We start from the raw sequence: 56,479 nt of genomic DNA on the forward strand, positions 1-56,479 counted from the left end.
CGGCAGGGTGCGGCTGGGTTTGGGTTTTCGGTCCAGAAACATCTGCGTCGCAGAAAACGCGACGAACACCGCGAACAGCACGCTGAGCACCTTGCCGGGCAGGGCCACGGCGATCTGAGCGCCGAGCAGCGAACCCAGCAGGATGCCGGGCGCGAGCAGGCGGACGATGGGCCACAAGACGGCGCCACGCCGATGGTGCGCAAGCACCGAGGTCATCGAGGTAAAGCAGATTGTTGCCAGCGATGTGGCCACTGCCATTTTCACGGTGTAATCGGCCGGGTAGCCCTTGGCCGTCAGGATGAAGGTCATGAAAGGCACCATCAGCATGCCGCCGCCTATGCCCAGCAGGCCGGCCAGAAAACCGGTGGCGCTGCCCAGCAGCAGGAGTTCGGCAATCAGATGCGGTTCAAGAAACATTCAGGCCCGGGCCGGGCCCGACAAAAGATCAAAAAAGGTGTCTGCAAGTGCCACCGGACCGTCATCCTGAACCGGGGTTCAGGTGGGCGAGGGCAGTCAGGCTTCGGGTTCGTCTGACGCGAGACGATCACGCCTGCCTGACAATTTACCAAGCCCGTGCTCGTAGAGCATTGGTTCAAGGAAATATAAAGCCCGGTGCGCACCGCAGACGCCTTCATTGTAGGCGCATGCGGCTGGCAGTGCCGCCAGTCAGTGACGGCTTGGGGCCATCCCTTGCGCCGGAAAAATTACGGCTCTAGAGCAGGCGGCCGTCCACGCCCAGCGCGCTGTCCAGTCGCTGCAGCAATGCCGCCAGTTGCGGCTGCGCGGCATCGCTCTGGGAGCTGGAAGGGTCGGTTCTGGCGGTGGGAGGTATGGCTGCCGACGCGGCACTGCGTGAGACTTTCAGGGCGTTGCCTTCCAGCTCCGACAATTCGAAGGCCAGGTTCAGCGCGGCCAGCACGGCGATGCGGTCGCGCGCCTTGATTTTTCCCGCGTCACGGATCTTGCACATCGCGGCGTCGACCTTTTCCACTGCGTCGAGCAGACGGGCATCGCCACCTTCAGGGCAGCCGAGCAGGTAGCTCTGGCCCATGATCTGTACATCAAGCTGCTTCATGAGTCTGATCCGGCAGAGGTTCTGGCGCCAGTCGCGCCCAGGGACAGTGACGACGAGGAGTCGGGCAGCCGTTCGAGCAAGGCATCCACGCGCGCGCGGGCGGCACTGAGGCGGGAGCGCAGCGAGTCGCGCTCCTGCGTGAGCACATGCACCTGCTCGCTGAGCAGGGTATTGGTGCGCTGCAATTCCTCGTAGCGCAACAGGAGCCGCTCGACACGTTCGGCAATCTGGTCGATGTGGGTTTGGTTCGACATGGCCTTGTGATTGTAGGGTTTGCAAGGTTTTGGGGCGTAGAATCTCGTCTGTTGGTGCCCGCGGTGTGGTTCACACGCCGCAGTTCAACGGGAAGCAGGAGGGAGTTATTGCCATGCGCCCAGGGTTCGCCCCGGTCGCCAGCGCCATGACTTCTAACCTGCGCTGCCCCCGCAACGGTAAAACGGACGAATGTTTTTCCCTGAGTCAGCTTCAGGGTGCATTCAGCCCTCATCACAGCCACTGAGCGTTTGAACATGCGCTTGGGAAGGCGATGAGGACAGTTCCGTCAGCCCGGATACCGGCCAACAAGGTGGTTGTATGTCCGCAAGGGCTGCAGCCGTAACGCTCATGCACTGGCGGGGAGGCCGGTGAGAGCCTTTTGTTGATTGTTCCGACTCATGAAAACCCGTGTTTCTCGTGCACGCCTTGCCGTGCTTCCGCTGGCTTTGGCCGCTGCTTTTCCCGCACTTTCCCAAACCGGCGCTTCGTCGCAGCTTAAAGAGACGGTGGTCACCGCCTCGCGCGTGGCGACACCGGTCACCGATGTGATCGCAGACGTATCCATCATTGACCGGGAAACTCTGGAGCGAGCCGGCCAGTCGTCGCTGCGCGACGTTCTGGCGCAGCAGCCTGGCGTGCAGATGGGCAGCAATGGCAGCTACCGCTCGAATTCAAGTATTTTCCTGCGCGGTGCGAGCAACTCGCAGACGATTGTGCTGATCGACGGCGTTCGGGTGGGCTCGGCGACATCGGGCGGTGCGTCGTTTGAGAACATTCCGCTGGCGCGTATCGAGCGTATTGAAATCTTGCGTGGTGCGGCCTCTGCGCTGTATGGTCCGGATGCCGTCGGCGGCGTGATCCAGATTTTCACCCGCGAACCCGCCGACGGTGTGGCGCTCAGTGCCAGCGCGGGGTTTGGCTCGGACGGTCAGCGGCAGACCGACGCATCGGTGCGTGGCAGCTCCGGTGCCATCGGCTACAGCCTGGGGGTGTCGCGTGAAAAAGCGCGCGGCATCAGTTCGGTGTCCAACCCCGCATCGACCAGTTTCAACCCCGACGCAGACGGCTTCACTTCTGCCAGTGTGGATGCCAAACTGACCGCCAAAATCAACCGCGAACATGCGTTGACACTGAGTTTTCTGCGCAGTGAGACCGACTATCAGTTTGATGGTTTGCCGTCGCCCAATCCGCTGGCCCTGACCCGGCTGACATCCAATGCGCGGGCCAAACCCACGCTCGGCAATGCCACCTTCAAGTGGGACGCGCAGTGGCTGCCTCAGTGGAAATCCACACTCACAGCGGGAACCAGTGAGGAAGAATCGGTCAATGAGTATTACCGGTTGTCCGATGGACGGTTCGGCGGCAGCAGCCAGTTCAACACCCAGCGCAAACAACTGACCTGGCAAAACGACGTCACGCTGGGCAAGGATGTGCTGTCGGTGTTGTTTGAAGACCGCTCCGAGGCGGTGGAAAGTTCCACCAACTACGCCGTCAAGCAGCGCGATGTGCGCAGCGCGCTGGCGTCGTATGCGCTGAATCGCGAGCGCTGGAACGCGCTGGCCGTGATTCGCAACGACAAAAACTCCCAGTTCGGCAGCTTCAACAACTGGGCGCTTTCGGCCGGTTATCGCCTGATCGACGGGCTGCGCGCTGTGGGCAGTGTGGGCACGAGTTTTCAGGCCCCCACCTTCAATCAGCTGTACTTCCCCGGGTTTGGCAATCCTGCGCTGGTGCCGCAGCGCAACCGGGCCACAGAAGTGGGCCTGAAATACCAGCAGGGCAACCTGGCGCTCGGCGCGGTGGCTTATCACAACGACATCCAGGGCTTTATCATTCCGTCGACCAATGTCCAGAGCTCACTGGCGGTGTTGCGCGGCGTCACCCTGAGCGCTGATGTGCAGTCTGGCGCGACCCATTATTCCCTGTCGTACGACTATGCCGACCCACGCTCTTACTCGTCCGTGCCGGCCTCCAATGACCTGCGACTGGTGCGTATTGCGCAGAACGTGTTCAATGCCCGTGTCACCCATCGCATCGGCGATGTCAGTGTGTTTGGAGAACTCAAGCTGTCGAGCAACCGCGAGGACGCCAAGGTGGTGGGTGTGGGCCGTGACACGCTGCCCGGCTACAGTGTGCTGAATACGGGCATCACCTGGAAAGTTCAGAAAAACGTCTCTCTGCTGGCCCGCATCAACAACCTGACCGACACCCAATACATGCTCGCCAACGGTTTCTCGGTTCCTGGTCGCAACCTGTTTGCGTCCGTCACATGGGCGATGTGACGCCGTCGCCATGCCTTCAGCTTCTTGTCCCGCCATCCTGATCGCCGCCCCGGCGTCCGGCCAGGGCAAAACAACGGTCGCCTGCGCGCTGGCGCGTTTGCATACGCGGCAGGGAAAACGGGTGCGGGTGTTCAAGTGCGGACCGGATTTCCTTGACCCCTGCTGGCTGTCGCTGGCCAGTGGTGCGCCGGTGCACCAGCTCGATTTGTGGATGACCGGCGAAGTCGATTGCGCGCTACGTCTGTACGCTGCCGCACAAGAGGCTGACCTGATCATCGTCGAAGGTGTGATGGGGCTGTTTGACGGCCAGCCCAGCGCTGCCGATCTGGCCCAGCGCTTTGGTCTGCCCCTGCTGACGGTGATCGACGCCAGCGCGATGGCCGGCACCTTTGGTGCGCTGACCTGGGGGCTGCAGACTTACCGGGAAGGCCTGCGTTTTGCGGGTGTGCTGGCGAACCGGGTCGCCTCAAGCGGCCACGCGGTCATGCTGGAAGAGAGTCTGCGTGATGCCTCGCAGTGGCAGGGCGCGCTGATGCGCAGCGAAGCCTTCAGTCTGCCGGAGCGGCACCTGGGTCTGGTGATGTCCGGCGAGATGGACGATGCGATGGCCCGGCTCGATGCCGCTGCCGATGCCCTCGCTGAAACGAAGTTGGGACAGATGGGCGCAGATGCGCTTCAAGCCTGGTGGGTGGACTTTGCTGCGCCGGCTGATGCGGTGCCGGAAGCGCCGGAATTGCTACAGGGCCTGACGATTGCCGTGGCCCGCGACGCCGCCTTCTGTTTCCTGTACGCGGCAAATCTTGATTGTTTGCAGGCCATGGGCGCCCGGCTGGTTTTTTTCTCGCCGCTGGCCGACGCGGTCCTGCCCGATTGCGATGCGTTGTGGCTACCTGGCGGCTACCCGGAACTGCATGCCGCGACGCTGGCAGCCAACGGCGCCATGAAAACCGCCATCGCCAGCCATGTGCGCGCCGGCAAGCCGGTCTGGGCCGAGTGTGGCGGCATGATGGTCTTGTTTGATCAGTTGACGACCGTGAACGGCAGCACGCATCTGATGTGGGGCGTATTGCCCGGCAGTGTCACCCTGCAACAGCGACTCGCGGCACTGGGCCCTCAACAGATATCGGTGGCGGGCGGCACCCTGCGCGGCCATACATTTCACTATTCGACCTGTAGCACGCCGCTGGTACCCGCAACACGTACCGAAGCAGCGCCCGGACGCAAGCTGCGCGGGGAGGGCGAGGCGCTGTATGTGGCGGGTCCTGCCGGCAACGTCAAGGCAAGCTACTTCCACGCCTGGTTGGCGTCGAATCCGGCCGCCGCTGCGTCACTGTTCCTGAAGGACACGCCATGAGCGGCTCAACAGATTGGCGGGCACTGGCTTTGACCGCTGGCACAGCGGCGTATGGGCCGCAGCGCATCGTCTGCCTGACCGAGGAGCCAACCGAGTGGCTGTACCTGCTGGGGGAGGAGCGCCGCATTGTCGGCATCTCGGGCTACACCGTGCGGCCGCCGCGGGCGCGTGAGGAAAAGCCCAAGGTCAGCGCTTTTCTGAGCGCGAAGATCGACAAGATTGTTGAGCTTCGGCCCGATTGCGTGATCGGCTTTTCCGACCTGCAGGCAGACATCGCCTCGCAGCTCGTCAAAAAAGGCATCCAGGTCACCATCTTCAACCAGCGCAGCGTGGCGGAGATTTTCTCGATGATGTACCAGCTGGCCGCCATGGTGGGCCAGGAGGCGAAGGGGCTGGCGCTGATCCAGGGCATGCAGCAACGCCTGCTGGCCATCGAGCGGGCGGCCAGTACGCTGAAACGCCGGCCACGTGTGTTTTTCGAGGAGTGGTATGACCCGCACATCAGCGCGATTGCCTGGGTGTCCGAACTCATAGGCATCGCCGGCGGCGACGATTGTTTTCCTGAACTGGCCTCGCAGGCCATGGGCAAGGACCGCATCATTGCCGACGGCGGCGAGATTGTGGCGCGCAACCCCTACATTATTTTCGGCTCCTGGTGTGGCCGCAAGTTCCGGCCCGCGCATGTGCTGGCGCGGCCCGGCTGGGATAACGTCCACGCCGTCAAAAACAGGCAACTGTTTGAAATCAAGTCGGCAGAAATTTTGCAGCCGGGGCCAGCGGCCTTGACCGAGGGCGTGGAGCAAATCCACCGCATCATCATGGACTGGAGCCTGCAATATGGCTGAACTGCCGCGCAGCGAATTCATCCTTGGTGGCCAGCGCAGCGGCAAGTCACGCCGTGCCGAGCTGCTGGCGCGCGACTGGTTGGCGCAGTCTGCGCAGCACCGTGCTTTGCTGATTGCCACGGCCCAGCCCTGGGATGATGAAATGCGCGAACGCATCAAGCGGCATCAGCAGGACAGGGCGCAGCGGGTGCCGGGCATGACCACCGTCGAGGAACCGCTGCACCTGGCGCAGGCCATCACGCAGCACAGCACCGCGCAGACATTGTTGGTGGTTGACTGCCTGACCTTGTGGTTGACCAATTTGCTGATGCCGGCTGAAAATTCAGAGCCAAATCAGGCTCCAGCCCTTTCCGCACCTGCGCAAGCAGCTATGCTTTTGGTAGCAATTGAGGCTGCACCGGGGCCGCTGGTGCTGGTCGGCAACGAGATCGGACTGGGTGTGATCCCGCTGGGCCGCGAAACCCGCGCTTTTGTGGATGCGCTGGGGCGATTGAATCAGGATGTGGCGCAAGCCTGCCAGCGCGTCACCTTGATGGCGGCGGGCCTGCCGCTCACCTTGAAAGGCGCAGCATGACCCGCCTGGCCGTCCTGTTTGCCGCGCTCTGCGCGGTGATGGGGCCTGCCCACGCGCTGCAACTGACAGACGACCGCAACGTGACCGTCACCTTCGCGCAAAGCCCCCAGCGCATCATCAGCCTGCTGCCTTCGCTGACCGAAAGTGTTTGCGCCATGGAGCAATGCCACCGGTTGGTGGGCCGGGACCGATATTCCAACCACCCGGCCTTGGTACGGCAGCTGCCGGTTCTGGGTGGCGGGCTGGACCCCAACATTGAAGCGATTGTGGCGCTCAAGCCCGACGTGGTCTTGATGGCCACCTCGTCGCGCGCGGCCACCCGGCTTGAATCCTTGGGCATCAAGGTCGTGGCGCTGGAGCCCAAAAGCCATGCCGATGTGCGGCGCGTCTTGCACAAGCTTGGCGTCTTGCTGGAGGTGCCCGAAGCGCACGGCGCGGCGCGGCTGTGGCGCGTCATCGATACCAGTGTCTCGGCAGCGGCGCAGTCGCTCTCACCGCAGGCCCGCAAGGCGCGGGTGTACTTTGAAGTCAGCCGCGGACCGTATGCGGCGGGCGAGTCGTCCTTTATTGGCGAAACCCTGACGCGCCTCGGTGTACAAAACGTAGTGCCCGCCTCGCTCGGCCCTTTTCCCAAGCTCAACCCCGAGTTTGTGGTGCGTGCCAACCCGGACGTGATCATGGTCGGCAACCGCAGCATGGTGGCCATGGCCAGTTATCCGGGCTGGGGCAGCATCACAGCGGTCAGGGAGCAGCGCATCTGCGTGTTCGGCGTTGAGGAGTCCGATGTGGTGGTGCGCCCCGGACCGCGCATGGCCGAGGCCGCCCGGCTGATGGCCAATTGCCTTGAAAAACATGCGGACAGGGGCGGGCGATGAATCATCCCGCCGCCCGTTATCAACACCGGGCTTTCTGGTTGATGGGTCTACTGCTGCTGGTTAGCCTGGCCCTGTTGCTGTTGGGTGTGAGTGTGGGCAGCACCGGTTTTGAAAGCGTGCTGAACATGCAGCGCGATCCGCAGGCCATGCAAATCATCTGGGAGATTCGGCTGCCACGTACGGCGGGCGCCTGGCTGGCCGGGGCCTTGCTGGGTTTGGCCGGCGCTGTAGCGCAGGGCCTGTTTCGCAATCCGCTCGCCGACCCCTATTTGCTGGGCAGTGCCTCGGGCGCCGCTTTAGGTGTGGCGCTGGCCATGGCGCTGTTCGGTGTGTCGCCGCTGGCCACCCACTGGGTGGCGCGTATCGGTCTGACCGGTGCGGCGTTTGTTGGCGCGGTGGCTGCGGTGCTGTTGACCCTGCTGCTGGCCAAGGGTGTGCAGCACACCTTGCGCCTGCTGCTGGCTGGTGTGATTGTGGGTGTGGTGCTGGGTGCTTTCGGCTCGCTGATCCTTCTTCTCACGCCCGACATCATGCAGGCCATGCAGGCCTTCATGCTGGGCAGCACCGCGTTTGTGGGCTGGACCGCCTGCGCCATCATGTTGGGTGTGTTTGTTTTTTGCCTGCTGGCGGCCTGGATGATGAGCCATGTGCTGGACGGTCTGGCGCTGGGTGAAGCCACTGCGCAAAGCCTGGGTTTGCAGCTGCCGCAAATGCGCGCGGCACTGGTGGCGGTGCTGGCGCTGGCCACCGGCACGGCGGTGGCGCAAACCGGCCTGATTGCGTTTGTTGGCCTGGCCGCGCCGCACCTGGTGCGCTCGGTCATCAAGACCACCCACGGCCGGCTGATTGTGCTGGCCAGTCTGACCGGCGCTGTGTTGCTGACGGCGGCCGACATTCTGGCCAGAGGCGTGATCGCGCCGCAGGAGTTGCCGGTGGGTGTGCTCACCGCCGTGCTGGGCGGCGGCTACCTGCTGTGGCTGATGCACCGGCACACCGGGCGCGGAGCCGGGTTATGAATGTTATTGATTCGGTAGCTGTTGGCGCCCGCGGGGTTAGGGCAGAACTCGGAAACATCGAGGTATTGCACAACATCTCCGTGGCTTTTTCGGCGGGACGCTGGACCAGCATCGTCGGCCCGAACGGTGCGGGTAAATCAACGCTCCTCAAGGTGCTGGCAAATTTACTGCCGCATGCTGGCGAGGTGCTGCTGCTGGGCCAGCCGCTGGCCATGCTACGTGCCCGGGAACGTGCGCAGCAACTGTCCTGGCTGGGCCAGAACGAAAGTTCCGCCGACGACCTGACCGCCTACGACGTGGCCATGCTGGGCCGGCTGCCACACCAGCCCTGGCTGGCGCCGCCCAGCGTTGCCGATCATGCGGCGGTAGCGCGCGCTTTGCGCGCCACCCACGCCTGGGACTGGCGTGACCGGGCCCTGGGTCAGCTTTCTGGCGGTGAGCGCCAGCGTGTCTTGCTGGCGCGGGCGCTGGCCACCGAGGCGCAGGTGCTGCTGATGGACGAGCCGCTGGCCAATCTCGATCCGCCGCACCAGACCGACTGGCTGCAGATGGTGCGTGTGCTTGTGGCCGACGGGAAAACCGTGGTCAGCGTGCTGCATGAAATTTCCTTTGCCCTCCACGCGGACGAGATGGTTGTCATGGCCAACGGCAGGGTCACGCACCAGGGCCCCTGCAACGACGCTGCCACCCACCGCGCGCTGGAGCAGGTGTTTGATCAGCGGATTGCGGTGCACCAATTGGCGGGCCAGTGGGTGGCCGTGCCGAAGATATGAATATGAACCCTGTTTGTCATCCCGGACTCGATCCGGGATCCATGCCGCATGAACCTGCATCCTGGGCCGCGAGACATGGATTGCGGGTCAGGCCCGCAATGACAGTCAAAAAATACAAAGGTTGATCCTATGCAAATCGAAAGCCCGCCCAGCACGAAACCCTATGAAAAACCCGAGGGTGAACGCCGCGGCCTGCTGATCGTCAATACCGGCGACGGCAAGGGCAAAAGCACGGCTGCTTTCGGTCTGGCCTTGCGCGCCCACGGCCGCCACCACGTGCACGGCAAGGCCGTGAAAATTTTCCAGTTCATGAAAGTGCCGACGGCGCGTTTCGGTGAGCACCGCATGTTCGAGCAACTGGGCATCCCGATTGAAGGCCTGGGCGACGGCTTCAGCTGGAAAAGCCAGGACCTGGAACACTCGGCCCAGGTCGCACGCAATGGCTGGGAGAAAGCCAAAGCCGCGATTCTGGGCGGTGACAACTTCATGGTGGTGCTGGACGAGCTGACCTATCCGCTGATTTACGGCTGGATGCCGTTGGACGATGTGTTGCAGACGCTGAAGGACCGGCCCAAAGACGTGCATGTGGTCATCACTGGCAGGCGTTGCCCGCCCGAGATCATGGAGCTGGCCGACACCGTGACCGAGATGACCAAGGTCAAACACGCCTTCAATGCCGGCATTCCGGCGCAGCGCGGGATTGAGGACTGAGCGCCTGCTGTTGAGTACAACCCCCTGCCTGAAAGAGACACCATGCCTTTTGAAAACACCCTGTTTCAGCTGACCCAGATGTTCCTCTGGCCGGTCACCATTCTGGTATTGGCAGCGTTCGCCTATGCCATCATGAGCCTGGGCGCGTTTGGCTTTGAGTGGTTTCGCAGGCGCAGGCAGCCCGGCCGGGTGCTGGTACTGGCAGGCGCCAGCGGGGCTTCAGCCGAAACGCTGGAGCTGGCTGTGCTCAGGGAACTGGAAGGCCTGCGCCTGTGCAGCCGCGTGGCGCCCATGCTGGGCCTGGTGGCCACCATGATTCCCATGGGCCCCGCGCTGGTGGCGGTGGCTTCGGGCCAGTCGCAAGGCGTGGCTGAAAGCCTGGCACCAGCGTTTGCCGCCGTCATTGTGGCGCTGGTGGCCGCGTCCATCACCTTTGTGGTGTACAGCGTGCGCAGGCGCTGGCTGCTGGCGGAAATGCTGGCGGTGCTGGAAGGCCAGCCCGCATGAACCGACCCGCCGCCAAGCCATCCCGTGCGGCCACGCCGCGCCTGCGCATTCTGGATGAAGACGATGACGACCCGGTCTTGTCCACCATCAATCTGATCGACGTGTTTCTGGTGGTCATCGGCATGTTGCTGATCGCGGTCATCAACAACCCGATGAACCCGTTTGCCGATGACAAGCTGACCATCATCCGCAACGAAGGCCAGCCCAACATGGAGATCATCACCAAGGACGGGCAAAAGATCACCCGCTTCAAGGCCGGCGGCGCCGCGGGCGAAGGGGATGGCGAAAAAGCCGGCACCGCCTACCGCATGAAAGACGGCACCATGGTCTACGTGCCCACGGTCAAACCATGAGCATCGGCAGGCGGCTGTGCGCTGTGCTGTGGGGGGCGGCCCTGGCCGGTGGGCTGGCCACTGCGCAGGCGCAGCCGGCAGCGGACGCAGCGCGCGTGGTTGTCCTGAGCACCTATGTGGTCTCACCCGCGCGCGCGGCCAAGCTGCGTCTGGCGGCGCAGCAGGCCGGTGTGCCCCTGGAAACCTTGTCGGCAGAAGAGGGCACGCCTGCGGCCTTGCAGCAAGCCCTGCAGGGCGCGCGGCTGCTGGTGATCGACGCGCCGCACAGCAGCGTCGCGCAAGCCGTCGCAGCGCGTTATGGCGAGATGTTGCGCCTGAACAGCACACCTTATGTGCTGGTCGGGGAGTTCAGCGCCGTGGCGAAAAACCTGTCGCTGGCGGCGGCGCCGCTGCAAACTGAACGCGGGGTGGGCGCGCCGTGGGCCCAGCGCTTGCGCGAATACTGGCGCTTCGGCGGGCCGCAGAACACGCGGCTGGCGATGGAGGCACTGAAGGCCTTGGCCGACGGGCAGGGCACTGACAGTGTTGCCGCCCTGGCACCTGCGATCGAATTGCCGCTGCAAGGGTTTTACCATCCCCGCTGGCCGCGCATCGAAAGTGATGCCAGGCTGCTTGCCTCGCTGCCGGTTCCTGGTGCTCACAAAGAAAATCGAGCTCCAGCCCATGCTCCCCATGCGCAAGCAGCTATCAAAACAGTAGCAATTGCGGTGAACAACGCGGTCTTCAGCTCCGACGACACGCCCTGGCTGGACGCCCTGATCACCGCGCTGGAGCAGCGCGGCCTGCGCGCCTATGCCTTTTATGGGCCGCGCCAGCAGAAAGACCTGTTTTTCCAGATGACACACATGCCAGCCGTTAACGGCCCGCAGCGCGTGGCCGATGTCATCATCAACTCGGCGCTGGTGTTCAACCCGACCGAGCGCAAGGCCGAACTGGAACGCATCGGTGTGCCGGTGCTGCAAACCATGCCTGCGCTGGCCATGGATGCCGCGCAGTGGGCACAGAGCAAGGACGGCCTGGCCCTCAGCGATGTGTCTTATTACTACACGCCCAGCGAGTTGTCGGGCATGGTAGACGCCATGCTGATCACTGCGCGGGACGCCAAAACCGGTGCCCTCAACCCGATTGCGGCGCAGATCAACGCTGTGGCGGACAAGGCCGCTGCACTGGCCCGGTTGCAGCAAACCCCCGCCGCCCAGCGCCGGGTCGCGATGATGGTCTACAACTACCCGCAGGGCGAGGGCAACTTTGGCGCGTCGTTTCTGAATGTGCCCAAAAGCCTGCAGAACATGCTGGCCGCCATGAAGGCCGCCGGTTACCAGACACAAACGCCTGGTGCCGACCAGATCACGCCGCAGGTGCAGGCCACGCTGGCCGCGTTTTACAAGCCTGAAACCTTGGGCCTGTTGCCAGCCCAGGGGCTGGCCGACGTGCTGCCGCTGAGCCATTACCTGGCCTGGTTTCGTGCACTGCCACCCGCCACCCAAAGCCGCATCGAAGCCTATTGGGGACCGCCTGAAAAAGCCCTGATGCTGCGGCCGCAGGCCGTAGGCGCGGCGGGGCTGGCAGAGGCCGGCTTTATCATTCCGCGCGTGTTGCTGGGCAATGTGGTGGTGATGCCGCAGCCGCTGCGCCATGAGGTCACGACGGGTACTGCCGCGGAGGTGCGCAAAAAACGCATAGGCCACCGCTCCCAGGTGCCGCTCAGCCACAACTACCTCGCCACTTATCTGTGGATACGCGAACAGTTCTCAGCCAGCGCGGTGGTGCATGTGGGCACCCACGGCACGCTGGAGTGGGCGCCCGGCAAGGAGCGCGGCCTGTCGAGTCAGGACGATCCGCTGCTGGCCCTCGGCGACCTGCCCAACATCTATCCCTACATCATGGACAACCTCGGTGAGGCGCTGACCGCCAAGCGACGCGGTCGCGCGGTGCTGGTCAGCCATTCGACGCCGATGTTTTCTCCCGCAGGTTTTCGGCCCGGCGTGCATGAGATGCACGACGTCATGCACGACTGGGAAACGGTGGCACCCGGCCCGGTCAAAAAAGAGCTGGAGAAGCGCCTGGTGGCGCTGTTTGTCGAGCACCAGTTGCACCGAGACGTGGGCTGGAGCGTGCAGAAAATCGCTGCCGACTTTGCCGGCTTCATGGAGCTGTTACATCCCTACCTGGACGACATTGCGCAGGCGGCCCAGCCTCAGGGCCTGGCTGCCTTTGGTGAAGTACCCGATGCGCAGCGCCGTTTTGGCACGGTGATGCAGACGCTGCGCAAGCCGCTGATTGATGCGCTGGGCGAAGACATTGACGAGGTGTTTTTGCTCGACGCCAAGAAAATCATCCAATCGCGCCCGGCACGCTGGTTGCAGGTGGCGCTGAAAGACCCACAGGCCGCCAGCATGCTGGATCTTCGGGCTCAGGACACCGTGGAGGCCGCCAAAACGGGAATCCATAGTTCGGTGCCGAATCGTGCCGAAGCGAAAAAGCTGGACCCCAGGGTGCTGCTGGCGCTGGCCCAACGCGCCCAGCAACTCGACAAGGCGCTGGCCAGCAACGAAGAGATCAGCGGCTTTCTGGCTGCGCTCGATGGCCAGCACATCAAGGCCAGTTACGGCGGTGATCCGGTGCGCAACCCCGACAGCCTGCCCACCGGCCGCAACCTATATGGCTTTGACCCGAGTCGCGTGCCGACACGCCAGGCCTGGGACACCGGTGTCGCCGCTTTTGATGTGTGGATGAAGCAGCACCGCGAAGCCAACAAGGGCCAGTGGCCCGACAAAATCGCTTTCACGCTGTGGGCCGGCGAAACCATGCGGCACCAGGGTGTGATGGAGGCGCAGGCGCTGCATGCACTGGGTGTCAAGCCGCGCTGGGATGAGGCCGGGCGTGTGACCGCGCTGGAGACCGTGCCGCCCGGCGAGTTGAAGCGGCCGCGCCTGGATGTGTTGATCAATGTGACCGGTTCCTACCGCGACCAGTTTCCGGTGGTGATGCGCTGGATCGACGAAGCGGTGCGGCAAGTCGCGTCGCTGAACGAGGGCGAGAATCGGGTGGCTCGCAACACGCAAAAGCTGGCCAAAGAATTTGTGGCCCAGGGCGCCAGCGCTCAGGATGCCAAACGCTGGTCCACCGCGCGGGTGTTCTCCAATGAGCAGGGCAGCTACGGCACCGGCCTGAGCGAAGCGGCGCAAGCCACCGATGTCTGGAAAACCGCGACCAGGGGCGGCGCTGATGCAGAGATGTCGCAGCTTTACATGGACCGCATGGGTCACGCCTATGGCGAGGGGCTGACCGGCGCGGCGCGGCCCAAAGGTTTTGAGCAAGCCTATGCGCGCAACCTGGGCCAGGTCGATGCGGCTTTGCTGTCGCGCACCTCCCATACCTATGGCGTGTTGTCCAGCGACGACCCGTTTCAATACCTGGGCGGCATCGCGCAGGCGGTGCGCCAGCTCACCGGCAAAGACCCGGCGCTGTACGTGCAGAACTTGCGCGACACCACGGAGGTGATCACCGAAAGCGCCAGCAGCGCCATCGCCAAAGAGATGCAGACGCGTTATCTGCACCCGCAATGGATCAGTGCGCAAAAAGCCGAGGGTTACAGCGGCACCCTGCAGGTGCTGAAAACAGCGCAGTTTTTGTGGGGCTGGCAGGTCACCGCGCCGCAGACGGTGCGACAGGACCACTGGCAGTCTTTGCACAATGTCTATGTGCGCGACCAGTACAAGCTGGGCACACGTGAGTGGCTGGAGGGTGACAACCGCGCCGCTTTTGCGCAGACGCTGGAGCGCATGCTGGACGCGGTACGCCTGAACTACTGGCAGCCCGATGCGGCGACCACAAAGGAGCTGCTACAGGCCTATCAGGAAGCGCTGAAGGCCACCGGCCTGCGTGAGAGCAATCTGGCGGTCCAGCGTTTTGCGGCCGGGGCTCAAGCTTCATCTGCCAACAGCAGCGCTGCGCAGGTCCCGGCAGCGCGCGCGCAGACCGCTGAGGCCAAACCGAATCCGCCCGATGAAACCACGCCGGCACCGGTGCGCGGCATCAAGCTGGAACCGCAAGCGCCAGAAGTCAAGACGCCGGCATCGGTGGTGCACAACCTGGCCGCCTTGTGGGGTGTCGCCCTGTTGCTGGCACTGGGCGCTTGGCAGCAATCACGCCGTTGGCGGCGGACCGGGCTGGCGGCGAGACGTGTTTGAGATGATGACCCCGAGCGCTGTGATGGCTGCGTTGGTCATGGCCCTGGTGTTGCTGCTGGCCTTGTGGATTGACAGACTTTTCGGCGAGCCGCGCCCCCGCTTGCACCCGGTGGTCTGGATGGGCGGCTACCTGAAGGCTTGCGGCAGTGTCGCGGTGCGCAGTCCCCCGGCGGCGGCCTTTGTGCTGGGGTCGCTCGCCTGGTGTCTGGGTGCTGTGGTCACGGGGGCACTGGCCTGGGGCCTGCAGTGCGGGCTGCTGGTCGTGCTGGCGCGTGTGTTTGCCTCGCCGGGGTTTGGACCTCTCGCAGCTGCGGTACTGCTGGCCGCGCTGGCAGCCTGGCTGCTCAAGTGCATGTTGTCGTGGCGCATGTTGCGCAGCGAAGTCGAGGCGGTCGAGGCCGCCTTGCAGCAGTCCTTGCCAGCCGGGCGCGAGCGCCTGTCCTGGCTGGTCAGCCGCGACACGTCCCACCTGAGTGAGAGCGAGGTGCGCGAAAGCGCCATCGAGTCGCTGGCCGAAAATCTCAATGATTCGGTGGTCGCGCCCATCTTCTGGTGTGTGCTGCTGGGCCTGCCCGGTGCAGCGGTCTACCGCTTTGCCAACACCGCGGATGCGATGTGGGGTTACCCCGGCGTCTACAAGGGCCAGAACTGGGCGTGGGCTGGCAAGTGGGCAGCCCGTGCCGACGATGTGTTGTCCTGGTTGCCGGCGCGTTTGACGGCGGCGCTGCTGGCGCTGACAGCGGGTGGGCTGGCGTTCAAGACCCTGCGAAGGGAGTCTGGCAAAACACCCTCGCCCAACAGTGGTTGGCCGATGGCTGCAATGGCCCTGGCCCTCGGCGTATGTCTGCGCAAACCCGGCGCTTACGCGCTGAACGCTGCGGGCAGGGCGCCGGACGCTGCCGACACCGTTCTGGCGCTGAATTTGGCATCAAAAGTGGTCCTGGCCCTTGTCGTGTCTGCGCCAATAGCTATGATAATGATAGCAATCGGGGTGGCGGGATGACGCCCCGCAGCCATGGTGGGCCAGATGAGGGCGGGGTGCCCCTGCACGATTTTTCGAGCAACAGCAATGCCTGCGGGCCGTGCCCTCAGGCACTGGCAGCGGTTCAAGAGGCTGATGCGACCTGTTATCCGGACGCAGCTTACACGCTGCTGCGCGCGCAGCTTGCCGACTTCCACGGTGTCAGTGTGTCGCGCATTGTGCTGGCCGGCAGTGCCAGCGAATTCATCTTTCGCATCACGGCGCTGGCTGTGCAGCGCGGCGCCCGCGCCGTCTGGCTGCCGCCGCACGCTTACGGCGACTATGCGCAGGCTGCGCAGGCCTGGAAGCTGCCGCTGCTTGCGAGGGCGGAGCAGACGCAACTGCGTTGGGCCTGTGACCCGTCCAGTCCGATAGGGGCCGCGCATGCCGGGCTGGATCAACTGGCGGGCGGCGGCGCGGTGTGTGTACTTGACCGTGCCTATGAGCCTTTGCGGCTCAGCGGTGTATTGGCGCTGCCCGATTCGGCGTTGCAGGAATTCTGGCAGCTCTGGACCCCCAACAAAGCCCTTGGCCTGACCGGTGTGCGTGCGGCTTATGTGATTGCGCCGGCTGGCACGGAAGAACGGGTGGCGCAGCTTGAGGGACTGGCACCCTCATGGCCTGTGGGTACACACGGGGTCGCCATGCTGCAGGCCTGGACCCGGCCCGAGGTGCAAACCTGGCTGGCAAACAGTCTTGCCACCTTGCGCGACTGGAAGGCGCGGCAGGTCGCCCTGTGTGAGTCCCTGGGCTGGACCTGCCTGCCCAGCGCGGCCAACTTTTTCTGCGCCCGGCCAGCGCTGCCGGCGTCTCTGAGCTTGGAGCAGGCCTTGAGCGCCCTGCGTGCGGGGGGCATCAAGCTGCGCGACGCCACCTCTTTTGGCCTGCCGGGCCAGGTGCGTCTCAGTGTCATGCCGCCCGCCGCGCAGGATGCGCTGCACAATGCCTGGCAACACCTCGACAAGGCACCATGAGCGCAAAAAGTGTGATGGTTCTGGGCACCACCAGTGGCGCTGGCAAAAGCTGGCTGACCACCGCGCTGTGCCGCTACTACGCCAACCAGGGCCTCAAGGTTGCGCCCTTCAAGGCGCAGAACATGAGCAACAACGCCAGGGTGGTGGCGGGAAGGCAATTTTCCGACGGGCCGCCCCTAGGAAAATTAGCCCCCTCTGGGGGCAGCGCAGTACAGGAAGTGGCAAGCGTGGGGGGCGAGATAGGCAGCGCCCAATACTTCCAGGCGCTGGCTGCGCGCGCCGAGCCCGAGGTGCGCATGAACCCGCTGTTGCTCAAGCCCGAAAAAGACACGCACAGCCAGGTCATCCTGATGGGCCAGGTCAATGCTGAACTTTCGCGCATGGCCTGGCGCGGCCGCAGTGCCTCGGTCTGGCCGGTGATCGCGCAAGCCCTTGACGAACTGATGGCAGAAAACGATGTGGTGGTGATTGAAGGCGCGGGATCGCCCGCCGAGATCAACCTCAAGGACAGCGACATCGTCAACATGCGGGTGGCGCTGCATGCCAACGCGGCCTGTCTGCTGGTCACCGACATCGACCGGGGCGGCGCTTTTGCCCATCTCTATGGCACCTGGGCCATGCTCGAGCAAGCGGAACGCCAACTGATCAGGGGGTTTGTGCTGAACAAGTTTCGTGGCGATGCCACGCTTCTGGCACCCGGCCCGCAGATGTTGCAGGACCTGACCGGCGTGCCTACCGTCGCTACCTTGCCGATGTGGTGGCAGCATGGATTGCCCGAGGAAGACGGCGTATTCGATGACCGCAGCAGCGCCGCAGGCGCGGTCATAAAAACAGTCGCGGTGATTGCCTACCCCCGCATCAGCAACCTCGACGAATTCCAGCCGCTCAAAAACGTGCCCGGTATTCACCTCCAATGGGTGCGCAGCCCTGCGGAACTGGCCGGTTTGAGCGCTACCGACTGGATCATCCTGCCCGGCTCCAAACACACGAGTGGCGACCTGAGCTGGCTGCGCGCGCAGGGCCTGGACAGCGCCGTTGCGGCGCACGCAGGGCGGGGTGGGGCGGTGCTCGGTATCTGCGGCGGTTTGCAAATGCTGGGCGAAGCGCTGATCGACCCGCATGGCATCGACGGCAACGGGCCGGGCCTGGGTTTGTTGCCCGTGGTCACCCTGTTTGAAGAAGATAAAACCGTGCGTCACCGGCAGGCTGGTTTTTCGTCCGTCAGCGGGCCTTGGGCGGCGCTGTCGGGCGTCAAGGTGCAAGGTTATGAAATTCACCACGGCCAGACCGCGCCGCACAGTGCCATGGCTGCCGCTGGTGACATCGCGCACGCAGTGATGTCCGACGGACTGGCCTGGCAAAACGGCAGCGGTAATGTTCTGGGCATTTACCTGCATGGGCTGTTTGAAGACCCGGCGGTGCTGCATGCCTTGTTCGGCGCCGCCACGCCAACCCTGGAGTCGGTGTTTGAGGGCCTGGCTGATTACGTGGGCCAACATTTTCAGCCGGGTGTGCTCGACGCCCTGATCGGCAATCGTTCTGCCTTTTCGTGATTTTGTGCGCGTGCATCGCAAAATCGCGCTGCCTGGGGCGCCAGCGCCTACAGCGAGTCCGGCCGATTGCCCTGTGCGGCCGCCGGTGGCGGGCGCAGACTGAGGCCTTGTACTTTTGAAAGCCATCTCATGCACGAACAACCTGACCACCAGCAGCCTGTAAGCGACCGCATCCAGTTATGCAGCCCAGTGGAAGTTCGTCGTTGCTGTGCTGACTTCCGATGCACCGAGCATGAATTACGCGCTGCGGTCTACGCCGTGGGTGGCGATCCGCAGCGGGTGCGTGAATACCTTCATCCCACGCTGCGCCAAAAGTTGACGGGTGTTTGGCGCCAGCTTCGCGCTGCAGTCCAGCCGCCGGTCACGGAATAAGCCACAGAGCAGTTTCTTCGAAGCGACCGCGCCAGGGGGAGCTTGTCGGCGGCGGCGTTCCGTGCGGCACCCGTTATGCTACTGGCTATCCATACAGTTTTTTGTAGCGATACTCCGGCACTTCCCTGATGAACCATGCGCTCCCGCCTGACCAGCCCTATGTGCTTGCCGTGCGCGCCCTGTGCGACTTCACTGCCAAGCGAGGTGACCTGGATTTGCGCTTCACGCCATCGCCTTCCGCGCTTGAAGGGATGGCGGGTCACCGTATGGTGGCGCTACGGCGTCCGCCGCATTACCAGACCGAAGTCAGCCTGAGCGGCGATCACAAGAACCTGCAGGTGCGGGGCCGCGCCGATGGCTACGACGCCGAGCTGGGCCAGCTTGAAGAGGTCAAGACCTTTCGAGGCAATCTCGACGCCATGCGGGAGAACCACCGCTTTTTGCACTGGGCGCAACTCAAGGTATACGGCCATCTGCTGTGCCGCAAGGAGGGCCTGCCGCACATCAAGCTTGCGTTGGTGTACTTCAATGTGGCCACGCAGGACGAAACGCTGCTGGTCGAGTCCCACACCGCACCGGCGCTGCAGGCTTTTTTTGAAGAGCAATGCGAACGCTTCATCGCGTGGGCGCAGCAGGAGCTGGCGCACCGGGTTGCACGCAACCAGATGCTGACCTCCTTGCCGTTTCCGCACGCGGCTTTCCGGCCTGGCCAGAGGGAACTGGCCGAGGCGGTCTACAAATCCGCCAGCAGCGGGCGCTGCCTGATGGCGCAGGCACCCACCGGCATCGGCAAAACCGTCGGCACCTTGTTTCCGCTGCTCAAGGCCTGCCCGACGCAGCAACTCGACAAGGTGTTTTTTCTGGCGGCCAAGACACCTGGCCGGCAACTGGCACTCGATGCGCTGGCGCTGATCAAGACCGCAGCGCCGGTCCTTCCCCTGCGGGTGCTGGAACTGGTGGCTAAAGGCAAAGCCTGTGAACACCCAGATAAGGCCTGCCACGGCGAGTCATGCCCGCTGGCACAGGGTTTTTATGACCGGCTGCCGGCGGCGCGGCAGGCTGCTGTCGATGCGCTTGCCGCCGTCCCCGGCCCGCTCGACAAAAACGCGCTGCGTGAACTCGGGCTGGCGCACCAGGTCTGCCCTTATTACCTGGGGCAAGACCTGCTGCACTGGAGCGACGTGGTGGTCGGCGACTACAACTATTACTTCGACGTGAACGCCATGCTGCATGCGCAGACGCAGGCCAACCAGTGGCGCGTCAGCGTGCTGGTGGACGAGGCGCACAACCTGGTCGAACGCGCGCGCAAGATGTATTCGGCCGAACTGGACCCGGCGCATCTGGCGTTGGCGCGGCAGGCGGCGCCGGCCGACATCAAGCGTGTGCTGGACCGGCTCAAGCGCAGCTGGCATGCGCTGTACAAGGCACAGCAAGAGGACTACCAGGTGTATGACGATGTGCCGCAGGATTTTCGCGGCGCGCTGCAGCAGACCAGCAGTGCCATCCTGGATCACCTGGCCGAGCATCCGGCCGGCATCGATGCGCGGCTGCAGGACTTTTTCTTCGAGGTGCTGCATTTCTCGCGCATGGCCGAGCTGTTGGGCGCGCATTCCCTGTTTGACATCACGCTAGGAGCCTGCCGGGCTTGGGGCGTCGAAAGCGAAAATAGGCCCCAGCGAGGACAGTTTTTGCCGGGTTTGCAGGCCCATAGCCAAGCTATGGGACAAAAAGACGGTGAAAAATGGACCGCTGCGGTCGATTTACAGCCGACGATTCCCACGTCCGACAGGCTCCTACGTGAGAGCGGGGCGCTGCTGTGCCTGCGCAACATCGTGCCCGCGCCTTTTCTGGCCTCACGTTTTGCGGCTGCTCGCTCGGCGGCGCTGTTCTCGGCAACCTTGAGTCCATCGGGCTATTACAGCGACATGTTGGGCCTGCCGAACGACACGGTCTGGGTCGACGTGGCGTCGCCTTTCAAAGCCGAGCAGCTTTCGGTGCGGGTGGTGGACGATCTATCGACCCGGTTCCAGCACCGCGGGCACTCCTTGTCCCCGATGGTCGATCTGATGGCCAGGCAGTACGCGCAGGCGCCCGGCAACTACCTGGGTTTTGTCAGCAGCTTTGACTACCTGCAGCAACTGGCGGCGCTGTTCAAGACGCGTTACCCGGACATCCCGGTCTGGGCGCAGTCGCGTGGCATGGAAGAAAGCGCGAAGAAGGGTTTTCTGGAGCGCTTCACACCAGCTTCGAGTGGCATCGGTTTTGCAGTGCTCGGTGGCGCGTTTGCCGAAGGCATTGACCTGCCTGGCAAACGCCTGATTGGCGCCTTCATTGCCACGCTGGGCTTGCCGCAGGTCAACCCGGTCAACGAGCAGATCAAGGCGCGCATGGAAGCCAGCTTTGGCCAGGGCCACGACTACACCTACCTCTACCCCGGCCTGCAGAAGGTGGTGCAGGCGGCCGGCCGGGTGATACGCGCCGAGTCCGACCGCGGCGTGGTCTACCTGATCGACGACCGGTATGCGGGCGCGCAAGTGCAGGCGCTGTTTCCGGGGTGGTGGCGGGTGGAGCGCCTGCAGGCAGGTTTTTCGGCCAGGATCGCGCCTGGGGCTTCCAGCGAAGCAGGCCTTGCTGCCAGCGGCATGGTCTGAATCCGGGTGGTTCGTAGCAGGCCTGGCCGATAGTGCAGCGGGCCGGGCTGCTTGCGGCCTTGTCCGACAGGCCGCTGACGCCGGCGCTGCTAAGTTCAGGGCTGCTGACCCCCAGGAGCGACCCCATGCCCAACACCCCCGCTTCCCCCTCCCGCGACACCACGGTTGTGGCCGCCACCGAACCGCCCATCGCCCGTACCGACACCGACAACACCGACAACAGCGCCAGCACCCTGATTGAAGCGCCGGTCGAACCCGGCCAAAAGAATCCGCTGGACCAGCATGAGTTTGCCGACGGCGGTGGGGGCGGCGGCGCCGAGGCCTTCCGGCGCAAGCCGAAATGAAACTGGCGACGTTCAACCTCAACGGCATCAAGACACGGTTGTCGCAGTTGCTGGACTGGCTGGTCAGGCAAGTGCCCGCTGTCGTCTAACTGCAAGAGCTGGGCAAAGCCAAGGCGGCGGCGAAACGGCCGGCGCGCAAGGCTGCCGCCAAAAAGGTGAAGCCCTGAATGCTATTGATTCAGTAGCTGCTTACGCATGTCCGCTATGGGCTAGCGGCTCTTTTTGATCGCAAATGCGGCCTGGGTCACCAGCTCCGGCCCCTGGTAAATCAACCCGGTGTAGATCTGTACGACGTCGGCGCCAGCCTGGATTTTGGACACTGCGTCGGCGCCGCTCATGATGCCGCCGACCCCGATGATCGGAAAACTTTTGCCGAGCGCCGCGCGAAGTTGGGCTATGACACGGTTGCTGGCCGCCAGCACCGGCGCGCCGCTCAAGCCGCCGGCTTCTTCGGCATGCGGCATGCCCTTGACCGCGTCGCGGCTCAGCGTGGTGTTGGTGGCGACCACGCCGTCCATAGCGTGGCGGGTCAGCGTGGCGGCGATCACCTCGATCTGCGCTTCGTCCAGGTCCGGCGCGATCTTCACAAACAGCGGCACCCGTTTGCCGTGCTGCTTCGTGAGCACTTCGCGGCGTTCCGCGATGCGGCTCAGCAACGCGTCCAGCGCCTCGTCGCTTTGCAGCGCGCGCAGGTTTTTGGTGTTGGGGCTGGAGATATTCACGGTCACATAGTCGGCATGGGGGTAGACGCCATCCAGGCAGATCAGGTAGTCGTCCACCGCATTTTCAATCGGCGTGGCGGCGTTTTTGCCGATGTTCAGGCCCAGCAGCAGCGGGCTGGCGCCCTTGCGCTGGCGGAAGGTCGATTGCTGCACATTGGCGATGAAGGCGTCGAGCCCGTCGTTGTTGAAGCCCAGGCGGTTGATCAGCGCGTTGGCCTGTGGCAGGCGAAACATGCGCGGCTTGGGATTGCCTGGCTGGGCTTTCGGCGTGACCGTGCCGACCTCGACAAAACCAAAACCCAGTCCGGCCAGGCCGTCGATGCAGCGTGCGTTTTTGTCGAGTCCGGCGGCCAGGCCGACACGGTTCGGAAACGTCAGCCCGGCCAGCTCGACAGGGTCGCTGACGCGGTCGGCGCAGTAAGCCAGCGCCAGCGGCGTGTGCTGGGTGCGCGCCAGCGAGGCCATGGTCAGCTCATGGGCGGTTTCCGGGTCCAGGCCAAATAAAAACGGACGGGCGAGGGCATAGGGGAGCTTCTGGAGCAGGGACATTGGATAATTTGGGTTGTGCGACAGCCCTATTGTCGCAAACCCATCCACACCCAACGCTGCGAACCAACATGACCCAGGACGAACTCAAAACACAGGTGGGCCAGGCGGCCCTGCATTACGTCGAGCCCGGCACCATCGTCGGTGTCGGCACCGGCTCCACCGTCAACAAGTTCATCGATGCCCTGGGCGGCATCAAACAGACGATCAAGGGCGCGGTTTCGAGCTCATTGGCATCGACCGAACGCCTGAAGGCGCTGGGCATTCCGGTGTTCGAGGCTTCGGAGGTCGACGAACTGGCGGTCTACATCGACGGCGCCGACGAGATCGACCATGCCGGCCACATGATCAAGGGCGGCGGCGCGGCGCTGACGCGCGAAAAAATCGTCGCTGCCCAGTCGCGCAAGTTTGTGTGTATTGCCGACGAATCCAAGCTGGTACAGGTGCTGGGCCAGTTTCCGCTGCCGGTCGAAGTCATCCCGATGGCGGCGCAGCGCATCATGCGCGAGTTTTCGGCTATGGGGGGCAAGGCCCAAGTACGCATGAAAGACGGCCGGCCGCTGGTCACCGACAACGGGCAGCACATTCTGGATGTCACCGGGCTGAAGATCAGCGACCCGCTGGCGTTTGAAAGCCGCGTCAACCAGTGGCCCGGTGTCGTCACGGTGGGCGTGTTCGCGCTGCAAAAAGCCGGCGTCTGCCTGCTGGGCACCGAAGCCGGCGTCAAGACGCTGGTGTTTTGAGGCCGGTCGGTTCTGGATGTTGTAGAGTCATATGACAACTTCCAGCAGTCCATGAGTCAACGCTTCCAGTCCATCACGCCCGGCGTGCACCTGTCCGAACAGGTTGCCGAAGCCCTGTCCGCCGAGATCCGTGCGGGCCGGCCCGCGCCTGGCGAAAAGCTGCCGACCGAGGCGGCGCTGGTCGAACAGTTTGCGGTGAGCCGGACCGTGGTGCGGGAGGCGGTGTCGCGGCTCAAGTCGCTCGGCGTGGTCGAATCCCGCCAGGGCAGCGGGGTGTTTGTGCGCCAGGCGGCGTTTGCCCCGCTGAACTTCGATACCCGCTCTTCGGCGTCCGTGCAGGCAGTGGTTCAGATGGTCGAGGTACGGCGCGCGCTGGAGGCGGAGGTTGCCGCGCTCGCCGCGCAGCGCCGCAGCACGGATCAGCTCAAGGACATTCGCCTGGCCATGGCCGCACTCGATGAAGCCGTCCGTGCCGGCGGCGATGGCGCCGAGGAAGACGTGAACTACCACCGTGCGATTGCGGGCGCGGCGCAAAACCCGTTTCTGATCAGCACGCTGGACTACCTGCGACAGTTCCTGCGCGGCGTCACCCGTGTCACGCGTGCCAACGAGGCGCGCCGCGCCGACTTTGTGCGCCAGGTGCGCGATGAACATGAAGCCATCACGCGGGCCATCGAGACCGGTGATGCATTTCAGGCGCGCCAGGCCGCCACCCGCCACATGGATAACGCGATCGCCCGTATCCGGCAGGCCGACCCGGCCTTCTGGGCCCAGGAGGGGGTTCAATTGGCCAGCGCCTTGTTGCCGGCGGCTGCGCCGCGATAAGCCCACTTTCTGCGGTCCCTGATCTTGGGGAAAACATGGGGAACGGCGAGGTCTAAAATTTGTATGATAACCATATAAATAACACCGACACCCGCTTCATCTGACCCAGGAGACCTTCATGCATCACTTGCGACCCACCCCCGAATCTGTCAGCCGCCGCCGCTTACTTGCCACAGGCGCGGCGGCCCTCGTGTTGCCGTCGCTGGCGCTGGCCCAGGCCTGGCCCGCGCGGCCGATTCGCCTGATCGTGCCTTTTCCGCCGGGTGGCCTGATTGACAACATGGCACGCCTGATCGGCCCGCGTCTGGCCCAAGAGCTGGGCCAGCCGGTGGTCATCGACAACAAGCCAGGGGCGGGCGGTAACCTGGGTGCGGCCGAGGCGGCGCGCGCGCAGGCTGACGGCTACACCTTGCTGATGGCCTCCCCGCCGCTGACCATCAGCCCCGCCCTGTATGCAAGCCTGCCCTACAAGCCCGAGCAGATTGCACCGGTCGGCCTGTTGGGCCGGGTGCCCAATGTGCTGCTGGTCAATCCGAAAAGCGGCATCAATTCGGTGGCCGAGCTGCTGGCGCGCGCCAGACGCGAGCCTGGAAAGATGAACTACGCGTCCAACGGCAACGGCACCTCGCTGCACCTGAGCGCCGAGTTGTTCAAAAGCACGGCGGGCGTGTTCATCACCCACATTCCCTACCGCGGTGCTGCTGCCGCCGTCACGGGTCTGATCTCCGGCGAGGTGGACATGATGTTCGAGAACCTGCCTTCCGTGCTGGGCCAGATCCAGGGTGGGGCGGTCAGGGCACTGGCCGTCACGACTGGCGGGCGCAGCAAAACCCTGCCGGCCGTGCCGACGCTGGTGGAGCAGGGCATGCCGGCTTTCGACGTGAGCGCCTGGTATGGCGTCGCGGCGCCTGCGGGAACTCCGGCTGCGGTGCTCGCTGCGGTGGAGCAGGCGCTGCAAAAAGTCCTGCGTGAGCCGGAGGTGACGCGGGCCATGGAGTCGCGCGGTGCCGATGTCGGGTTTCTCGCTGCTGCACCCATGGGCGCCTTCATGGCCGCCGACGCGGCCAAGTGGAAGCGTGTGGCAGACTTCGCCAAAATCACCCTCGGTTGAAGGACGCAGTGATGACTCTGGTTGCAGGTGTGATCGGCCTCGGGGCCATGGGCGGCGGCATGGCGGCCTCGCTGCGGCGTGCTGGCTACCCGGTGCAGGTGTTTGATGTGCGCAGCGAGGTGGCCACTGCCTTTGCGCGCGATGGCGGCACGGCCTGCGCTTCGCCGGCCGAGCTGGGCGCCGCCTGCGACGTGGTGGTCTCGGTGGTGGTCAACGCGGCCCAGACCGAGTCCGTGTTGTTTGGTCCCGGCGGCTGCGCGGCGGCCATGAAACGCGGCAGCGTCTTCGTGATGTGTTCCACGGTCGATCCCAACTGGTCGATGGCGCTCGAAAAACGTCTGAACGATCTGGGCATTTTGTATATCGACGCGCCAATTTCCGGCGGTGCGGCGAAAGCCGCGAGCGGCGAGATGACCATGATGACTGCGGGCGCGCCCGCGGCCTATGCGAAGGCCGAGGCGGTGCTGAACGCCATGGCCGCCAGGGTTTACAGACTCGGTGACGCGGCCGGCGCGGGCAGCAAGGTCAAGGTCATCAACCAGTTGCTGGCCGGTGTGCATATCGCCGCCGCCGCCGAGGCGATGGCGCTGGGCCTGCGCGAAGGCGTGGACCCGGTGGCACTGTACGAGGTCATCACCCACAGCGCCGGCAACAGCTGGATGTTCGAAAACCGCATGGCCCATGTGCTGGCCGCCGACTACACGCCGCTGTCGGCGGTTGACATCTTTGTGAAAGACCTCGGCATCGTGCTTGACCTGGCCCGCGCCAGCAAGTTTCCACTGCCGCTGTCCTCAACAGCGCACCAGATGTTCATGCAGGCGTCGACGGCAGGTTTTGCCAAAGAGGACGACAGCGCGGTGATCAAGATTTTCCCTGGCATTGAATTGCCGAAAAAGCCATGAAGATCAGCCTGGGATGCATCGCTGATGACTTTACCGGGGCCACCGACCTGGCCAACAATCTGGTGCGCGCCGGCATGCGGGTGGTGCAGACCATCGGCGTACCTTCCGGGCCGCTGGGCGCCGAAGTGGATGCCGTGGTGGTGGCGCTGAAGTCGCGGACCGTGCCGCCAGCGCAGGCGGTGGCGGAATCGCTGGCCGCATTGGCCTGGCTGCAGGCGCAGGGCGCGCAGCAGATTTATTTCAAATACTGCTCGACCTTCGACAGTACCGCGCAGGGCAACATCGGGCCGGTGACCGAGGCGCTGATGGATGCGTTGCAGACCGGCTTCACGATTGCCACACCGGCCTTCCCCGATAACCAGCGCACGGTGTTCAAGGGTCACCTGTTTGTCGGCGATGTGTTACTCAACGAAAGCGGCATGCAGAACCACCCGTTGACCCCGATGCAGGACCCGAATCTGGTGCGGGTGTTGCAGTCGCAGACGAAGCGTCGCGTCGGCCTGATTGACCACCGCGTCGTGGCGCGCGGCGAAGTGGCGGTGAGCGAACGTATCGCACAACTGCAGGCCGATGGTGTGGCTGTGGCGATTGTCGACGCGGTGTCCAACGAGGATTTACTGCGCCTGGGCCCGGCGCTCAAGGGCATGCCACTGGTGACGGCCGGCTCGGGTGTGGCGATTGGCTTGCCGGCCAACTTCGGCATCAAGCCCTCTGACCAGGCCAGCCGGCTGCCGGCCGCCAGTGGCTTGCGCGCTGTGGTGTCGGGCAGTTGTTCACTGGCGACCAACCGGCAGGTGCAGGATTTCATCAGCCGGGGCCATCCGGCGATGGCCATCGACCCCTTGCGCATGGTCTCCGGCGACGATGTGGCAGCCGAGGTGTTGGCCTGGGCCGGGCCGCTGCTGGCACGCGGTCCGGTGCTGGTGTATTCAACTGCCGACAGTGGCGCGGTCAAGGCTGTGCAGGCGCGTCTGGGCGTGGACGAGGCCGGTGCGATGGTCGAGCACACGCTGGCGGCGGTGGCACGTGGGCTGTTTGAGCTCGGTGTGCGGCAACTGGTGGTGGCCGGTGGTGAAACCTCGGGTGCCTGCGTGCAGGCCCTGGGCATCACGCAGATGCAGATCGGTCCGCAAATCGATCCCGGTGTGCCCTGGTGTTATTCCGGGTCTGAACGGCTTGCGCCTGAGGGGCTGCATCTGGCGCTCAAATCCGGCAACTTCGGCAGCGACGACTTCTTCACCAAAGCCTTTACGATGCTGGCATGAAAGTATTGACCGAGAACCAGGCCCGCGAAGAAATCTGCCGCATCGGCAAAAGCCTGTTCGAGCGTGCTTATGTGCATGCGACCGCCGGCAACATCAGTGTGCGGCTGGATGACGCTGACGGTGGCGGTTTCCTGATCACGCCGACCGACGCCTGTCTGGGTTTTCTCGATCCGGCGCGGCTGGCCCGGCTGGACGCTGATGGCGAGCAGCTCAGCGGCGACACCGCGAGCAAGACCATCGCGCTGCACCGGGGCATTTATGCGGCAGCCACGCCGTTCGATCCGGCCACACGCTGTGTGATTCACACCCACAGCACCCACTGTGTGGCGCTGAGCCTGCGCGCCACCGGTGAAGAACTGCTGCCGCCCCTCACGCCGTATTTCGTGATGAAGGTCGGCCATGTGCCCTTGATCCCTTATCACCGCCCCGGCGATGCTGCAGCGGCGGCGCGGGTCGGTGAGACCATCACGCGTTACGGCCGCCAAGGCATGCCGATACGCGCGGTGATGTTATCGCGGCTCGGGCCCAACGTCTGGCATGACAGTCCGGCCGCAGCGATGGCGGTGCTGGAAGAAATGGAGGAGACCGCGCGCTTGCAGTGCCTGGCCGGCGCGCAACCGGCGCCCCTGAGTAGCGCGCAGATCGACGAGCTGCGCAGCGCCTTTGGCGCGCGCTGGTGACATCTTCAAGTAAAAACAGGCCCCAGCCCTTTGCCAATATGCGCAAACAGCTATCAATTCAATAGCATTTTCAGAACCTTTCCAGAGACCCGCCATGCCGAAATTCGCCGCCAACCTGTCCATGATGTACCCCGACCTGCCGTTTCTCGACCGCTTTGACGCAGCGGCCCGCGACGGTTTCAAGGCCGTGGAATATCTGTTTCCCTACAGCTTCGACAAGCAGGAACTGGCTGCGCGCCTGAAGGCCAACGGTCTGCAGCAGGTGCTGTTCAATGCGCCGCCGGGGGGCACCGATGCCGCATCCATCGCCGAGGCCTGGGAAAAAGCCGGCGACCGCGGCACCGCCGCCGTGCCGGGCCGCGAGGCGGAGTTTCGCGCCGGTGTGTTGCTTGCGCTGGACTATGCCGAGGCCCTCGACTGCCCGCGCATTCACCTGATGGCCGGACTGATGGGGGAGGGGAAAGAGCGCGAAGAACTGCGCCCGACCTATGTGGACAATCTGCGCTGGGCGGGGGCTGAGGCGGTCAAGCGGGGCCGCGATGTGCTGATCGAACCGATCAACACGCGCGACGTCCCGCGTTTCTTCCTGAACCGGCAGGACCATGCGCACGAGATTCTGGCCGAAGTCGGCGCCGACAACCTCAAGGTGCAGATGGACCTCTACCACTGCCAGATTGTTGAAGGTGATGTGGCCATGAAGATCCGCAAATACCTGCCAACAGGCGCGGTCGGCCATTTCCAGATTGCCGGCGTGCCCGAACGCCACGAACCCGATATTGGCGAGGTCAATTACCCCTACCTGTTTGCGGTGATCGACGAGGTGGCGCAGGCCAGCGGCTGGGACGGGTGGATTGGTTGCGAATACCGGCCCCGACGCGGCGCAGAAGCGGGTGGAAGCTCGGCAGGCCTGGCTTGGCTGCCGCGCTAAGGAGGCGCTGAATAAGTCCTTGCGGATGGGCGACAGCCGGATCGGTATGGGATGCAAGACGGATTGCGCAGCCAATAGCTGGCTATTGGCAAGAAATTCAACGCAGCAGACCGCCCGAGTCCGGCTGATCGCACGCCGCAGCGGGCTTGTTCAGCGCTTCCCTAAGCTTCCCTAGAAGCGGATGCCGGCCGGGTTGTCGGGTGTTGTTGGCGGTATCACGGGGATTGTTGCAGGGGCGGGCGCTGCCGCACCGACGCGGGCGGCCGCAGGTGCTGGCGGCGCGCTGACCGTCACCAGCGGTGTGGCGGTAGCCTGGCGGTAACTGGCTGGCAAGACCGAGGTCTTGGGATAACCAGCGGCATCGAGGAACTGGGTCCACTCGGCGTCAGAAAAGCCCTTGAGCTGCTGGCTGCCAATCGTCGCGAAAGGCAGCACGCTTTCACCGCTCACACGCTGCAGCGCCTGAGCATCTTCATTGGTCGTGACTGTTTTTTCGGTGAACGGAACTCCGCGTGTGGTCAGCAGGGAGCGGGCCGATCCGCAGGGACCGCAGTTGTCGCCCGTGTACAGCGTGACCGGGTATTGGCCGGCAACCTTGCGCAGCTCAAAAGGCAGTGAATTGTTGGCAGCCGCTCTCGCGCTGCTATCGCTTGCAGCCGCTGTGACCTTGGTGTTGGCCGAGGCTGGTGGCGGTTTGTCGGAAAAAGTCACCTTGCCGTCCGGCCCGACGATGCGAAACACCTGCTGGGCCGAGGCAGCGGTAGCACTCAGGCCAGCAGCCAGCACGAGCAACGCGTGAACGGCGGTCAATTTCATGGCGGTCGATGTCATGGGGTACTCCAAAGTCGGTGTCAAGCCATGCCCTGATGACGCAGCAACGCGTCGATCGAGGGTTCGCGGCCCCGGAAGGCCTTGAACGATTCCATGGCCGGCCGGCTGCCGCCGGCTTCAAGAATGGCTTGACGGTATTTTCTGCCAGTTTCTACCGTAACGGTGCCGGACACCGCTTCGGCATCGGTGTTTCTACCTGTGGCTGTGGCGCTTTGTGCACTCTCTTCAAAGGCCGCATAGGCATCGGCAGAGAGGACTTCTGCCCATTTGTAGCTGTAATAGCCAGCGGCATAACCGCCAGAAAAAATGTGACTGAATGTATGCGCCGTGCGGCTGTAAGGCGGCGGGGTGATGACCGCAAACTCTTCGCGCACGCCGGCCAGCAGCGCCATCACGTCATCGCCCGGTTGCCACTGCGTGTGCAGCAACATGTCGAACAGCGAAAACTCGATCTGGCGCAATGTCTGCATGCCGCTTTGAAAGTTTTTTGCGGCCAGCATCTTGTCGAACAGTTCGCGCGGCAGTGGCGCGCCGGTGTCCACATGGGCCGTCATGTGTTTGAGCACATCCCACTCCCAGCAGAAATTTTCCATGAACTGGCTGGGCAACTCGACTGCGTCCCACTCGACACCGCTGATGCCCGAGACATCGCGCTCGTTGACCTGGGTCAGCATGTGGTGCAAGCCGTGACCGAACTCGTGGAACAAGGTGGTCACGTCGTCATGCGTCAAGAGGGCCGGTTTGCCGCCCACGCCTTCGGCAAAGTTGCACACCAGGTGCGCCACTGGCGTCTGCAGCGCGCCGGTATCGGGGCGCAACCAGCGCGCGCGCACATCGTCCATCCAGGCGCCGCCGCGTTTTCCTGTACGGGCCGGCTGGTCCAGGTAAAACTGGCCAACCAGTTGGCCGTCCCGCTCGATGCGGTAAAACTCGACGCCGGGCTTCCAGACCGGGGCTCGGTCAGCACGTATTGCGACTTCAAACAGGGTTTCGACAATCTTGAACAGTCCGGCCAGTACCTTGGGCGCGGTGAAGTACTGCTTGACCTCCTGTTCGCTGAAGGCGTAACGGGCCTCCTTGAGTTTTTCGCCGATCCAGGCGAAGTCCCAGGGCTTCGGGTCGGCCAATCCGAGCTTTTCCGCTGCAAAGCTGCGCAGATCAGCCACATCCTTGAGGCCATAAGGCTTGGCGCGCTGGCCGAGATCGCGCAGGAAGCGGATGACCTGATCCGGCGAGTCGGCCATCTTGGCGACCACCGAGACCTCGCCGAAGTTGCGGTAGCCCAGCAGCTGGGCTTCCTCCAGCCGCAGCGCCAGAATTTCCTGCATCACGGCGCTGTTGTCGAAGCGGCTGAATTCTGCCGGCGACTGGTCGCTGGCGCGCGTGCTGTAAGCCTTGTACAGGGTTTCACGCAAAGCGGAACTGTCGGCAAACTGCATGACCGGCAGGTAACTCGGCATCTTCAGCGTGAGTTTGTAGCCGTCCTTGCCCTCGGCTTCGGCCTGCGCGCGCGCCGACTGCACGACATCGGGCGGTACCCCTGCCAGCTCGTCTGCTCTGGCGTAGTAGGCAAAGGCATCGGTGGCATCAAGCGCGTTTTCGCTGAACTTCTGGCTCAGTTCGGCCTGGCGCTCCTGAATGGCGGCAAACCGTTCTTTCGCGGCGCCCGTCAACTCGGCGCCTGACAACACAAAGTTGCGCACCGCATTTTTATGTGCCTGGCACTGCTCGGCATTGAGGCTGGCGACGTTGATCGCCTTGTATTTGGCGTACAGGCGCTCGTCGGCGCCCAGGCGGGTCCAGAACTCCGTGACCCGGGGCAACGCGTCGTTGTAGGCGGCGCGCAATTCGGGCGTGTCGGCCACGCCGTTAAGGTGGCTGACGGCGCCCCAGGCGCGGCTCAGGTTTTCTGTGGCGATGTCCAGCACGCCGGCAATCGCGGTCCAGCTGGCCGGGAAGTCGGGCGCGGTCACGCGTTCCAGGGCGGTCTCTGCCTGACCCAGCAACACGTCAATGGCGGGCCCCACATGGTCGGGCAGGATGCGGTCAAACAGGGGAAGGTCGGCGAAGTCGAGCAGCGGGTTGGATGTGGTCATGGTGATCAGCTATGGGCGTTGCTGCCCAATCTAAAGGGTAAAACTCGGACAAACACGCAAAATCATCGCTCCGGGATCCGCCCGCCCAGGATGCTCAGTCCTGCGAGCGCTTTTTCAGGCTTTGCAGCCGGGGTTTTTTTGCGCGTTTGACACTGCCGCCGGGCGTCAGGCGCTGGTTGCCCAGCACGCGCAGGGTCTTGACCTCGGGTCGCTGGCCATAACGGCTGCTGTTTTTGAGCACCTTGACATCACGCGGGCCGGGCATGCGGTCCTCGTTGACCTTTTTTTCCTTGGGCGGCATGGGCCGCCAGAGCACCAGCAGCTTGCCGATGTGCTGGATGGGCGCGGCATTGAGTTCCTCGCTGACGCTCTGGAAAATCGCTTCGCGGCCGGCGCGGTCGTCGGACTGCACACGCACCTTGATCAGGCCGTGCGCCTTGAGCGCGGCGTCGATTTCCTTCTTGACGGCGTCGGTCAGGCCGTCGGCGCCGACCATCACGACGGCGTCCAGGTGGTGCGCTTCTGCGCGGTGTTCTTTGCGCTGGGCGGGGGTAAGTAGTATTTGAGCCATGCCCCGATTATCCCGGAAGCCGCAGTTGACCGCTCATTCACGCTGGCCGAACTGCATGGGCGCACACTTTCCCACTCCCGTCCAAATTCATGTTTTGGGTGAGAGCGCTACACACCCGATTGCGCCGCCCTGGCGCGTGCTGGCGGCGTTGCTCCTCCTTGCGGGCATCAGCCCGCTGCCTCGTCGCGCCTACCCAGCCCACCCTATGACGGTGCACTCGGGTACGTTCAACGGCGGTTTCCGGGATCGATGAGAGGACAATAGGGGCATGAAAGTAAAAACCCAAAGCAAAAAGGTCAACAAGGCGTGGCTGAACGACCACGTCAACGATACCTATGTGAAGCTGGCAAAAAAAGAGGGTTACCGGGCGCGGGCCGCCTACAAGCTCAAGGAAATTGACGACAGCCTGGGCCTGATCAAGCCCGGCCATTGCGTGGTGGACCTGGGCAGTGTGCCTGGCGCCTGGAGCCAGTACGCGCGCCGCAAGCTGTCGCCCTCTGGCGCCGCCGTCGGCGCGCTGAACGGGCGCATCGTCGCGCTCGACATCCTGCCGATGGACCCGGTGGAAGGGGTGGTTTTTATCCAGGGCGATTTCCGGGAGCCCGAGGTGCTGCAACAACTGGAGCAGACGCTGAGCGCCGACAGCGGCTTTACCAAGGTCGATGTGGTGATTTCCGACATGGCGCCCAATCTGTCGGGGATCGAGACCGCCGATGCGGCGCGCATCGCCCATCTGGTTGAGCTGGCAGTGGACTTTTCCGTGGCCCACCTCAAACCCGATGGTGCGCTGGTCGTCAAGCTGTTCCACGGCGGTGCCTACAGCCCGCTGGTGAAGCTGTTCAAGGAGACCTTCAAAGTGGTCAAACCCATCAAGCCGAAGGCCTCGCGCCCCAATTCGTCGGAAACCTTTCTTGTCGGCCTGGGTCTGAAAGCAACTCGCCAGAGCGCAGCTGCGCAGGGGTAAACCCCAAAAATTGCCGCAAACCCGCTTCAAACCTAGGGATGTCCTTTGAGGGGCATTCGGTTTATGCCCTTGAAACGCCTAAAATCAGGCGCATGTGCCTTGTGTTCCTCTATCGGAGACATCCTTGAACAATCAGTGGTTTTCCAAAATTGCAATCTGGCTGGTGATCGCCATGGTGCTGTTCACCGTTTTCAAGCAATTTGATACACGCGGTGGCGCCGGTTCAAATTACCTCGGTTACTCCGAGTTCCTTGACGAGGTCAAGGGCAAACGCATCAAGTCCGCGACCATTGCGGAAGGCCAGGGTGGCACCGAGATTTCTGCCGTGACCACCGATGATCGCAGGATCCGCACCACCGCCACCTACCTCGACCGCGGCCTTGTCGGCGACCTGATTGCCAACGATGTCAAGTTCGATGTCAAACCTCGCGAAGAAGGCTCTCTCCTGATGACCTTGCTCGTCAGCTGGGGCCCGATGTTGCTGCTGATTGGCGTCTGGATTTATTTCATGCGGCAAATGCAGGGCGGCGGCAAGGGCGGAGCGTTCAGCTTCGGCAAGTCCAAGGCGCGCCTGCTTGACGAATCCACTAATCCTGTGACCTTTGCTGACGTTGCCGGTTGTGACGAGGCCAAGGAAGAGGTCAAGGAAGTGGTCGACTTCCTGCGCGACCCGCAAAAATTCCAGAAGCTGGGCGGCCGCATCCCGCGCGGCCTTCTGCTGGTCGGCCCTCCCGGCACCGGCAAGACCCTGCTGGCCAAGAGTATTGCCGGCGAAGCCAAGGTGCCGTTCTTCTCGATCTCCGGCTCTGATTTTGTCGAGATGTTTGTCGGTGTGGGCGCCTCCCGAGTGCGCGACATGTTTGATAACGCCAAGAAAAACGCGCCCTGCATCATCTTCATCGACGAGATCGACGCTGTCGGCCGCCAGCGTGGCGCCGGCCTGGGCGGGGGTAACGACGAACGCGAGCAGACCCTGAACCAGATGCTGGTCGAGATGGACGGTTTTGAAACCAATGTCGGTGTGATTGTGGTGGCTGCCACCAACCGCCCGGACATCCTGGACGCCGCTTTGCTGCGCCCCGGCCGTTTTGATCGCCAGGTGTATGTCACCTTGCCCGACATTCGCGGCCGGGAGCAGATTCTCAATGTGCACATGCGCAAGGTCCCGCTTGGCCAGGATGTGAGCCCCGGCGTGATCGCGCGCGGCACACCCGGCATGTCCGGCGCCGACCTGGCCAATCTTTGCAACGAAGCCGCCCTGATGGCTGCGCGTCGCAGTGCCCGCACCGTCGAGATGCAGGACTTTGAAAAAGCCAAGGACAAGATCCTGATGGGCCCCGAGCGCAAAAGCATGGTCATGCCCGAGGAAGAGCGCCGCAACACGGCCTACCACGAGTCTGGCCACGCACTGCTTGGCAAGATGCTGCCCAAGTGCGATCCTGTGCACAAGGTCACCATCATCCCGCGCGGCCGCGCGCTCGGTGTGACCATGAGCCTGCCAGCACAAGACCGCTACAGTTACGACCGCGAGTACATGCTGAGCCAGATCAGCATGTTGTTCGGTGGCCGCATCGCCGAAGAAGTCTTCATGAACCAGATGACGACCGGCGCGAGCAACGACTTCGAGCGTGCCACAGCGCTGGCCCGCGACATGGTCACGCGTTACGGCATGACCGAGGCGCTGGGCCCCATGGTCTATGCCGAAAACGAGGGCGAAGTGTTTCTGGGCCGTTCGGTCACCAAGACCAACAACATGAGCGAAGCTACGTTGCAAAAAGTCGATGGCGAGGTCCGCCGCATCATCGACCAGCAATACACCGTGGCACGTACGCTGATCGAAGACAACCAGGAAAAAATCCACGCCATGGCCAAGGCCCTGCTCGAATGGGAAACCATTGACGGCGACCAACTTGACGACATCATTGCCGGCAAGGAGCCGCGTCCGCCCAAGGACTGGACGCCGCGCAACCCCTCGGTCGGCGGTGGCAGTGGCCCGAGCGGCGGCAGCCCCGCTGTCAGCACGGACCCGGCGCCTACCGTCGCCTGATTCCGTACGATCTTCAGAAAGCCGGGGCATGCCCCGGCTTTTCTTTTCAGGAGACCCGATTGTTCTGGCAAACCTCCCGTTTCAAGGTTGATCTGGCGCAGCCTCGCGTCATGGGCATCGTCAACGTCACGCCGGATTCGTTTTCGGACGGTGGTAACTACTTTTCCGCAGGCGGCGGTCAGCGGACCGCGCTGGCGCATTGTGAGCAGTTGATCCGTGACGGCGCTGACATGCTGGACATTGGCGGTGAGTCGAGCCGGCCCGGTGCGCCGCCGGTACTGCTGGACGAGGAGCTGGCACGTGTGCTGCCAGTGGTGCGCCATGCGGTGACGCTGGGTGTGCCGGTGTCGGTGGACAGCTACAAGCCCGAGGTCATGGCGGCCGTGCTGGATCTGGGCGCCGACATCATCAACGACATCTGGGCCTTGCGCCAGCCCGGCGCGGCTGCTGTGGTGGCGGCGCACCCGAGCTGCGGCGTCTGCCTGATGCACATGCACCGCGAGCCGCAGACCATGCAGTCCGCGCCCATGGAGGGCGATGTGCTGCCGCAAGTGCTTTCCTTTCTGCAGCAAGGCGCCAATGAACTGCTGGCGCGGGGGGTGGATGCCCGCCGAATCGTGCTGGACCCCGGCATTGGTTTTGGCAAAACCGTGGCGCAGAACTTCTCGTTGTTGGCGCGCCAGCAGGAGCTGCTGGCCGCCGGTTACCCGCTGCTGGCCGGCTGGTCACGCAAGTCTTCGCTGGCGGCGGTCAGCAGCAACTCGCTGGCCAGTGTCGCCAAGCTCGACATCGCCGACCGCATGGTGCCCAGCGTCGCGGCCGCCGTGCTGGCAGTGGACCGCGGTGCACGTATTGTGCGTGTACATGATGTGAGGGAGACGGTACAGGCCCTCAAGGTCTGGCTCGCTGCCCGGACGGTTGCATAAATCCGATTGCCGGGCGCATGACTGCACGGAGCGTGAGCGCACGCCTTGCATTCGGCGGTTCCCGGCATCTCATGCGCCTTGTCCTGCATCGTGACAGGCGAATTTCTGCAGCCGCCCGCCTAAAATCACTGGTATCACCATAACAACAACCAGGGACCCACACAATGACAAGAAAATATTTTGGCACCGACGGCATTCGCGGCACGGTGGGGCAGGCGCCGATCACGCCCGATTTTGTACTGCGTCTGGCCCATGCGGTGGGCCGGGTGCTCAAGCGGACCGAGTCGCGGCCCACGGTGCTGATCGGCAAGGACACGCGGATTTCCGGCTACATGCTCGAGAGTGCGCTGGAGTCGGGCTTCAACTCTGCCGGTGTCGATGTGGTGCTGCTCGGCCCGCTGCCCACACCCGGCGTGGCCTACCTCACGCGCACCCAGCGCGCCAGCCTGGGCGTGGTGATCTCTGCCAGCCACAATGCTTTTCCCGACAACGGCATCAAGTTTTTCAGCGCCCAGGGTGCCAAGCTCGATGACGCCTGGGAGCTGGCTGTGGAAGCGGCGCTCGAAGAAGCGCCGGTGTGGGCCGACTCGCCCAGCCTTGGCAAGACGCGCCGCCTCGACGACGCGGCCGGCCGCTACATCGAATTCTGCAAAAGCACTTTTGCCAATGACCTGACGCTCAAGGGCATGAAGATCGTGGTGGATGCTGCGCACGGCGCGGCGTATCACATCGCGCCCGAGGTGTTTCATGAACTGGGCGCCGATGTGACCTGCATCGGCTGCTCGCCCGACGGCATCAACATCAATGATGGCGTGGGTGCGACCCATCCCGAAGCCTTGATCAAGGCCGTGAAAGCCTATGGGGCCGACTACGGCGTGGCGCTCGACGGTGACGCCGACCGGCTGCAACTGGTGGACGCCGAAGGGCGCTTGTTCAATGGGGACGAGGTGCTCTACCTGATGGTGGCCGAGCGCCTGGCGCGGGATGAAAAAGTGCCGGGTGCCGTGGGCACTCTGATGACCAACATGGCCGTCGAAGTCGCCCTGCAGGCCCGAGGTGTGGAATTTGTCCGTGCCAAGGTGGGCGACCGTTATGTGCTGGAGGAGCTGGAAAAGCGCGGCTGGCTGCTGGGCGGTGAAGGCTCGGGCCACCTTCTGGCGCTGGACAAACACAGCACTGGCGATGGTCTGATCAGCGCCTTGCAGGTGCTGCAGGCCTGTGTGCGCAGTGGCAAGACGCTGGCGCAACTGCTGGCCGACGTCACGCTGTTTCCGCAGACGCTGATCAACGTGCGCCTGCAGGCCGGTCAGGACTGGGCGACCAGCCCGTTGCTGGCATCAGAAACCCAGGCCGTGAAAAGCGAACTCGGCAACAACGGCCGGATGCTGATCCGCGCCAGTGGCACGGAACCTTTGCTGCGCGTGATGGTGGAGGCACGCGATGCGGGGCAAGCGCTGGCCTGCGCCGAGAGGCTTGTGGCGGCGGTCAAGGCTTCCTGAGCCTTTATGACCCTGCGCTTCCTGGTCACCTGAAGAGAAGCGGGAAAGCATAACGATCAAAGGCGCCGATGCGGCTCGCCATCCGGAGTTCGGGAAGCGCAAAGCGCTTCCCGAACAAAGCTTCTCACCGGTGATCACGTTTGCCCGCAAGCTTCACTCACCAGCGTCGCTGTTGGCCTCAGGCCCTGCATGGCACCTTCGGCACAGGCCGGCCCGGATCACGCCAGGTCGTAACGATCCAGGTTCATCACCTTGTTCCAGGCGGCGACAAAGTCGCGTACAAAGGCTGGCTCGGAGTCGCTGCACGCATACACTTCGGCAATGGCGCGGAGCTGCGAGTTCGAGCCAAATACGAGGTCGACCACGGTGGCCGTCCACTTGGTGCCGCCTGTGCCACGGTCACGTCCTTCCAGCACGCCATCGGGCAATGCCGACTTGCGCGACCTGGTGTTCAAGTCGGCCAGGCCGGTTGCATCCCGGCCACCGCCATCGGACGAGGCTTCAGATACCTGGCTCTTCTTCCACTGCGTGTTCATGTCGAGCAGGTTCACGAAGAAGTCGTTGGTCAATGTCTCGGGTCGCTTGGTGAAGACGCCATGTTCGGACTGCTCGAAGTTTGCGTTGAGAACGCGCAGGCCGCCAACCAGCACCGTCATTTCGGGTGCGGTCAGTGTCATCAGGTTTGCACGATCAACCAGCAACTCCGCCGCCGACCCTTCCAGTCCTTTGCGCAGGTAGTTGCGGAAGCCGTCTGCGGTGGGCTCAAGCGGGGCAAAGGAGTCGATATCGGTCTGCGCCTGTGAGGCATCCGTGCGCCCTGGCGAGAAGGGAACCTTCACGTCGTGCCCGGCTTTCCTGGCGGCCGCCTCGACAGCCGCGCAGCCGCCCAGAACAATCAGGTCGGCAAGCGATACCTTTTTACCGCCAGATTGCGCGCCGTTGAACTCTTTCTGGATCGCTTCCAGCGTGTCAATCGCCTTGCCCAGTTCCACCGGCTGGTTGACTTCCCAGTTCTTCTGCGGCGAGAGACGAATCCGCGCGCCGTTGGCTCCGCCGCGTTTGTCACCGCCGCGGAAAGTGGCTGCCGAGGCCCAGGCGGTCGAGACCAGCCGGGAAATCGACAGGCCTGAAGCCAGGATTTTTGCTTTCAGGGCAGCGATATCCTGCGCGTCAACCAAGGCATGGTCCACGGCGGGAACCGGGTCCTGCCAGATCAACTCTTCCTTGGGCACCAGCGGGCCGAGATAACGCGCGGCCGGGCCCATGTCGCGGTGCGTCAGCTTGTACCAGGCCCTGGCAAACGCATCTGCGAGTTCTTGCGGATTCTGGTGGTAGTGCCTGGAAATTTTCTCGTAGGCCGGATCCATCCGGAGGGCGAGGTCTGCCGTCGACATCATGGGTGCATGCCGGATGGAGGGGTCGTGGGCGTCGGGCACGGTGCCTGCGCCGGAGCCACCCTTGGGTGTCCACTGGTGTGCGCCGGCAGGGCTTTTCGTCAATTCCCACTCATGGCCGAAAAGGGTGTCGAAGTAGCTGTTGTCCCACTGGATCGGGGTGGGTGTCCAGGCGCCTTCCAGGCCACTGGTGATGGTGTGTACCCCCTTGCCGCTGCCAAAACTGTTGGTCCAGCCGAAGCCTTGTTCCTCGATGCTGGCGCCCTCGGGTTCAGGGCCGGTGTACTTCTCCGGATCAGCCGCGCCATGGCATTTTCCGAAGGTGTGTCCGCCAGCAACCAGTGCAACGGTTTCCGCGTCGTCCATCGCCATGCGTGCAAAGGTCTCCCGGATGTCGCGTGCCGAGGCAATCGGGTCGGGGTTGCCATTGGGGCCTTGTGGATTGACATAGATCAGGCCCATCTGGACGGCGCCCAGCGGGTTTTCCAGGACCCGGTCGCCGGTATAACGCTTGTCGCCCAACCACTCGGATTCTGGTCCCCAGTAAATCTCCTCGGGTTCCCAGACGTCTTCGCGTCCACCGGCAAAACCGAAGGTCTGAAAGCCCATGGAGTCCAGCGCGACGTTGCCGGTCAGAACCATCAGGTCAGCCCAGGAAATTTTCCGGCCGTACTTCTGCTTGATTGGCCAGAGCAGGCGGCGTGCCTTGTCAAGGTTGCCGTTGTCCGGCCAACTGTTGAGCGGAGCAAATCGCTGGGTGCCCGAGCCCGCGCCGCCGCGACCATCGGCAATGCGGTAGGTGCCTGCGCTGTGCCATGCCATGCGGATGAAGAAGGGCCCATAGTGGCCGTAGTCGGCGGGCCACCACTCTTGCGAATCGGTCATCAGGGCATGGAGATCCTTGATGACGGCATGCAGGTCGAGGCTCTTGAACTCCTCGGCATAGTTGAAGGTCTCGCCCATGGGGTCGCTGAGCGGGGAGTTCTGGTTGAGAATTTTGAGGTTCAGCTGGTTGGGCCACCAATCAGCGTTGGTCGTGGCGCCAGCGACAGCGTTTTTACGGGCGCCGCCAGAAAATGGGCAGGTTTGTTCAGTTGACACGGTGTTCTCCTGTGGTTGTTGAGGTGTTTCGCACGGTAGAGTCTAGGCTTGGCTCTTCGATAGAACTAATCAATCTTTCTAATGACATTAATAGTTTTAGGGTATGACTTGGTGTAGTGTGTCCGGGCCACGCACGGCATCGGACAAACTTTGGGGTGAGGGCGTTACGTTATGCTGACGGTTTTATTTCAGGAGGCGAGCCATGGACGCGGCATTTGAAAAGGGCTTGGTCACACGCAAGCAGGTGATGGGCGAGGCCTTTGTAGCGAACGCCTTGGGCAATGCCACGGATTTCACACGCCCGATCCAGGAGCACATCACCAGTAAAGCCTGGGGCGATGTCTGGCAGCGGCCCGGACTGGACTTGAAGACCCGCAGCCTGATCACCGTGGCCATGTTGACGGCGCTCGGCAAACAGCATGAACTCAAGGGCCATCTACGCGGCGCACTCAACAATGGCGCGACCTCGGCCGAGTTGCAGGAGGTGCTGCTGCATGCAGCTGTGTATTGCGGGGTACCCACTGCGGTGGATGCGTTCAGGACCGCCGCCGAGGTGGTGGATGGACCAAAAAAAGCCTGACGCTGGCCTTTGCGGTGTTTAGTTCATCTTCAGATTTTTTAGGCGTCTGGCCCATGCCGGCTGGGCGTGGTCAGCTATTAAAAATGTAGCAAACCAGTGGCGCCCGCGCCGTTCGCTGGGCGCAGCCGTCATCCCTCCATCAACTTGTGCACCAGGTCGGCCGTGGTCGACGCCTTGTACTTGCGCATCAGGCGAGCGCGATAGATTTCAACGGTGCGGTGACTGATGACGAGGGCGCGGCCGATTTCCTTGGAGGTCATGCCGTCCATCAGGTGGGCGGCGACTTCACGTTCGCGCGCCGTCAGTTCAGCCTTGACCGGTCGACGCGAGCTCAGGTCCTCGAAGGTCCAGATGCCCGACTCGTGCGGCGCGGCGCGGTTGAGTGCACGACCGGTGACGTGGCACCAGAAGGTCTCGCCCTTGAGGCGCCCGTCCACACGCTTCATGATGCGGTCGTCGGCGTAATGGCCTTTGGCATTGAGGATGGGCAACATGCGTGCGCCAATGCGCTCGTATTCGTCGGCGCTCGGGTAGAGAATCTGGAAGGACTGGCCGATGAGCTGTTCACGCGTGGCGCCGAACATCTCGCACAGGTGCTGGTTACAGTCGACAATGCCGCGATTGCGTGACAGCACCAGGCCGACCGGGGCCATGTTGAATGCCAGGCGGTAATCGATTTCCATGGGGTTTGTCAGAGGCACCGAGGGTTAAACTTTAGGGGTAACTACGTATCGCGATAGGTAGTATCGTAAAGCTTTTGAAGTTCGTGTTGAAGTTCTCCAGGAGATTTTTGTGAATAAACTTTTTCCCTCTGCTGCCGAGGCCCTCCAGGGTGTCGTCAAAGACGGCCAATTGATGGCTGTTGGCGGTTTTGGTTTGTGCGGCATTCCCGAAGCGCTGATCCAGGCGCTGCGCGACAGTGGCACCAAAGACCTGACCGTTATTTCCAACAACGCCGGTGTGGACGGTTTTGGTCTGGGCAAACTGCTGGAGACCCGCCAGATCAGCAAAATGATTTCGAGCTATGTCGGCGAGAACAAGGAGTTCGAGCGCCAGTACCTGGCCGGTGAACTGGCGCTGGAGTTCACGCCGCAGGGTACGCTGGCCGAAAAGCTGCGCGCCGGCGGCGCCGGCATCCCGGCGTTTTTCACCAAGACCGGTGTCGGCACCCAAGTGGCTGAAGGCAAGGAACTGCGCGAGTTTGACGGCGAAACCTATGTGATGGAGCGCTCGCTGGTGCCCGACGTGGCGCTGGTCAAGGCAGCGGTGGCCGACAAGTCCGGTAACCTGCGCTTCAACCTCACCGCCCGCAACTTCAACCCCGCTGCCGCCATGGCCGGCAAGGTCTGCATCGTCGAGGTCGAGAAGATCGTCGAAGTGGGCGAGTTGGCGCCGGACGACATTCATCTGCCGGGCATTTATGTGCACCGCATCGTGCTCAATGCCAGCCCGGAAAAACGCATCGAAAAACGCACCATCACCGAGAAAGCCTGATATGCCCTGGACCCAAGACCAAATGGCGGCGCGTGCCGCCCAGGAACTCGAAGACGGTTTCTATGTGAACCTCGGCATCGGCATTCCGACGCTGGTGGCCAACTTTGTGCCGGCCGACAAGGAGGTCTGGCTGCAGTCGGAAAACGGCATGCTCGGCATTGGCGCCTTCCCGACCGAAGACGAAGTGGATGCCGACCTGATCAACGCCGGCAAACAAACCGTGACCACCATCAAGGGCTCGTCGATTTTCGGCAGCCACGACAGCTTCGCGATGATTCGCGGCGGCAAGATCAACCTGAGCATCCTGGGCGCGATGCAGGTCAGCGAAAAGGGCGATCTGGCCAACTGGATGATCCCCGGCAAGATGGTCAAGGGCATGGGCGGCGCGATGGACCTGGTGGCCGGCGTCAAGCGCTGCATCGTGCTCATGGAGCATGTGGCCAAGAAGAAGGATGGCACGGAAGACTTCAAAATCCTGCCCGAATGCACGCTGCCCCTGACCGGCAAGGCGGTGATCGACCGCATCATCACCGACCTGGCCGTGATGGACATCACGCCACAGGGATTGAAGGTGGTCGAACTGGCGCCCGGCGTGACGATGGAAGCCCTGCAGGCAAAAACCGGGTGCAAGCTGATCTGAGCGGTACTCAGGACACGTTTTCGAGCGCGCCTGCCACCGGGAAGCGCGCGGCCAGATCGCCAACGTCCCTGCGCACCAGGTCTGGCGAAACGCCCAACTCATCGAACACGCCGCCGCTGCGGTTGATCCAGCAGACCGGATAGCCAAAGTATTTGGCGCCTGTAGCATCCCATGAGTTGCAGGAGACGAACAGTATGTCTGCCTTGTCGAGATTCAGGGTGTCCAGCGCCAGTTGGTAAACCTCGGGATGCGGCTTGAACTGCCGAACCTCATCAACGCTGATCAGATGATCGAACGAGGACGTCAAACCTGAATTTTCAACCACCTGCCGGATGGAGTGGCGCGAGCCGTTGGACAAGATGGCAGTTTTCAGGCCCGCCGCGCGCAGCCGTTGCAAGGCCTGGGGCACGTCCGCAAAGGGCGCCAGTCGCAGGTATTCGTTGCACAAACTGGCTTCGCCGGCCGGCGACAGGGCAAGGCCCAGGCTGCCGCAGGTGTGGCGCAAGGCTTCGACGGTCGCGCTTTCGAAATCCTTGTATTGGCCCATGAGACAGCGCATCCAGGTGTACTCAAGCTGCTTTTGTCGCCACATTCTGCTGATCGCATCACCCCGCGCGGGATAGAGGCGCTCGCAGAGCGTGCGAACCGAATGGACGTCGTACAAGGTGCCGTAGAGGTCAAAAACGACGGCTTTGATGGTGTTCATGCTGCTCTCCAAAAAAAATAAAAAAATGCGTGGCCTGACCGGTCGCCATGACCGGTGCAGGCACGTGTTTGTCTGGCTGACTCCAGCCATCTCAATCCGTGGCGATACCGGTCTGGGCTTTGAACAGCACCTGGTCGAAATGGGCTTCGTGTACGGCGTTTCTTCCGCCCAGCAACGTGCCGAGGACGGCGCCCAGAAATCCCAGAGGCATGCTGACAATGGCCGGATTGACGATAGGGAAGATGGCTTCCTTGCCCATGAAGGCGGGACCAATCAGGGCCAAGCCGATGGCGGAAACCAGGCCCACTGCGACACCGCCTATCACGCCGCCGGTGTTGAAGCGGCGCCAGAACAGCGACAGCACAATGATCGGAAAATTCGCGCTGGCGGCAATCGAGATGGCCAGGATGACCAGCACCGCCACGTTCTGGCCCTGTGCCAGCAGGCCGAGCACGATGGCAACGATGCCAATGCCGAACACCGAGACGCGGGCCACCCGGACCTGCTCTTTCTCGTTGAGCGCTCCCTGCTTGATCACATTGAAATAGAGGTCGTGCGCAATCGCGCCGGATGTTGCCAGGGTCAGGCCTGCCACCACGGCGAGGATGGTGGCAAAAGCGACAGCGGCCACGAAAGCCAGAAAGATTTGTCCACCCAGGGTGCCCGGTCCACCCCCAAGATACTGGGCCAGCAGGGGCAGCGCGAGATTGCCGCCCTTGTCGGCCGCGCGGATCGCGTCCTGTCCCACCAGCAAAGCCGATGCAAAACCGATCAGGGTGGTCACGAGGAAAAACCCGCCGGCCAGAAACATCAGCCAGATCACCGACTTGCGCGCGGTTTTCGCGTCCGGTACGGTGTAGAAGCGGGTCATGATGTGCGGCAGTCCGGCGGTGCCCAGCACAAAGCTGATACCCAGCGAGAACGCGTCGAGCGGGTGCTTGAAGAAGTTGCCGGGAGACAGGATTTTTGCGCCGTACCTGTCTTCCATGCCGTCAAACAGGGCCACCGGGTTGAAGCCAAACAGCGCCAGTATCCACACGACCAGCACCACGGCGGTCGAGATCAACAACACCGCCTTGATGATCTGCACCCACGTAGTGGCCAGCATGCCGCCGAAAGCGACATAGACGATCATGCCAATGCCGACGAACACCACCGATACACTGTACGGAATGTCCAGCAGCAGCTTGATCAGTACGCCGCCGCCGGCCATCTGCGGGATCAGGTAGGCCAGGTTGACGACAATGGTACCGACCACGGCAGCCACGCGGGCCTGCGGGCGTTGCATGCGGTAGGCAATCACGTCGCCAAGTGTGTAGCGCCCTGTATTGCGCAGTGGTTCGGCGATGAGCAGCAAAATCGCCATGAAGGCCACCAGTGCGCCCAGCGCATACAGGGCGCCGTCCCAGCCGAACAGCGCCGACAGGCCGACGAAGCCCAAAAAGGCGGCGGCGCTCATCCAGTCGCCGGCCAGCGCAAAACCGTTTTCTATCGGACCGAGTTTGCCGCCCGCAGCATAAAACTCGCTGGTGGTGTGGGTGCGTTTGGCCGCCCAGTAGGTGACAACCAGGGTGATACCCAGGATGAACAGGAAAATACCCAGAGTGATGAGTTTCATGCTTGCCTCCGTGTGTTCTTGAGTTCTTCAATCGCACGGGCCGCCATGGCGTCGAAATCGCGGTTGGCGATACGGACATAGACCAGGCCGAGAATCCAGCACATGAAGTAGCAACCGAGCACCAGCAGATAGGCCATGTTGAAGGCACCGCTGATTTTTTGCGTCATGAAGTTCCCGCCATATCCTGCGAGCAAAGTCATACCCATGAAGGCGCCGAAGTAAAGCAGCACCATCGGCACCAGCAATTTCTTTTTGGCCTTCATCAGTTCGCGGAATGAGGGCAGGTCGACGGCCTCCTGCCAATACCGCGCATCCCTCGCGGCAAGCATGGCCTCTGGATCTTTTGAGTTCATGTGTGTCTCCTGTTTTATATGAGTTCCCAGCGCGGGAACCCGGGTCTGCCTGAAATCGGGCCCTCCATACATTGCAGGGACTGTGCCAAAGGGCCCCACCAATGAAATCAATCACTTAGACACAAAAGCTACGACCTTGCATGAGACGCTTGATGCGTTAGTACATTCAACTGAGTCGTAGAGGACTCATGCAAAGATATTTTTGATGGATTTTTTTCTGAAATTGGTTGTGACCTGGCGCTTTTGCATAGATGCTCCACGTGTTTACCCTGCATTTGGTGAAATGTGTGCTGCGGCAAAACGCGACACATCGTATGCTGGCGTTACTTGATTCATTAATGAATCGTCTAAGGGCCACTGAAAAAGGTCATCTATGCTTGCCAATGCTGATTCGCTACCTCCCGCTCAAGAGCCAGTCGATACCCACAGCGAATTGCTGCACCTGCGCCAGCTCTGCAACGATTACGAGGAAATTTATCGCAACTCGTTCGATGGCATTTTCGTAGCGGACGGAAAAGGCGTCACGCTGATGGTCAACGAGGGGTGTGAGCGCAACTATGGGCGCAAGGCCCATGAACTGGTGGGGCGGCATGTGTCCGAGTTTGAGGCTAAGGGATGGATTCGGCCGGTGATTGCAGCGCGTGTCGCGGCGGAGCGGACCCGTGTTTCCGCCATGCAGCAGACCCAGGCCGGCAAGACCATCATGGTGACCGGCATTCCCCTGTTCGACGAGCAGGGGCGGGTGCGCAAAGTGATCATCAATTCGCGCGACACCACCGAACTGCTGCAGGTGCAGGAGGCCTTGCTGCGTACGCGGGAGGATTTGCAGCGTGTGGAAAACGAAATGAAGGAGTTGCGGCTGCAGAATCTCAAACTGGGCGGTGTTGTCATGAAGAGCCAGAGCATGCAGCGGCTGTCCAACCTGGCTGTGCGCGTCGCGAAGGTGGACACGGCGGTTTTGATCAGTGGTGAATCGGGCGTCGGCAAGGAGGTACTGGCCCGGCAAATCCACATGGAAAGCCAACGCCGGGCAGGCCCCTTTATCAAGATCAATTGCGGTGCCATTCCGCGCGAACTGCTGGAGTCGGAGTTGTTTGGCTACGAGGGCGGCGCGTTCACCGGCGCGCTCAAGCAGGGCAAGGTGGGCATGATTGAAACGGCACACCACGGCACGCTGTTCCTCGACGAGATCGGCGAGCTGCCCATGGACTTGCAAGTCAAGCTGCTTCAGGCCTTGCAGGACCACACGGTGGTTCGGGTTGGCGGCACGCGCGCGATTCATGTCGATCTTCGAATCGTGGCGGCAACCAACCGCGACCTGCAGGCCATGATCGAAAACAACCAGTTTCGCAGTGACTTGTATTACCGTCTGAATGTGGTCCCGCTTGACGTCCCCCCGCTGCGCATGCGCAAGGACGACATCCTGCCACTGGCCAGCCATGCGTTGGATGAGCTCAACACTTTGTATGCGCTTGACAAGCGCTTTTCCGAACGTGCCCTGCGCTGCCTGCTGGACTATGCGTGGCCTGGCAATGTCAGGGAGCTTCGCAACATCGTCGAAAGACTGGTGGTGACCACACCGACCGACCTGATTGACCTGATCGATCTGCCTGAGAACCTGTTGTCGAACACCAGCCTCGCCTCTGCCGGCGAGCTGGGTTACCACGCCAGGGTGGTGCTGTTTGAAAAGCAGCTGGTCTCTGAAGCCCTGAAAAAATACGGCAACACGCGGGCCGTGGCCAGGCATTTGAATCTCAGCCAGTCCACCGTGGTGCGAAAGCTCAATGCGGTGCTGGACTGAGCCGTGCTGACCGCCTCGCTGGCCGGTGAGCTGTTTGCGGGAGCAGCGCTGCTGCTTTTTTCCGTCAACATCATCCTGACCAAGGTAGCCGCCGTGCGGGTCAAGCTTGACCTCGGGTTTCTGGTCTCGGTGTCAGTCAACGTGCTGTTTGCGGCCTTGTTGTTCCTGGCCCAGTGGGTATGGCGGAGTGACCGTGTGGTCTGGCAGTCCGAAGGCTTTGCCTTCTTTTTACTGGCCGGCGCATTTTCGACCTGGCTGGGACGCTGGTTCTTTCTGGAATCCGTGGTGCAGTTCGGGCCCTCGCGCGCCAGCATCTTCCAGATCACGAGTCCGCTGTTCACCGCTCTTTTCGCCTGGACCTTCCTGAGCGAAGCCTTGCGGACGCTGGAGCTTGCCGGCATGGGCATGGCGATGGCGGGGTTGCTGCTGGTGATGACGGGCGCTTCGAGCGCGGGCTTGTCCGGGGGAAAGGGACGGGCTGGAAACAGCGCCGCAGGCGGGCATGGACACAGCCGCTTGCAGCAATCCGCGCTGGTACTGGGCTTGGGAAGTTCGATCGCTTATTCCCTGGGCAACATCTTTCGCGGTGCGGCCATTCGCAACTGGGACGAAGCCCTGCTGGGCGCGCTGATCGGGGCCAGCGCCGGTCTGGCGCTGCATGCGGCGTTCAGTCGGGACAAAAAGCAACTGCTGGGCAGGCTCAGGAACGCTGATCGCCGCGGCGTGCTGCTGTTTGCGATCAGCGGCGTGCTGACCATTTCCGCGCAGACCTGCCTGATTCTTTCGCTCAAGTACATCCCGGTATCGGTGGCTGCGTTGATCACGCTGTGCACGCCGTTACTGGTGTTTCCCATGAGTTATTTGCTGCTTAAAAACAGCGAAAAAATCACCATGGCCACTGTGCTGGGTGGCGTGCTGACGCTGGCCGGGGTTGCGCTGATTGTGATCCTTTGAGTGGCGAAAATGGCGCCCGGCAAGCTGCGCGCCGGGGTATCACGGTGCTAGACTGGACTCACGATGCCTAGCGTCACCTCATCCTTATTTTCTCGGGTGACCTCGGGGGGGCGGCATGTGGCGGGGGTGGCGGCCCTGGCGCTGTGGGCCATTGGCGCCGCCCCGGCTTTTGGCGCAGCCGGCGCCGAGCAGCGGCCAGAGCGCGTGACCCTGCAGCTCAAGTGGCGGCACCAGTTTCAATTTGCCGGCTACTACGCGGCGCAGGCCAAAGGTTTCTACAAGGACGAAGGGCTGGAGGTCACGATCCGTGAAGGCGGCCCGGACAAGGCGCCCGTGGCCACGGTCCTCAGCGGGAACGCCCAGTTCAGCATTGGCGACTCCGACCTGGTGGCAACACGGATCAACGGGCAGCCGATCGTGGCGCTGGCGGCGATCTTCCAGCATTCGCCCTATGTCATCATGAGCCGGCAAGATCGCAATATCCGTGTGCCCAGTGATCTCATCGGCGCGAAGGTCATGCTCTCGGACGATCAGGGTGCCGTTCAGCTGCGCGCCATGCTGCGCAGTGAAGGCATCGATCCGAAGCGTGTCAATATTGTTCCGCAGTCCTGGAACCTCGACGACCTGATCGCAGGCGAGGTGGACGCCGTGTCGGCGTACGCCACCGTGGAGCCCGCCTTGCTGCTCGCTCGTGGCGTGGCGACCTCGACGATGCGCAGCCGGGACTACGGTATCGACTTCTACGGCGACATTCTGTTTACGACGGAGGCGGAGGTCGCGAACAACCCCGATCGCACTGCCGCATTCCTGCGCGCCAGCCGCAAAGGCTGGGACTATGCGCTTAACCATGGCGACGAGATCGCCGGTTTGATCATGGCCATGGACGGTGTCGTGCAACGGGGGCTGACGCGTGAGATGCTGGTCAGGGAAGCCGTGGAAATGCGGCCTTTTATCCTGCCGGATGTGGTGGAGATCGGGCACATGAATCCCGGCCGGTTCGAGCATATAGCGCGCACGCTGGCGAACCAGGGTGTGGTGCGCTCCGACTATTCATTGAAGGGGTTGATGTACGAGCCCGGCGCCGGGATTGATCCGTGGCTGCTGCGGTGGCTGACGGGCGCCGGCCTGGCGGGCTTCGCGCTGGTGACGCTGGGGTTTCTCTGGAATGTGCAGATTCGCCGCAAGGTGCGTGAACGGACGAAGGAGTTGCAGGCAGAAGTCAGCCACCGGACCGAGGTTCAGCAACAGCTCAAAGTCAGCCAGGAGATGGTTCAGTTGATGTTTGGAACCACGGCAGCCGGTCTCGTGATGAATGCGCCCGATGGCCGCTTGCTGATGGCCAACCCGGCTTATTACGCGATCACCGGATATACAGAGACCGAGTTGCGAGCCATGGACATGCGCAATCGAACGCACCCGGAAGACCTCCCTCGTTATCTCAGTCTCAGGAACCGGATGCTTGAGGGTGAATTTGATGCGTTCTCTGACGATCAGCGGTGCTTGAAAAAAGGCGGCGGGTTCGTGTGGATACATGCTACGGTGTCCCTGGTGCGCGCGGCCGACGGGACGCCGACGCATGTCATCGCGGTGGTCGAGGACATCTCGGCGCGCCGGGAGACTGAGGACAAACTTCGCCAGAGCGAGATGCTGCTGGAGATTGCCGGCCGCACCGCGCAACTTGGAGGCTGGATGCTGGATCTGTCGGCCGATCATGTGCTCTGGTCTGACGAGGTTTGCAAAATCCACGACATGCCACTGGGCAGCAAGCCGTTGTTGCACGATGCCCTGCAGTTCTACGCGCCAGAGTGGCGAGAGAAAATTTCCGCGGCTGTGAGCCGTTGCAGTCGGGACGGCATCCCCTTTGACGAAGAGATGGAGATCATCACCGCAAGGGGTCGTCGGGTGTGGGTGCGTTCCATCGCCGAGGCAATGCAGGACAGCAGCGGCACAATCATCCGAATTTATGGCTCCTTCCAGGACATCACTGAACGCAGGCAGGCGCAAGAAAGCATTCTGCGACTCAACGCCGAACTGGAAGACCGTGTGCGACGGCGCACCGCCCAGCTCGAAGCGGTGAACAAGGAGCTGGAAACCTTCTCCTATTCCGTGTCCCACGACCTGCGCTCGCCGCTGAACACGATTGACGGATTCAGCCAGTTGCTGGAGCGCCTGAGTGCGGATAAGGTCGATGAGCGAGGTCGACATTATCTGAGTCGAATTCGCGCGGGAACCCGGCAAATGGGTGAACTGATCGAGGGCCTGCTGTCGCTGGCCAAACTCACGCGCGACCCGCTGCGGTCCGCAACGGTCAATCTGACGGCCATCGCCGGTCGGGCGGCGCAGGCGTGCAGGGAGCGGGAGCCTGCGCGTCAGGTGCAGGTGAATATACAAGACGGTTTGCTGGCGCACGCCGATCCCGTGTTGTTGTCCGTTGTCATGGACAACCTGGTGATCAACGCATGGAAATTCACGTCCAGGCAGCCGTCGGCGCTGATTGATATCGGCACCGAGGTCGGTGCCCAGGGTGAAACCGTTTATTTCGTCAAGGACAACGGCGCTGGCTTTGACATGGCCTATGTGGACAAGCTTTTTGGCACGTTCCAGCGGCTTCATGCGCCGTCGGATTTTGCCGGAACCGGCATCGGGCTGGCGACCGTGCAGCGCATCATCTCCAGGCACGGGGGCCGGGTTTGGGCCGATGCTGCTGAGGGGCAGGGCGCGGCGTTTTATTTCACCTTGGGCAGGGCGCAGGGCCGAGGCACCACAGCGACAGGCTGATGCTCAAGCTGGCTTAGGGCTGCCGCCGACATGCCAAAAAAGTGGAGCGGGTGATGGGAATCGAACCCACGCTATTTGCTTGGGAAGCAAAAGTTCTGCCATTGAACTACACCCGCGTGGACTGATTGTAAAACCTCAGGGCTCACGGTCCCGGAAAAAAATCAGGGCCGCAGATAAGCCCAGCCTTCACCCTGTTTTTTCATGATTTCCGTCACGCCGGCTGGCACGTAGCTGATGGCCGGCAACATGTCGTCTTTGGTGATCTTCTGGGCGCGCATGGTGTTTTCGCAGGCGACCACGCGCACGTTGGCTTTCATCGCATCAGCCACCCGCGAGCCGGTAGGCGACTCCAGCTTGAGCATGCCGATGCCAGGACCGTAAGCGACGATGGCAATGTCAACATTGGCGGCGCCCACGTCATCCTGCAGGTTCCTGGCGTTGTTCAGTGCCAGGTTCCATTTGGCGGGGTCGTTATCGCTCATCTGGATCACGATTTTGTGACGTTTTTGGCCTGTAGCCCCTGCCCCCTGGGCATGAGCAGCTATCAAAAAAGGAGCGGACAAGGCGCCTGCGCCGACCAGGCCGGCTTGAAGAAGCAGTCTGCGGTTCATCATTTCTGCATGTCTCCCAGGCACAGGTATTTCATTTCCAGATACTCCTCCATGCCGTGGCTGGAGCCTTCGCGGCCCAGCCCCGACTGCTTGACGCCGCCGAAGGGCACGTGTTCGGTCGCGATCACGCCGGCATTGATGCCGACCATGCCGTATTCGAGCGCCTCGGCCACGCGGTAGATGCGGCCGATGTCGCGGCTGTAGAAGTAGCTGGCCAGGCCAAACTCGGTGTTGTTGGCGGCATCAATGGCTTCCTGCTCGTGCTTGAAGCGGAACACCGGCGCAAACGGACCAAAGGTTTCTTCCCGCGCACACAGCATGTCGCTGGTGGCTTCAGAAACCACGGTCGGTTCGAAGAACTGACCCTTCATGCGTTTGCCGCCGGCCAGCAACTTGCCGCCTTTGGCGATCGCGTCGTCCACATGGCGTTGCACCTTGTCCACCGCCGAGTCCTCGATCAGCGGCCCCTGCACCACACCGTCCTCGAAGCCGTTGCCGACCTTGAGCAACTTGACCTTGGCCGCGAACTTCTCGACGAACTGGTCGTAGACGCCGTCTTGCACATAAATGCGGTTGGCGCAGACGCAAGTCTGACCGGCGTTGCGGTATTTGCTGGCCATGGCGCCTTCGACGGCCGAGTCGATGTCGGCATCGTCAAACACAATGAAAGGCGCGTTGCCGCCCAGTTCAAGTGCCAGCTTCTTGATCGACGGTGCACTTTGCGCCATCAGGATGCGGCCGACCTCGGTGGAGCCGGTGAAGCTGATGTGGCGCACCGTGTCGCTGGCGCAGAAGACCTTGCCGACGGCAATCGAGTTGTCGCTGTCGGCGGTCAGGACGTTGAGCACACCTGCCGGGATACCGGCGCGCATCGCCAGTTCGGCCGCGGCCAGCGCGGTCAGCGGTGTCAGTTCGGCCGGTTTGATCACCACCGGGCAGCCGGCGGCCAGGGCCGGCGCCACCTTGCGCGTGATCATGGCCAGCGGGAAATTCCAGGGCGTGATGGCGGCGCACACGCCGATCGGCTGCTTCAAGACCATCAGGCGGCGGTTGTTGTCAAATTGCGGCAGGGTCTCGCCGTTGACGCGTTTGGCTTCCTCGGCGAACCACTCGACAAAACTCGCGCCGTAGCTCACTTCGCCTTTGGCCTCGGCCAAAGGTTTGCCTTGCTCGGCAGTCATGATCCGACCCAGGTCTTCGACGTTGGCCATCAACAGCTGGTACCACTTGAGCAGGATCGCATGACGCTCCTTGCCGGTCTTGCTGCGCCAGGCCGGCCAGGCCGCATTGGCGGCGCTGATCGCGTCGTCGGCGTCGTTGGCGCCGAGGTTGGCCACGTCGGCGAGTTTCAGGCCGGTGGAGGGGTCATTGACGTCAAAGCGTGAGGCGCCCTTGAGCCACTGGCCGTTGATCAGGGCGTCGGTCTTGAACAAGCTGGGGTCTTTGAGCAGCGAAATCGGGGAGGTTTTCATGTCCATGGAAGGCCTTTAAGAAACGGGAGCCGCAGCCGGCTCATTGGCGTAACGCACAAGCATAGCGCGTCGTGAGGCCTTGCGCAGGCCGTTCGAGCAGGGCTGCGCTGAAACTTATAATCAGAAGTCAGGCAAATCGAGCACCCCAGGTGCGGCCGACCGCTCCGGGCTGCAGGCCCGGCCAGCGCCAGCCTCATCCGCAACCCACACACCATGAGCACACCCACTTTCACCGTCGCCGACATCCGCAAGAGCTTTCTGGATTTTTTCGCATCCAAGGGCCACACCGTGGTGGCATCCAGTTCGCTGGTGCCAGGCAACGACCCGACCCTGATGTTCACCAACTCGGGCATGGTGCAGTTCAAGGACGTGTTCCTCGGCTCCGACAAGCGCCCCTATGTGCGCGCCGCGTCGGTGCAGGCCTGCCTGCGTGCCGGCGGCAAACACAATGACCTGGAAAACGTCGGCTACACCGCGCGCCACCACACTTTTTTCGAGATGCTGGGCAACTGGAGCTTTGGTGATTACTTCAAACGCGAATCGCTCAAGTGGGCCTGGGAACTGCTGACCGAGGTTTACAAGCTGCCACCCGAGCGCCTGCTGGCGACCGTGTACGAAGAGGACGACGAGGCCTACGACATCTGGACCAAAGAGATCGGCCTGCCGCCCGAGCGCGTGATTCGTATCGGCGACAACAAGGGCGGGCGCTACAAGTCCGACAACTTCTGGATGATGGCTGACACTGGCCCTTGCGGCCCCTGCAGCGAGATTTTCTACGACCACGGCGCGCACATTCCGGGCGGCCCGCCCGGCAGCCCCGATGAAGACGGCGACCGTTTCATCGAGATCTGGAACAACGTGTTTATGCAGTTCGACATGGCCGCCGACGGCAGCGTCAGCAAACTGCCCGCGCCCTGTGTGGACACCGGCATGGGGTTGGAGCGCCTGGCCGCTATCTTGCAGCATGTGCACAGCAACTACGAAATCGACATTTTTGACGCGCTGATCAAGGCGGCCTCGCGTGAGACCGGCGAGAAGGATCTCGGCAACAAATCGCTGTTTGTGATTGCCGACCACATCCGCGCCACCGCCTTTCTGGTCAGCGACGGCGTCAACCCGTCCAACGAAGGCCGTGGTTATGTGCAGCGCCGCATCATCCGCCGCGCCATCCGTCACGGCTACAAACTCGGCAAGAAAACACCGTTTTTCCACAAGCTGGTGGCCGACCTCGCGCAGCAGATGGGCCAGGCCTACCCCAAGCTGAAGGCCGATGAAGCGCGCATCACGGCGGTGCTCAAGGCCGAGGAGGAGCGTTTCTTCGAGACGCTTGAAATCGGCATGACCATCCTGGACACAGCGCTGGCTGGTGACGCCAAGGTGCTGCCTGGCGATGTGGCCTTCAAGCTGCACGACACCTACGGTTTTCCACTGGACCTGTCGGCCGATGTTTGCCGCGAGCGCGGTGTCGAGGTCGATGAGGCCGGCTTTACCGCCGCGATGGACAGGCAAAAGAACCAGGCACGCGCTGCCGGCAAGTTCAAGATGGACCGTGCGCTGGACTACAGCGGCGACATCAACGGCTTCACTGGTTATGACTTGCTCGAAGAACCCGCCAAGGTGGTGGCGCTTTACGCCGACGGTGTGGCAGTGCCGGCGCTGGACGCCGGGCAGAGCGGTGTGGTCGTGCTGAACACCACGCCGTTTTACGCTGAGAGCGGCGGCCAGGTCGGCGACCAGGGCACGCTCAGTGCCGAAGGTGTGTTGTTTGGCGTGGAAGACACGCAAAAAATCAAGGCCGGTGTTTTTGGCCACCATGGCCTGGTTAGCGAGGGCACGCTGAAAGTCGGCGACGCGGTGCTGGCGCGGGTCGACACGGCGCGCCGCGCGGCCACCGTGCGCAACCACAGCGCCACTCATCTGATGCACAAGGCCTTGCGCGAGGTGCTCGGTGACCATGTGCAGCAAAAAGGCAGCCTGGTCAATGCCGAGCGCACGCGTTTCGACTTTGCGCATAACGCGCCAGTGACCGACGAGCAGATCCGCGAGATCGAGGCGCGCGTCAATGCCGAGATCCTGGCTAACGCGGCCACCGACGCCAGCGTGATGGACATGGAAGCCGCGCAGAAAACCGGCGCGATGATGTTGTTTGGCGAAAAATACGGCGACGAGGTGCGGGTGCTAAGCATTGGTTCCAGCAAGGAGCTGTGCGGCGGCACGCATGTGGGCCGCACCGGCGACATCGGCCTGTTCAAGATCGTGGCCGAAGCCGGTGTGGCCTCGGGCGTGCGCCGCATCGAGGCGGTCACCGGCGCCAATGCGCTCGCCTACCTGCAGTCGCTGGAGTCCAGCATGCAGGCAGCGGCAGCGTCGCTCAAAGCCAGTCCGACCGAGTTGCAAAACCGCATCGGCCAGGTGCTGGAGCAGGTCCGCACGCTGGAAAAGGAAATCGCTTCGCTCAAGGGCAAGCTGGCCTCGTCCCAGTGTGACGAACTGATGGGCCAGGCTGTGGACATCAAGGGACTGAAGGTGCTGGCCGCGCGGCTAGCAGGCGCTGACGCCAAGACCTTGCGCGACACCATGGACAAGCTCAAGG

General features: G+C 62.8%; 49 protein-coding genes, 1 tRNA gene, 1 other RNA gene and 1 riboswitch (1 of these 52 cut by a window edge). Of the genes, 35 read left to right on the forward strand and 16 right to left on the reverse strand.

Translation table 11 applies throughout. The features are described 5' to 3' along the window. The 4 genes from ACH2CW_RS09850 to ACH2CW_RS09865 all read right to left on the reverse strand — a co-directional run. A partial coding sequence (locus ACH2CW_RS09850) for a sulfite exporter TauE/SafE family protein (protein WP_395057583.1) occupies positions 1-417 on the reverse strand: 417 nt, incomplete at its 3' end. 34 nt (positions 418-451) lie between these two features. Then, positions 452-631, reverse strand: a non-coding RNA gene (gene ssrS / locus ACH2CW_RS09855) — 6S RNA. An 81-nt stretch (positions 632-712) separates the two neighbouring features. Continuing rightward, on the reverse strand, positions 713-1,075 hold the full coding sequence (locus ACH2CW_RS09860; protein ID WP_395057585.1) for a cell division protein ZapA: 363 nt from the start codon (positions 1,073-1,075) through the stop codon (positions 713-715). After that, positions 1,072-1,329: a DUF904 domain-containing protein gene (locus ACH2CW_RS09865; RefSeq protein ID WP_395057587.1), complete on the reverse strand. Its 258-nt coding sequence runs from the start codon at positions 1,327-1,329 to the stop codon at positions 1,072-1,074. The genes ACH2CW_RS09860 and ACH2CW_RS09865 overlap by 4 nt, the downstream gene beginning before the upstream one ends. Before the next feature lie 35 nt (positions 1,330-1,364). Continuing rightward, positions 1,365-1,652: riboswitch (cobalamin riboswitch) on the forward strand. 76 nt (positions 1,653-1,728) lie between these two features. On the opposite strand from ACH2CW_RS09865, the gene ACH2CW_RS09870 reads away from it, so the two are divergent. The 17 genes from ACH2CW_RS09870 to ACH2CW_RS09950 all read left to right on the forward strand — a co-directional run bounded on the left by ACH2CW_RS09870 (position 1,729) and on the right by ACH2CW_RS09950 (position 21,728). Continuing rightward, a complete protein-coding gene (locus ACH2CW_RS09870) occupies positions 1,729-3,612 on the forward strand; it encodes a TonB-dependent receptor domain-containing protein (RefSeq protein ID WP_395057589.1) in 1,884 nt (627 codons plus the stop codon). Between the two features lie 10 nt (positions 3,613-3,622). Then, positions 3,623-4,966, forward strand: coding sequence for a cobyrinate a,c-diamide synthase (locus ACH2CW_RS09875; protein ID WP_395057590.1), 1,344 nt, complete (start codon positions 3,623-3,625; stop codon positions 4,964-4,966). Continuing rightward, positions 4,963-5,811: an ABC transporter substrate-binding protein gene (locus tag ACH2CW_RS09880; protein WP_395057592.1), complete on the forward strand. Its 849-nt coding sequence runs from the start codon at positions 4,963-4,965 to the stop codon at positions 5,809-5,811. Before ACH2CW_RS09875 ends, ACH2CW_RS09880 begins: the two co-directional genes overlap by 4 nt. Then, a complete protein-coding gene (cobU, locus tag ACH2CW_RS09885) occupies positions 5,804-6,385 on the forward strand; it encodes a bifunctional adenosylcobinamide kinase/adenosylcobinamide-phosphate guanylyltransferase (protein ID WP_395057594.1) in 582 nt (193 codons plus the stop codon). The genes ACH2CW_RS09880 and cobU overlap by 8 nt, the downstream gene beginning before the upstream one ends. After that, entirely contained in the window at positions 6,382-7,260 is an 879-nt protein-coding gene (locus ACH2CW_RS09890) for an ABC transporter substrate-binding protein (protein ID WP_395057596.1), read from the forward strand. The genes cobU and ACH2CW_RS09890 overlap by 4 nt, the downstream gene beginning before the upstream one ends. Continuing rightward, positions 7,257-8,276, forward strand: a complete 1,020-nt coding sequence (locus tag ACH2CW_RS09895) for a FecCD family ABC transporter permease (RefSeq protein ID WP_395057598.1) — start codon at positions 7,257-7,259, stop codon at positions 8,274-8,276. The genes ACH2CW_RS09890 and ACH2CW_RS09895 overlap by 4 nt, the downstream gene beginning before the upstream one ends. Then, positions 8,273-9,049 carry an ABC transporter ATP-binding protein gene (locus ACH2CW_RS09900; RefSeq protein ID WP_395057600.1) on the forward strand — a complete coding sequence of 259 codons (777 nt, stop codon included), beginning with the start codon at positions 8,273-8,275 and terminating at the stop codon, positions 9,047-9,049. The genes ACH2CW_RS09895 and ACH2CW_RS09900 overlap by 4 nt, the downstream gene beginning before the upstream one ends. Positions 9,050-9,178: 129 nt before the next feature. Then, a complete protein-coding gene (gene cobO / locus ACH2CW_RS09905; protein WP_395057602.1) occupies positions 9,179-9,760 on the forward strand; it encodes a cob(I)yrinic acid a,c-diamide adenosyltransferase in 582 nt (193 codons plus the stop codon). A gap of 42 nt (positions 9,761-9,802) precedes the next feature. After that, positions 9,803-10,267 carry a MotA/TolQ/ExbB proton channel family protein gene (locus ACH2CW_RS09910; RefSeq protein WP_395057604.1) on the forward strand — a complete coding sequence of 155 codons (465 nt, stop codon included), beginning with the start codon at positions 9,803-9,805 and terminating at the stop codon, positions 10,265-10,267. Beyond that, positions 10,264-10,620: a DUF2149 domain-containing protein gene (locus ACH2CW_RS09915; protein WP_395057606.1), complete on the forward strand. Its 357-nt coding sequence runs from the start codon at positions 10,264-10,266 to the stop codon at positions 10,618-10,620. Before ACH2CW_RS09910 ends, ACH2CW_RS09915 begins: the two co-directional genes overlap by 4 nt. Then, the gene (gene cobN, locus ACH2CW_RS09920) at positions 10,617-14,813 is read left to right on the forward strand and encodes a cobaltochelatase subunit CobN (RefSeq protein ID WP_395057608.1); all 4,197 of its coding nucleotides are present in this window, start codon (positions 10,617-10,619) and stop codon (positions 14,811-14,813) included. Before ACH2CW_RS09915 ends, cobN begins: the two co-directional genes overlap by 4 nt. 1 nt (position 14,814) lies before the next feature. Beyond that, the gene (gene cbiB / locus ACH2CW_RS09925; RefSeq protein ID WP_395057610.1) at positions 14,815-15,816 is read left to right on the forward strand and encodes an adenosylcobinamide-phosphate synthase CbiB; all 1,002 of its coding nucleotides are present in this window, start codon (positions 14,815-14,817) and stop codon (positions 15,814-15,816) included. Further along, positions 15,813-16,808: an aminotransferase class I/II-fold pyridoxal phosphate-dependent enzyme gene (locus ACH2CW_RS09930; RefSeq protein ID WP_395057612.1), complete on the forward strand. Its 996-nt coding sequence runs from the start codon at positions 15,813-15,815 to the stop codon at positions 16,806-16,808. Before cbiB ends, ACH2CW_RS09930 begins: the two co-directional genes overlap by 4 nt. Next, the gene (locus ACH2CW_RS09935; RefSeq protein ID WP_395057614.1) at positions 16,805-18,361 is read left to right on the forward strand and encodes a cobyric acid synthase; all 1,557 of its coding nucleotides are present in this window, start codon (positions 16,805-16,807) and stop codon (positions 18,359-18,361) included. The genes ACH2CW_RS09930 and ACH2CW_RS09935 overlap by 4 nt, the downstream gene beginning before the upstream one ends. 129 nt (positions 18,362-18,490) lie before the next feature. Then, positions 18,491-18,733, forward strand: coding sequence for a DUF3606 domain-containing protein (locus ACH2CW_RS09940; RefSeq protein WP_395057616.1), 243 nt, complete (start codon positions 18,491-18,493; stop codon positions 18,731-18,733). A 128-nt stretch (positions 18,734-18,861) separates the two neighbouring features. Continuing rightward, the gene (locus ACH2CW_RS09945; protein WP_395057618.1) at positions 18,862-21,384 is read left to right on the forward strand and encodes a helicase C-terminal domain-containing protein; all 2,523 of its coding nucleotides are present in this window, start codon (positions 18,862-18,864) and stop codon (positions 21,382-21,384) included. Positions 21,385-21,509: 125 nt separating this feature from the next. Continuing rightward, on the forward strand, positions 21,510-21,728 hold the full coding sequence (locus ACH2CW_RS09950; protein ID WP_395057620.1) for a hypothetical protein: 219 nt from the start codon (positions 21,510-21,512) through the stop codon (positions 21,726-21,728). Positions 21,729-21,937: 209 nt separating this feature from the next. Here the strand turns inward: ACH2CW_RS09950 and ACH2CW_RS09955 are convergent, their stop codons facing one another. Then, positions 21,938-22,999, reverse strand: coding sequence for a quinone-dependent dihydroorotate dehydrogenase (locus ACH2CW_RS09955; RefSeq protein WP_395057622.1), 1,062 nt, complete (start codon positions 22,997-22,999; stop codon positions 21,938-21,940). 68 nt (positions 23,000-23,067) lie between these two features. On the opposite strand from ACH2CW_RS09955, the gene rpiA reads away from it, so the two are divergent. The 7 genes from rpiA (at position 23,068) to otnI (ending at position 29,450) form a co-directional block, all read left to right on the forward strand. Next, positions 23,068-23,739, forward strand: coding sequence for a ribose-5-phosphate isomerase RpiA (gene rpiA / locus ACH2CW_RS09960; protein WP_395057624.1), 672 nt, complete (start codon positions 23,068-23,070; stop codon positions 23,737-23,739). Positions 23,740-23,790: 51 nt separating this feature from the next. After that, positions 23,791-24,564 (forward strand): FadR/GntR family transcriptional regulator, encoded by a 774-nt coding sequence (locus ACH2CW_RS09965; protein ID WP_395057626.1) that lies wholly within the window; start codon positions 23,791-23,793, stop codon positions 24,562-24,564. A 118-nt stretch (positions 24,565-24,682) separates the two neighbouring features. After that, positions 24,683-25,675: a Bug family tripartite tricarboxylate transporter substrate binding protein gene (locus tag ACH2CW_RS09970; protein WP_395057628.1), complete on the forward strand. Its 993-nt coding sequence runs from the start codon at positions 24,683-24,685 to the stop codon at positions 25,673-25,675. A gap of 11 nt (positions 25,676-25,686) precedes the next feature. Beyond that, positions 25,687-26,577, forward strand: coding sequence for an L-threonate dehydrogenase (gene ltnD, locus ACH2CW_RS09975; protein ID WP_395057630.1), 891 nt, complete (start codon positions 25,687-25,689; stop codon positions 26,575-26,577). Beyond that, entirely contained in the window at positions 26,574-27,842 is a 1,269-nt protein-coding gene (gene otnK, locus ACH2CW_RS09980) for a 3-oxo-tetronate kinase (RefSeq protein WP_395057632.1), read from the forward strand. Before ltnD ends, otnK begins: the two co-directional genes overlap by 4 nt. A 5-nt stretch (positions 27,843-27,847) precedes the next feature. After that, on the forward strand, positions 27,848-28,522 hold the full coding sequence (locus ACH2CW_RS09985; protein ID WP_395057681.1) for an aldolase: 675 nt from the start codon (positions 27,848-27,850) through the stop codon (positions 28,520-28,522). A gap of 94 nt (positions 28,523-28,616) precedes the next feature. Continuing rightward, the gene (otnI, locus tag ACH2CW_RS09990; RefSeq protein WP_395057634.1) at positions 28,617-29,450 is read left to right on the forward strand and encodes a 2-oxo-tetronate isomerase; all 834 of its coding nucleotides are present in this window, start codon (positions 28,617-28,619) and stop codon (positions 29,448-29,450) included. Positions 29,451-29,621: 171 nt separating this feature from the next. On the opposite strand, the gene ACH2CW_RS09995 is transcribed toward otnI, so the two are convergent. The 3 genes from ACH2CW_RS09995 to ACH2CW_RS10005 all read right to left on the reverse strand — a co-directional run bounded on the left by ACH2CW_RS09995 (position 29,622) and on the right by ACH2CW_RS10005 (position 32,948). Then, positions 29,622-30,281, reverse strand: coding sequence for a DUF4124 domain-containing protein (locus tag ACH2CW_RS09995; RefSeq protein ID WP_395057636.1), 660 nt, complete (start codon positions 30,279-30,281; stop codon positions 29,622-29,624). 20 nt (positions 30,282-30,301) lie between these two features. Next, positions 30,302-32,377: a M3 family metallopeptidase gene (locus ACH2CW_RS10000; protein ID WP_395057638.1), complete on the reverse strand. Its 2,076-nt coding sequence runs from the start codon at positions 32,375-32,377 to the stop codon at positions 30,302-30,304. Positions 32,378-32,471: 94 nt separating this feature from the next. Next, the gene (locus tag ACH2CW_RS10005) at positions 32,472-32,948 is read right to left on the reverse strand and encodes a YhbY family RNA-binding protein (RefSeq protein WP_395057640.1); all 477 of its coding nucleotides are present in this window, start codon (positions 32,946-32,948) and stop codon (positions 32,472-32,474) included. 268 nt (positions 32,949-33,216) lie between these two features. Between ACH2CW_RS10005 and ACH2CW_RS10010 the strand changes: the two genes are divergently transcribed. The 4 genes from ACH2CW_RS10010 (at position 33,217) to glmM (ending at position 38,384) form a co-directional block, all read left to right on the forward strand. Next, positions 33,217-33,912: an RlmE family RNA methyltransferase gene (locus ACH2CW_RS10010; RefSeq protein WP_395057642.1), complete on the forward strand. Its 696-nt coding sequence runs from the start codon at positions 33,217-33,219 to the stop codon at positions 33,910-33,912. Positions 33,913-34,036: 124 nt separating this feature from the next. Then, entirely contained in the window at positions 34,037-35,959 is a 1,923-nt protein-coding gene (gene ftsH, locus ACH2CW_RS10015) for an ATP-dependent zinc metalloprotease FtsH (protein ID WP_395057644.1), read from the forward strand. Positions 35,960-36,018: 59 nt separating this feature from the next. Beyond that, complete coding sequence (gene folP, locus ACH2CW_RS10020) at positions 36,019-36,885, forward strand: dihydropteroate synthase (protein ID WP_395057646.1); 867 nt, start codon at positions 36,019-36,021, stop codon at positions 36,883-36,885. 164 nt (positions 36,886-37,049) lie between these two features. Further along, positions 37,050-38,384 carry a phosphoglucosamine mutase gene (gene glmM / locus ACH2CW_RS10025; RefSeq protein ID WP_395057648.1) on the forward strand — a complete coding sequence of 445 codons (1,335 nt, stop codon included), beginning with the start codon at positions 37,050-37,052 and terminating at the stop codon, positions 38,382-38,384. Positions 38,385-38,602: 218 nt separating this feature from the next. Here glmM and katG read toward each other — a convergent pair whose 3' ends face one another. After that, entirely contained in the window at positions 38,603-40,879 is a 2,277-nt protein-coding gene (katG, locus tag ACH2CW_RS10030) for a catalase/peroxidase HPI (protein ID WP_395057650.1), read from the reverse strand. A gap of 202 nt (positions 40,880-41,081) precedes the next feature. On the opposite strand from katG, the gene ACH2CW_RS10035 reads away from it, so the two are divergent. Further along, positions 41,082-41,459, forward strand: coding sequence for a carboxymuconolactone decarboxylase family protein (locus tag ACH2CW_RS10035; protein WP_395057652.1), 378 nt, complete (start codon positions 41,082-41,084; stop codon positions 41,457-41,459). A gap of 128 nt (positions 41,460-41,587) precedes the next feature. On the opposite strand, the gene ACH2CW_RS10040 is transcribed toward ACH2CW_RS10035, so the two are convergent. Further along, positions 41,588-42,142, reverse strand: coding sequence for a LuxR C-terminal-related transcriptional regulator (locus tag ACH2CW_RS10040; protein ID WP_395057653.1), 555 nt, complete (start codon positions 42,140-42,142; stop codon positions 41,588-41,590). Between the two features lie 109 nt (positions 42,143-42,251). Here ACH2CW_RS10040 and ACH2CW_RS10045 point away from each other — a divergent pair, with 109 nt between their 5' ends. Next, entirely contained in the window at positions 42,252-42,953 is a 702-nt protein-coding gene (locus ACH2CW_RS10045) for a CoA transferase subunit A (protein WP_395057655.1), read from the forward strand. A gap of 1 nt (position 42,954) precedes the next feature. Then, the gene (locus tag ACH2CW_RS10050) at positions 42,955-43,593 is read left to right on the forward strand and encodes a 3-oxoacid CoA-transferase subunit B (protein WP_395057657.1); all 639 of its coding nucleotides are present in this window, start codon (positions 42,955-42,957) and stop codon (positions 43,591-43,593) included. Between the two features lie 7 nt (positions 43,594-43,600). Here the strand turns inward: ACH2CW_RS10050 and ACH2CW_RS10055 are convergent, their stop codons facing one another. The 3 genes from ACH2CW_RS10055 to ACH2CW_RS10065 all read right to left on the reverse strand — a co-directional run bounded on the left by ACH2CW_RS10055 (position 43,601) and on the right by ACH2CW_RS10065 (position 46,270). Then, positions 43,601-44,299 carry a haloacid dehalogenase type II gene (locus tag ACH2CW_RS10055; protein WP_395057659.1) on the reverse strand — a complete coding sequence of 233 codons (699 nt, stop codon included), beginning with the start codon at positions 44,297-44,299 and terminating at the stop codon, positions 43,601-43,603. A 91-nt stretch (positions 44,300-44,390) separates the two neighbouring features. Further along, positions 44,391-45,917 (reverse strand): cation acetate symporter, encoded by a 1,527-nt coding sequence (locus ACH2CW_RS10060; protein WP_395057661.1) that lies wholly within the window; start codon positions 45,915-45,917, stop codon positions 44,391-44,393. Next, a complete protein-coding gene (locus ACH2CW_RS10065; protein ID WP_395057663.1) occupies positions 45,914-46,270 on the reverse strand; it encodes a DUF485 domain-containing protein in 357 nt (118 codons plus the stop codon). Before ACH2CW_RS10065 ends, ACH2CW_RS10060 begins: the two co-directional genes overlap by 4 nt. Before the next feature lie 373 nt (positions 46,271-46,643). Between ACH2CW_RS10065 and ACH2CW_RS10070 the strand changes: the two genes are divergently transcribed. The 3 genes from ACH2CW_RS10070 (at position 46,644) to ACH2CW_RS10080 (ending at position 51,803) form a co-directional block, all read left to right on the forward strand. Continuing rightward, positions 46,644-48,071 (forward strand): sigma-54 interaction domain-containing protein, encoded by a 1,428-nt coding sequence (locus ACH2CW_RS10070; RefSeq protein ID WP_395057665.1) that lies wholly within the window; start codon positions 46,644-46,646, stop codon positions 48,069-48,071. A gap of 3 nt (positions 48,072-48,074) precedes the next feature. Beyond that, entirely contained in the window at positions 48,075-49,025 is a 951-nt protein-coding gene (locus ACH2CW_RS10075) for a DMT family transporter (protein WP_395057667.1), read from the forward strand. A 63-nt stretch (positions 49,026-49,088) separates the two neighbouring features. Further along, the gene (locus ACH2CW_RS10080) at positions 49,089-51,803 is read left to right on the forward strand and encodes an ABC transporter substrate-binding protein (protein ID WP_395057669.1); all 2,715 of its coding nucleotides are present in this window, start codon (positions 49,089-49,091) and stop codon (positions 51,801-51,803) included. Between the two features lie 42 nt (positions 51,804-51,845). Here the strand turns inward: ACH2CW_RS10080 and ACH2CW_RS10085 are convergent. The 3 genes from ACH2CW_RS10085 to ACH2CW_RS10095 form a co-directional block, all read right to left on the reverse strand. Further along, positions 51,846-51,919 (reverse strand) — tRNA-Gly (locus ACH2CW_RS10085). 45 nt (positions 51,920-51,964) lie between these two features. Next, on the reverse strand, positions 51,965-52,414 hold the full coding sequence (locus tag ACH2CW_RS10090) for a DsrE family protein (protein WP_395057671.1): 450 nt from the start codon (positions 52,412-52,414) through the stop codon (positions 51,965-51,967). Beyond that, a complete protein-coding gene (locus tag ACH2CW_RS10095) occupies positions 52,414-53,892 on the reverse strand; it encodes an NAD-dependent succinate-semialdehyde dehydrogenase (RefSeq protein WP_395057673.1) in 1,479 nt (492 codons plus the stop codon). Before ACH2CW_RS10095 ends, ACH2CW_RS10090 begins: the two co-directional genes overlap by 1 nt. Positions 53,893-54,099: 207 nt before the next feature. Here ACH2CW_RS10095 and alaS point away from each other — a divergent pair, with 207 nt between their 5' ends. After that, positions 54,100-56,479 carry the 5' portion of an alanine--tRNA ligase gene (alaS, locus tag ACH2CW_RS10100; RefSeq protein WP_395057675.1) on the forward strand. 245 nt of this gene lie beyond the right edge of the window, so the window shows 2,380 of its 2,625 coding nt (coding positions 1-2,380); its start codon is at positions 54,100-54,102; its stop codon lies beyond the right edge, outside the window.

The sequence above is a fragment of the Polaromonas sp. genome (assembly GCF_043778355.1).
In the GTDB taxonomy this organism is placed as follows: Bacteria; Pseudomonadota; Gammaproteobacteria; order Burkholderiales; family Burkholderiaceae_C; genus Polaromonas.

What these genes read in the sequence shown, in the direction of transcription:
- ltnD (WP_395057630.1), top strand. Translation starts at nt 25,687, where the DNA reads ATGACTCTGGTTGCAGGTGTGATCGGCCTCGGGGCCATGGGCGGCGGC.
- ACH2CW_RS10065 (WP_395057663.1), bottom strand. Translation starts at nt 46,270, where the DNA reads ATGAACTCAAAAGATCCAGAGGCCATGCTTGCCGCGAGGGATGCGCGG.
- cbiB (WP_395057610.1), top strand. Translation starts at nt 14,815, where the DNA reads ATGATGACCCCGAGCGCTGTGATGGCTGCGTTGGTCATGGCCCTGGTG.
- ACH2CW_RS10050 (WP_395057657.1), top strand. Translation starts at nt 42,955, where the DNA reads ATGCCCTGGACCCAAGACCAAATGGCGGCGCGTGCCGCCCAGGAACTC.
- ACH2CW_RS09870 (WP_395057589.1), top strand. Translation starts at nt 1,729, where the DNA reads ATGAAAACCCGTGTTTCTCGTGCACGCCTTGCCGTGCTTCCGCTGGCT.
- ACH2CW_RS10010 (WP_395057642.1), top strand. Translation starts at nt 33,217, where the DNA reads ATGAAAGTAAAAACCCAAAGCAAAAAGGTCAACAAGGCGTGGCTGAAC.
- ACH2CW_RS09930 (WP_395057612.1), top strand. Translation starts at nt 15,813, where the DNA reads ATGACGCCCCGCAGCCATGGTGGGCCAGATGAGGGCGGGGTGCCCCTG.
- ACH2CW_RS10095 (WP_395057673.1), bottom strand. Translation starts at nt 53,892, where the DNA reads ATGGACATGAAAACCTCCCCGATTTCGCTGCTCAAAGACCCCAGCTTG.
- ACH2CW_RS10090 (WP_395057671.1), bottom strand. Translation starts at nt 52,414, where the DNA reads ATGAACCGCAGACTGCTTCTTCAAGCCGGCCTGGTCGGCGCAGGCGCC.
- ACH2CW_RS10035 (WP_395057652.1), top strand. Translation starts at nt 41,082, where the DNA reads ATGGACGCGGCATTTGAAAAGGGCTTGGTCACACGCAAGCAGGTGATG.
- ACH2CW_RS09950 (WP_395057620.1), top strand. Translation starts at nt 21,510, where the DNA reads ATGCCCAACACCCCCGCTTCCCCCTCCCGCGACACCACGGTTGTGGCC.
- ACH2CW_RS09865 (WP_395057587.1), bottom strand. Translation starts at nt 1,329, where the DNA reads ATGTCGAACCAAACCCACATCGACCAGATTGCCGAACGTGTCGAGCGG.
- otnI (WP_395057634.1), top strand. Translation starts at nt 28,617, where the DNA reads ATGCCGAAATTCGCCGCCAACCTGTCCATGATGTACCCCGACCTGCCG.
- ACH2CW_RS09935 (WP_395057614.1), top strand. Translation starts at nt 16,805, where the DNA reads ATGAGCGCAAAAAGTGTGATGGTTCTGGGCACCACCAGTGGCGCTGGC.
- ACH2CW_RS09880 (WP_395057592.1), top strand. Translation starts at nt 4,963, where the DNA reads ATGAGCGGCTCAACAGATTGGCGGGCACTGGCTTTGACCGCTGGCACA.
- ACH2CW_RS09955 (WP_395057622.1), bottom strand. Translation starts at nt 22,999, where the DNA reads ATGTCCCTGCTCCAGAAGCTCCCCTATGCCCTCGCCCGTCCGTTTTTA.
- ACH2CW_RS09995 (WP_395057636.1), bottom strand. Translation starts at nt 30,281, where the DNA reads ATGACATCGACCGCCATGAAATTGACCGCCGTTCACGCGTTGCTCGTG.
- ACH2CW_RS10000 (WP_395057638.1), bottom strand. Translation starts at nt 32,377, where the DNA reads ATGACCACATCCAACCCGCTGCTCGACTTCGCCGACCTTCCCCTGTTT.
- ACH2CW_RS09895 (WP_395057598.1), top strand. Translation starts at nt 7,257, where the DNA reads ATGAATCATCCCGCCGCCCGTTATCAACACCGGGCTTTCTGGTTGATG.
- rpiA (WP_395057624.1), top strand. Translation starts at nt 23,068, where the DNA reads ATGACCCAGGACGAACTCAAAACACAGGTGGGCCAGGCGGCCCTGCAT.
- ACH2CW_RS09890 (WP_395057596.1), top strand. Translation starts at nt 6,382, where the DNA reads ATGACCCGCCTGGCCGTCCTGTTTGCCGCGCTCTGCGCGGTGATGGGG.
- ACH2CW_RS10005 (WP_395057640.1), bottom strand. Translation starts at nt 32,948, where the DNA reads ATGGCTCAAATACTACTTACCCCCGCCCAGCGCAAAGAACACCGCGCA.
- ACH2CW_RS10040 (WP_395057653.1), bottom strand. Translation starts at nt 42,142, where the DNA reads ATGGAAATCGATTACCGCCTGGCATTCAACATGGCCCCGGTCGGCCTG.
- ACH2CW_RS10070 (WP_395057665.1), top strand. Translation starts at nt 46,644, where the DNA reads ATGCTTGCCAATGCTGATTCGCTACCTCCCGCTCAAGAGCCAGTCGAT.
- ACH2CW_RS09910 (WP_395057604.1), top strand. Translation starts at nt 9,803, where the DNA reads ATGCCTTTTGAAAACACCCTGTTTCAGCTGACCCAGATGTTCCTCTGG.
- otnK (WP_395057632.1), top strand. Translation starts at nt 26,574, where the DNA reads ATGAAGATCAGCCTGGGATGCATCGCTGATGACTTTACCGGGGCCACC.
- ACH2CW_RS09900 (WP_395057600.1), top strand. Translation starts at nt 8,273, where the DNA reads ATGAATGTTATTGATTCGGTAGCTGTTGGCGCCCGCGGGGTTAGGGCA.
- ACH2CW_RS09915 (WP_395057606.1), top strand. Translation starts at nt 10,264, where the DNA reads ATGAACCGACCCGCCGCCAAGCCATCCCGTGCGGCCACGCCGCGCCTG.
- cobN (WP_395057608.1), top strand. Translation starts at nt 10,617, where the DNA reads ATGAGCATCGGCAGGCGGCTGTGCGCTGTGCTGTGGGGGGCGGCCCTG.
- cobO (WP_395057602.1), top strand. Translation starts at nt 9,179, where the DNA reads ATGCAAATCGAAAGCCCGCCCAGCACGAAACCCTATGAAAAACCCGAG.
- ACH2CW_RS09860 (WP_395057585.1), bottom strand. Translation starts at nt 1,075, where the DNA reads ATGAAGCAGCTTGATGTACAGATCATGGGCCAGAGCTACCTGCTCGGC.
- ACH2CW_RS09970 (WP_395057628.1), top strand. Translation starts at nt 24,683, where the DNA reads ATGCATCACTTGCGACCCACCCCCGAATCTGTCAGCCGCCGCCGCTTA.
- ACH2CW_RS10055 (WP_395057659.1), bottom strand. Translation starts at nt 44,299, where the DNA reads ATGAACACCATCAAAGCCGTCGTTTTTGACCTCTACGGCACCTTGTAC.
- ACH2CW_RS10080 (WP_395057669.1), top strand. Translation starts at nt 49,089, where the DNA reads ATGCCTAGCGTCACCTCATCCTTATTTTCTCGGGTGACCTCGGGGGGG.
- ACH2CW_RS09940 (WP_395057616.1), top strand. Translation starts at nt 18,491, where the DNA reads ATGCACGAACAACCTGACCACCAGCAGCCTGTAAGCGACCGCATCCAG.
- ACH2CW_RS10060 (WP_395057661.1), bottom strand. Translation starts at nt 45,917, where the DNA reads ATGAAACTCATCACTCTGGGTATTTTCCTGTTCATCCTGGGTATCACC.
- ACH2CW_RS09965 (WP_395057626.1), top strand. Translation starts at nt 23,791, where the DNA reads ATGAGTCAACGCTTCCAGTCCATCACGCCCGGCGTGCACCTGTCCGAA.
- cobU (WP_395057594.1), top strand. Translation starts at nt 5,804, where the DNA reads ATGGCTGAACTGCCGCGCAGCGAATTCATCCTTGGTGGCCAGCGCAGC.
- glmM (WP_395057648.1), top strand. Translation starts at nt 37,050, where the DNA reads ATGACAAGAAAATATTTTGGCACCGACGGCATTCGCGGCACGGTGGGG.
- ACH2CW_RS09945 (WP_395057618.1), top strand. Translation starts at nt 18,862, where the DNA reads ATGAACCATGCGCTCCCGCCTGACCAGCCCTATGTGCTTGCCGTGCGC.
- ACH2CW_RS09875 (WP_395057590.1), top strand. Translation starts at nt 3,623, where the DNA reads ATGCCTTCAGCTTCTTGTCCCGCCATCCTGATCGCCGCCCCGGCGTCC.